Origin of the sequence: Novosphingobium sp. JCM 18896, from assembly GCF_025938095.1 — a bacterium.
Lineage (GTDB): Bacteria > Pseudomonadota > Alphaproteobacteria > Sphingomonadales > Sphingomonadaceae > Novosphingobium.
This window is the reverse complement of the sequence record NZ_JAPCZF010000007.1, coordinates 112,990-170,660: the sequence shown is the minus strand read 5'-3', so window position 1 is coordinate 170,660 and position 57,671 is coordinate 112,990. Positions and strand designations below refer to the sequence as shown.

The window sequence follows — 57,671 nt, the reverse complement described above, 5'->3', positions numbered from 1 at the left end:
CGAGCCTACCGAGCTCGTCGGTTGGGATGCCGAGCCTGCGGGGCGCGCAAGCATCGCTTTTGGAACGGGGTGGGCGAAAAGTCGGCTGTCGCTTCTGCTCGTGGTGCCGTCCGTTATCGTGCCCGAGGAACGAAACCTGCTCATCAATCCCGCGCATCCCGCTGCGGCCCGCGTTTCCGCGCGCAAAGTCAGGAAGTGGCTTTACGACCCACGCGTTCTGCGCGGTACCTAGTTCAGGGACTGGAATCCGGTGCTATAACCGCACGCTGAAACATTGAGTTTGGAGATGTATTTTGATCGGCCCCCGGAGGAGATAATCTAGGCTGTGCCCAGGTGACGGAGATCGCATGTCGCATCACAGATACCGTGTCAGCATCGCTGCCGCTTTGGCGGAGAGCGGCGCCCCCGATACCATTTTCGAAAGCCTTGGCTTCGAACTCTTGGATGATGGGTCGGTTTACCTATCGCTACCTCTCGGCGCAGAAATCCTGTCCGCGGATATGTGGGAGACCGTGACCATCACGAAAATCGGCGAACAGGTCAGCTAAGGCCGGGGGCTCTGCTGGTCCCAGTTCAGGGCGACGTAGTTCCCCGTTTGGAAAGGCCGCTTCGGGCGTGCCAAGAAAGATTGCAAAAATCAGCGGCAATGCGACGTCACGCGATCAGCGCTGCGCGAAATTTGCCGCCGAACTCTGCCGGCGCGGTTTGTCGCGAAACATCATGTCGCGTTCGCCTTCGCCGAGGCCGGCCTCCAATAAAGCGGGGATCACTTCCTCGTGAATGTGAAGGTAGTGATGGCGAGGTATGGCGACATGATAATCTTCGACCCCGGGGGTAGAAGTCCGACCAGGCGCGGCAATCGTGGGATAGCGCCAATTGGCTCACATAGCCGCGTTTGGCCATTTCGATGATCGTCGCGACACGCTCTTCCATCGGATCGTGAACACGACGCCGAACCGATTCATGCCGAGCAGCGAGCCGCGATCGGCTAGCTTCATCAGATAGTCGATATCCTTGCTGTCGCCGCAATGGCCGATGATCACGTGCTCGAGATTCACGCCTTCCTCGGACAGAACGCGCTGGGCGATCAATCCTGTTTGGGCCTGGGTCGCGGTGTGGACGGTCATCGGCGTGCCGGTGAGCACGTGGGCGCGGCCGACCGTGCGCATGATGCGCTCAACTCCAGGGCGCAGGCCTTGCATCTCGATCGCGCATTTTAGTTCGCCAGCCCCTGTTGCTCAATCCCAACAAAGTGTTCGACGTCCAGAGCTTCTTCGACGCGGACCAGTCGAGCATGCCGGCGAATGGTATCGTGACGGCGCGGTACGTTTCGGGCCGGACGATCTCGACGTCGATCCGCTTCTACTTCTCAACCTCTCCCCGTGCGCGTCATCGATCGCAGGATCGGTGACCCGCGTCCCTGAGCCGGCATTCGTCTGGAGACAATGCCGGCTATATTCTTCGCCAGGCCATTTGCCCACGGGGCGTCACACGTCCATCCGTCGGGCGGTTGGGCGACAAGTTCGTGGATCGGATCCTGCCCGATCGGACGTCGGGAAATAGCAGTCTGCCGGTCCCTTGCAGCTTGTGCGGGGCAGGGCTCTCTCAGCGCAATTCCCTTCAAGAACGAACGGCTTTTCGGCGGTGCCCTAATTCTACGGGCTGGTGCCTGGCGGCCTTTGCGAAAACGTCGGGCAGGGCTATGTGACCCTCCGGGATGGAGGGCGCGCAAAGCGCTCGACAAGGAGCCAACATGAACGATCAGGCCCAGGATTTCGAAGCCCACGACTTCTTCCTCAGCGACCGGTGGGTCGCCGATCCCTATCCCTATTTCGACTATCTGAGAACGAAGTCGCCGGTGCAGCGCGAGCCCCATCATGGCATCCTCATGGTCACGGGCTACAACGAGGCGCTGGAGATCTACAACGATCCCGAACGCTTCTCCTCCTGCATGTCGACGACCGGGCCTTTCGGTGGCTGCCCGATTCCGCTCGATCAGCATCGCAACGAGGACATCTCCGAGCTCATCGAGGAATGGCGCGACAAGACGCCGTTTCACGACCAGCTTCCGACGATGGACCCGCCGGTTCATTCCGCCCACCGTTCCCTGCTGATGTCGCTGATTACCCCGCGGCGCCTCAAGGAAAACGAGGATTTCATGTGGCGGCTGGCCGACGAGCAGATCGACACGTTCATCGGTCGCGGCGCCTGCGAGTTCATGGATGATTTCGCGCAGCCTTTCGCCGTGCTCGTCGTCTCCGACCTCTTGGGCGTGCCGCCCGAGGACCGCGTCGAATTCCGCAAGCACCTGATCCGCGTGGAGCAGGAGAGCGGCGGCGCCGTCGTTGGCGGCACCGATGGTGAGGTGACGCACGGTCCCCTGGAATTCCTCTACGACAAGTTCTCGGCCTACATCGAGGACCGCCGCGCCAATCCGCGCGAGGACGTTCTCACCGGGCTTGCCAAGGCCACGTTCCCCGATGGTTCGGTGCCCGAGCCCATGGACGTCGCTCGCATTGCCGCCAATGTCTTCGCGGCCGGGCAGGAGACCACCGTCCGGCTGCTGAGCTACGCCTTCCAGCTCATCGGCGATCGCCCCGATATCCAGAAGCGCCTGCGCGAGGATCGCAGCCTCATTCCCAATTTCGTCGAGGAGTGCATGCGCACCGAGGGCCCGGTGAAAGGCGACTTCCGCCTGACCAAGATGCCGACGACGGTGGGCGGCATCGACGTTGCGGCCGGCACGTTCCTGTTCATCGCCAACGGGGCAGCAAACCGAGATGCTCGAAAGTTCGAGAACCCGGCGGAATTCCAGCTCGATCGTAAGAACGCGCGTCTCCATGTCGGCTTTGGCGCAGGGCGCCACGCCTGCCCAGGCGCGCCTCTGGCGAGAGCGGAAACGATCGTCGCGCTCAATCGCATGTTCGATCGGACCAGCGGCATCCGCATCTCGGAGAAGGTTCACGGGCCCGCCGGCGCGCGGCGCTACCGCTATCTGCCGACCTTCATCCTGCGCGGCCTGACCCACATCGCCCTCGAATTCGACGCGAAGGAGGCGGAATGACCATGAAAGTCCAGGTCAATCCGGATATCTGCGCGGGTTTCGGCATCTGCACGGGCATCGCGCCGGAAATCTTCGAACTGCACGACGATGGCTACGCCGTCGTTCTCGTCAGCGAAGTGGCGCCCGCCGATGAGGACGCGATGCGCCGGGCGGAGAGCCAGTGCCCCGCGCGCGCGATTTCGCTTTCGGAAGATGCTTCGGTCGCCTGAGCGCGGTGGGGGCGACCAGCCGGGATGGGGAGGCGGGCATTGCAGGTGCCGGCCCACGCCTTTCAAGATGATGGTCGTCAAGGTCTCGCCGCGTCGGACGGAGCGAATACTGAATTCGTCCGAGCAATTTGCGAGGATCAACCCGTCGATCGCGACTTCTGCCTGGCCGCAGGCCGGCGAGTGAAGCACATCGGCGTGCTGGCCGTCGCGCCGGACCTCGTCAGGCAGAACCGGGACGATCGGGCCGGATCGCGAGGCTGGCGGCTAGTCGTCCGTGTCAGCAGCACCGTCCGCCTCCCGATCCGTATCGTGCCTTCTCGCGGTCTCTGAAGAATTCGATAGCGGACATGGGCTCGCGATCAGGATGATGCTCCTTCATATGCGCGAGATAGCTCTCATAGGACGGCTGCCCGACCATCGATCGTGCTACCTCGCACAAACGCGCAAGCAGCCGGCTCATGCCCCTATCGCCCCTGCCGTCCTTGCCGCCCCTGCCGCCTCTCGCACGAGAGAAACTTCGCTGCGCCGCGCCGCGAGGCAAGTCCTGATCGTGAAGACCAGGAGCGTCACGACGATGAGCAGGAACAGCGAGCACAGGGCGAGGTCCACCCGATCATTGAAAACGATACGCTCCATGTCGGCCATCGAGTTTGCCGGGGCGAGAATTTCGCCGCGGGCCGCTGCCGCTGAGAACTTGCGGGCGTGCGCCAGGAAGCTCACGGCGGGGTCGGCCGAGAAGATCTTGAGCGATCCCGCCGTCAAGGTGCAGATGAGGAGCAAGGCCGTTGGTACGACGGTGACCCAGGCATAGCGATCGCGCTTCATGCGAAACAGCACCACCGTGGCGAGCATCAGCGCGATCGCCGCCAGCATCTGGTTGGAGATCCCGAAGACCGGCCAGAGCGTGTTTACGCCGCCCAAGGGATCGGTGACGCCCTGGTAGAGGAAGAATCCCCAGGCGCCGACGCACAACAGCGTGGCGACGGCGCCCGGTAGGAGCGAACTTGTATCGCGAAACGAGGGCACGGCGAGGCCGATGAGATCCTGGAGCATGAAGCGGCCCGCACGGGTGCCCGCATCGACCGCGGTGAGGATGAATAGCGCTTCGAACAGGATGGCGAAATGATACCAGAAGGCCTTCATCGCCGGACCGCCGACCACATGGCTGAAAATCTCTGCCATCGCGACGGCGAGGGTCGGCGCGCCGCCGGTCCGCGAGACGATGGTGTGCTCGCCGACGTCTCGCGCGGTCTGCGCCAGAACGTCGGCGGAAACCGGAAATCCCATGGCTGTCACAGCAGCAGCTGCGCTTTGGGGATCGCTGCCCACGACGGCGGCCGGGCTGTTCATCGCGAAATAGAGACCCGGATCGAGGATGGAGGCCCCTATGAGCGCCATGATGGCGACGAAAGCCTCCATCAGCATGGCACCGTAGCCGATCAGCGGTGCGTCGGTCTCGCTGGCGATGAGCTTGGGTGTCGTGCCGCTGGCGATCAACGCATGGAAGCCCGATACGGCGCCGCAGGCGATGGTGATGAAAAGGAAGGGAAAGAGCGCGCCCGACCAGACCGGGCCGCCTCCGGCAATGAATTTTGTCAGCGGCGGCATCTGGAGAGGCGGCGCCATGATGACGATACCCAAGGCGAGCGCTGCGATCGCGCCGATCTTGAGGAAGGTCGACAGGTAGTCGCGCGGCGCGAGAAGCAGCCAGACGGGCAACATCGATGCGACGGCGCCATAGGCGACGAGTATCCAGCACAGCTGCACCGGTGTGAAGGTGAGCGCTGACCCCCAGGTCGGCGAGGCAGCCACCGTCTGGCCGAAGACGATCGCAAGGATCAGGCCGATAAAGCCGAGGATCGAGACCTCGCCGATCCGGCCGGGCCTGATCCAGCGCGTGTAGACACCCATCCCGATGGCGAGCGGAATGGTCGCGGCGACGGTGAAAGTGCCCCATGGGCTTTCGGCAAGCGCGCGCACGACGATGAGCGCCAGCACCGCAAGGATGATCACCATGATCAGGAATGCGCCGACCAGCGCGATCGTACCGGCGGCCGAACCCATTTCCATGCGGACGAGTTCGCCCAACGAGCGGCCATCGCGGCGCATCGAGATGAACAGGACCATGAAATCCTGCACGGCGCCCGCCAGTACGACGCCCGCAACGATCCACAAGGTGCCGGGGAGGTAGCCCATCTGTGCGGCGAGAACCGGGCCGACCAGAGGGCCTGCGCCGGCGATCGCCGCGAAATGATGCCCGAACAGCACGCGCCGGTCGGTCGCTACATAGTCGAGGCCGTCTGCGCGGTAGACCGCTGGTGTCGGCCGCGCCGGATCGAGCCGCATCACCGTGCGGCCGATGTAGAGCGCATAGTAGCGATAGGCGACGAGGAACGTGCCAAGTGATGCGACGACGATCCAGAGCGCGTTGATCGGCTCGCCGCGCGAGACCGCAACGAAGCTCAGTGCGGCAAGCGCGACAATGGCCGTCGTGGCCCAGGGCAGGTGCTTGAGCCAGCTTCTTGTCATAATGCTTCTCCGGATATGCCGTGTGTGAGAGCCGTGTCGTCGCATCGCATTCCGAGCGCGGAAGTGATACATGCACATTTGCCGGGCGAGCGCGCTTCGCGCAGGCTTTCTTCCTGGCGTCGGTCAGGAGGGCTTTCTTGCTTTACTGCCCATTCGGATCAGTGACCGCGTTGCTCGACCTTTAGGATAGCAAGTTCGAACATGTCCAAAAGCGTGGTGCGAGCCTTCGCCTCGTTCCAGGTCGTCGGATCGACCAGCATCTGGAGGGCCAGACCTTGGATCATAGCGTTGAGCATCTCTGCCGCGGTTTCGATGTCGCGCTTTTTGCCGGCACGAGCGCGTAGGAGTTGGCGCAGGAACTCAAAGCCGACCTGCGTGCCCCGCGCCAGCATGGTTGCGAGTTCGGGGTCGCGCGCCGCCTGGTCCCAGAAGGAAAGATAAGCCTTCCAGCGCCGGATATTGACCGGGCACCAGGGTACGAGTGTCATCAGTGCGGCGACGATGTCGTCGGGTTCCTCTTCGCGTGCTTCCTCGAAACGCCGTTCACCCTCCTTCGCCAGAATGTGGAACGCCCATTCGAGCAATTCTTGCTTGTCGGCGAAATAGTGCGTGATCGCGGTCGTGCTGAAGCCCGCCTCCATCGCAATACGGCGTATCGTCGCCGCCTCGATGCCCTCGCGCGCGACCATGTCGATCGTGAGGGTCGCAATGTCATGCCGGCGTTTTTCGTGATCGATCGCCATGGTTGGCGATTGGAGTACCACGTCGAGGAATTCAACAACCGTTTCGATAGTAAAACGCTTGTTTTAAATAAAACGGGCGTATTTTTAAAAGAGCGCGAGCGCTGATAGTCGCCTCCCCATCGCAAGGCACCTTCCAAGGGATGCTTATGCAAATGGGAGAAGACATGCCGGTATCTACGCTCCAGCACGGGCTGTTCATCGCCCCTTATCACGACGTAACCGAGAGCCCGACGATCGGCCTGCGCCGGGATCTGGAGATCGTCGAGCACGTCGAGAAGCTGGGTTTCGCCGAGGCCTGGTTCGGCGAGCATCATTCGACGGGCTGGGAAACGATCGGCTCACCCGAACTGATGATCGCCGCCGCGGCTGAGCGCACGAGCCGCATCCGCCTGGGCACCGGCGTCGTCTCGATACCGTACCACAACCCGCTGATGGTCGCGAACCGCATCCTCCAGCTCGATCATATGACGATGGGCCGGGTGATCTTCGGCATGGGGCCGGGGTTGCTGCCGACCGATGCCGAGATGATCGGCGTCGACATCAAGTCGCTGCGCAGCAAGCTCGAGGAGGTCGCGCAGATCATCGTGCCGCTGCTCTCGGGCGAGGAGGTCACCCACGAGACGAGCTGGTACAGGCTGAACAAGGCACGCACGCACCTGCGGCCCTATACCCTGCCGCATCCCGAGATCGCCGTGGCCAGTGCGATCACGCCTTCGGGCGGCATGCTCGCGGGCAAGTACGGCTTTGGCATGCTCTGCGTCGCCGCGACCGAAACCGCGGGCTTCGACGTGCTCGACGAGAACTGGAAGATCGCGCAGCAGATGGCCGAGGAGCATGGTCAGCGGATGGATCCGGCCAAGCTGCGGCTCGTCGTGCCGATGCACATCGCCGCGACGCGCGAGCAGGCGCGCAAGGACGTCGCGCAAGGTCTGGCACGCTGGGTCGAATACTTCGACCGCGTCGCCCCCGCGGGCATGCGCGGGATGAGCGGCGCCGGCGATCCGGCCGACTTGCTGGTGAATGCCGGCCGCGCGGTGATCGGTACGCCCGAGGACGCGATCACCATGATCGAGCGGCTCCAGGCCAAGCAGGGCGAGTTCGGCGTGATCCTGTTCCAGGCGCACAACTGGGCCGAATGGGAAGAGACCAAGAAGAGCTACGAGCTCTACGCGCGCTTCGTCATGCCGCATTTCGCCGGGACCAATCGCAACCGCCAGGCCTCCTACGCGGCGCTCGAAAGCAACATCGATCGGCTCGAGAGCGAACGCACCAAGGGCGCCGAAGCGGCGTTCAAGGTCTGGGAACGCAAAACCGGGCGCACCGCCTGACCGACCAGGCGATAACAAGGAGCACTTCGATGCAGCGCGGATCGGAACTCGATCTCCCTTACCTGACGATGGAAAGCGACGCCTTCGCAGCCGATCCATTGCCGCACTTCGCACGGGCCCGGGCCGAGCATCCCTGGTTGGCCCGTTGGGTGCTCGGCTATGTCGTCACCGACTACAAGGCGATGCGCGACCTCTACGCGCGCGAAGGCGAGATGGGGCAGCTCTACGACCAGATCGTCGAGATCATGGACGCCAAGAATACGCGTTGGGGCGACTTCCAGCAGCGCCATATGCTCAACCAGATGGGGCCCGCGCACAAACGCTATCGCGACATGCTGCAGAGCTCGTTCACCCCGCGCAGGATGAACGAACTGCGCCCCTTGATGCGGCAGACCATGAACGAATTGCTCGACGAGTGGCTGCCTAGGGGTGCCTTCGATTTCGAGGAGTTCGCCAGCTACTATCCGATTTCGGTCATGTGCCGGATGATCGGCGCGTCGCCTTCGGTTGTTCCAGGCCTGCGCGGGGCGATGGAAGCGATCGGCCTTTCCACCAGCATGGACAAGCGCTGGCTTCCGGCGATGCAGGAAGGCGTCGAGCGAATGGAGCGTTTCGTCGTCGATCTCGTCGCCGAGCGCCGTGCTGCGCCGCACGGCGGTCAGGAGGATCTGCTAGACCTCCTCCTTGCGATCCGTGATCGCGACGAACTCACCGACCTCGAGCTTCACGAGCTGCTGATCTTCCTTTTCGTCGCTGGCTACGACACTTCGAAGAACATGACGACGCTGGTCATGAACCTGCTGATCCCGCGTCCCGCGATGTATCAACGCGTCGGACAGGATCCGGACTACGCGAAGCGCGTTCTCGATGAGGCCCTGCGCTATCACAGCACGACATCGACCCAGCGCGTGCTTCTGGCGGACATGGAATACCGGGGCGTGGTGCTCGAGAAGGGCGCGATCGTCTGGTTTCCGATGAGCGTTGCGGTCCACGATGAGCGCTACGTCAGCGATCCCGACGGCTTCGACCCCGACCGCAAGGCCGAGACCGCGCACATCGCCTTTGGCCTTGGACCTCACATCTGCCTTGGCCAGTACCTCGCGCGGGCGCTCATCCAGGAGGGATTGCAGCTGATCGCCCGGCGCATGCGCAACCCGCGGACGACGGGACCGCAGGGCTGGCGGCCGTTTCCGGGTGCCTGGGGCATTCGCGGCCTGCCGGTACAATTCGAGATGGGAGAAGCCTAATGGATATGCTGCGTTTCGACGGCCGGACCGCGATCGTCACTGGTGCCGGCGGAAACCCAAGCCTGGGACGGGCCCACGCCCTGCTCCTGGGATCCCGCGGGGCCAACGTCGTCGTCAACGATATCGGTACCGATCCCGAAGCACGCCACTATCCCGGCGCTGCCTCGGCCGAGACCGTAGCCGAAGAAATCCGCCGGGCCGGCGGCCGCGCAATCGCGAGTACGGCATCGGTCACATCGGCCGCGGGCGCCGAGGCCATCGTCCATTGCGCTCTCGAAGCCTTCGGCAAGGTCGACATCCTCGTCAACAATGCCGGTGTGTCGATCGGCGCGCCGTTTGATGAAATCAGCGAACGCGACATCCAGCGCCATATCGACATCAACCTGATGGGCTCGATCTGGTGCGCACGTGCGGTCTGGTCGCATATGAAGGTGCAGGGCTACGGCCGGATCGTCAACATCACCTCGAGCTCGATGACAGGCTTCGCCAACCAGGTCGCCTATGCGGCCAGCAAGGGCGGTGCTTGGTCGTTGACGCGTTCGCTCGCCGCCGAGGGTGAGGCGCTCGGCATCAAGGTCAACGCCGTCAGCCCCGGAGGCTATACCCGGCTCGTCATCTCCACCTGTGAGCACGATTCCCCGCTCCTCGCCAATGCACGCGAGAACCTTCCCCCGGAGCTGTCGTCGCCAGCCGTGGCGTTTCTCGCGCACGAGACCTGCCCGGTTACCGGCGAATGCATCGATTCCGTGGGCGGCGAGGTCCAGCGCTGCTTCATCGCGCGCACCGCGGGGTTCAGCGACCGTGACCATACGATCGAGACAATCGCGCAGCGGTGGAACGAAGTGATGGACCCCGCGACGGCGAGCGCGGTTGGCCTTGCGGCGATGGACACCTCGGGTTGGGGGCTTCGCTCGTACGAGGCAGCGGATGATTGATCCGTCCGGCGGCAGGTGCCTGCCGGCCTCGACGAAACGATAAAGACAACGAAATTTCAGGGAGGATAACCATGCAGATCAAAACCTTAATGGGGCTGTCCGCCGCAGGCGCTCTCGCCCTTGTCATAGCTGCCCCGGCTTTCGCGCAGGACGCCGCGGCCCCTGCCGCTGAAGGTGCCTATTTCGACAAGGGCGACATCATCGTCACTGCACGCAAGCGCCAGGAATCGATCCTGAAGGTTCCGGTCGTGGAATCCGTGATCACGTCCGAGACGATCTCCAAGGCGGCAATCACCGACGTCGGCGGCGTGACGCGCAACGTGCCAGGCCTCGTCATCGGCGGCAATGTGCTGACTGTCGGCGCGCAAATCTCGCTCCGCGGCGTCGGCACCTCGACGCTCGACGCTGGCGTCGACCAGTCGATATCGCTCAATATCGACGGCCTGCAGTTCAGCCAGGGCGCGACCTACAATGTCGGCCTGTTCGACCTTGCCCAAATCGAGGTGCTGAAGGGGCCGCAGGCGCTGTTCTTCGGTAAGAACAGCCCTGGTGGCGTGATCGCCATGCGTACCAACGATCCGGGGGCGGAGGCCGAAGTGGCCTTCACCCAGAGCTACGAGGCATACTCGCATGAGAAGCGTAGCGAGCTGATCCTGTCGGGCCCCGTCACCGACACGCTCGGGTTGCGCTTCGCCGGCATGTACTCGGACGACGACGGTTATTTCTTCAACAAGGCCACCGCGCAGCCGGGCACGGGTGCCGTCACGCCCAACTCACGTTTTGGTCGCACCGAGCAGTACATCCTGCGCGGCACCGCCGTCTGGAAGCCGACCGCGGCTTTCAGCGCTCGGCTAAAGGTCAACCACGCCTACCAGAAGACGGATGGAGCCGGCTCACCGCTGGGCAACTGCCCCGATGGCAATGCGCTGCCGACCTCGGCGCAGGTCCTCAACCCCGGCGTGCAGTTGATCAATCCCAACGACACCTGCAGGGTCGACCGCGACGTCTACATCGTGGATCTTGACCCGGCTGCCTTCGCCGACGTGCGCAACGGCGGTAGGACGTTCATGAAGACCCTCCAGACCTTCGGCACCCTGGAAATGGCCTACCGCACAGATTCGAACGTCTCGATCACTTCGACCACCGGTTATTTCAAGACGACGGTCGACGGCATGATCAATGGCGTGAACTCGGGCTACGCGGGCCCCACTCTCTACGCCGACAACCACTTTACCCGGCGCGATGCAACCGAGGAACTCCGCATCGAATCGGACAATTCGGGTCCTCTCAACTGGCTCGTTGGCGGCTATTACCAGAATGCCCGTGTGCGCAACCGCGTGGTTGTCAACGGCAACAACCGCTACAATACCGACATCCTCGCAGGCCTCGGTATCCCGGTGCTGCCGGTGCCTTTCGTCTTCGCCACGTTCAAGGGCATCAACGACGTCCACATCGAATCGATCTCGGGCTTCGGCCAACTTCGCTGGAAGGTGGTTCCCGAGCTCGAGCTCACGGCCGGTGCGCGCTACACGCACGAGACGCGGCGGGACGACACCTACAGCCTCGCTTCGATGTACGCGACGCCGGTACCGATCACCTTACCCAATCCCCGTCTCTCGTCGTCGAATGTCTCGCCCGAATTCACCGTGACCTACACGCCGACAGACGACCTGACGATCTTCGGCGCGGCAAAGCGTGGCTACAAGTCGGGCTCGTTCATTCTGACCTCGCCGCCTTCGGTCGGCACCGACAACTCGTTCGGCGACGAGAAGGTGACGGGCGGGGAAGTGGGCTTCAAGGCTCGCGTGCTCGACCGTGCGCTGAACGTCAACGGCGCGTTCTATTACTACAGGTATGAAGGACTGCAGGTCGGGGCCAATACGATCGATCCCGCAACCGGCAACACCGTCATCAAGACGGTCAATGCCGCCTCAGCAAAGGTCTACGGCGTCGACTTCGACATGAGCTATCGTCCGCCAACGCTGGACGGTCTGGCACTGCGTCTTTCGGTCAACTGGAACCGAGGTCGCTTCGAGAAGTTCGAGAACGCGACCTGCGACACAGGTCAGACGATTTCGCAGGGCTGCAACACGACTTTCGCGGGAGCGCCGGCACGAGACCTGTCGAACACACGCTTGCCGCGTGCGGCAGACTGGATGATCAACGGCGGCTTCGACTATGATCTGCCAATCGGCGCCAATCACACCTTGAGCTTCGGCTCGAGTGTCCAGTATTCGTCGAAGTACACGACGACGTTGGGCAATGACGTCGATACGATCCAGCCGGCTTTCGCCAAGTGGAACGCCAATCTGTCGGTCAAGGCCAACAGCGGCGCCTGGGATCTGGCATTGATCGGCAACAACCTGACCGACAAGTACACCACGGGTAACTGCACCCTGTTCGATGCCGCGGGCGGCAACGTCCTGGCGATTTCAGCGCCGGGTCTCGCCGTCTCGCCGATCGGTCGCCCCGAAGCAGCTTGCATCGCCGATCCTGGGCGTCAGGTTTATCTCCGCCTGACACTGCGTCCGACGGCATTCTGATGGACGTTTCGATGAAAAGCCCCCTGCCGGAGCAATCGCAGGCCAATTTGATCCAAGAGCTGATCGGGCTGCGCGATCTCGTCGAAGCTTCCGCCCAAGAACGGGATGAAGCGTCGGAAATCTCGCCAGAGGTAATCCACGCGCTCGAGGACAGCGGCCTGTTCGGTCTCATGGCCCCGGCGGAGCTCGGCGGGCTCGAGGCCCATCCGCTGACCGTCATCGACGCGCTCAGGACGCTATCCTATTTTGACGGATCCACGGGATGGTATTGCCAGGCCGCGACCACCGGCGTGGCTGTCGCTGGGGCGTTTCTCGGCGACCGGGCGATCGAGGAGATCTTTTGTTCGGAAAAGCGCCCGACCTGCGCAGGCCAGGCTGCGCCGAGCGGCAAGGCCGAGCGCGTTGGCGATGGCTACCGCATCTCGGGCACCTTCAGCTTCGGCAGCGGCCTGCCCAACGCTGCCTGGGTTGTCGGCGGCTATATCCTTCATGAAAACGGGGTGCCGGTGAAGCGCGAGAACGGCCAGCCGGTGATGCTCATAGCGCTCGCACCGCGTGAGCGCGTCGAGGTCCTCGGCAACTGGAACGTTCTCGGCTTGCGCGGCACCGGCAGCTACGACTTCCGGGTGACCGAGCAGGTCGTTCACGCCGATTTCGTGTTCGACGCGGGTAATCCCGTCCAGAAGCGCGGCGGCCCCCTGTACGCGATGGGATTCTCGGCCATCCCGGCCCTGTGTCATTCGGCCTTTGGGCTGGGATGCGGCGCGCGGCTTCTCGACGAGTGGGCCGGCTACGCGCATGCGAAGGTGCGCCCGCAGGGCGGGACGCTCGCGCAGACCGACACGTTCCAGCGCGATTTTGCCCACGCGCATGCTCGCATGCGCGCGGCCGAAGCCTATGTTCGCACGACTTTCGGCGCCCTCTACGGCGCCGCGGAGCAGGGCGGCCTATCCGATGACATGCGCGTGGACGGGCGGCTCTGTGCGTCGAACGTGATCGCATCGGCCGCGAAGATCGGGCAAGTCGCCTTTGCGTCCTCCGCTACGACGGGGCTGCGCGATGGCGGCCGGCTTCAGCGGTGCTACCGCGACCTCCAAGCTGCCAACGCGCATTTCCTGACCGGCGAGCAGTCGTTCATCGACGCAGGTCGCTACCTCGCGCGAATACCGGGCGCGACACCGGGGCTCTGAAACAATGAAGTCGCGTAGTTTCAAAAGCCTGTCAGGAGGCGGCGGGATGCCTCCAATCTACCGCGCAGGCGCAAGGACATCGAAATGAGCAATGCATCGCAGGTCGCGTTCGTCACGGGGGCAGGGTCGGGCATCGGGCAGGCCGCGGCTCGTGCATTCCTGTTGCGCGGATACGGCGTGGCCCTCGTCGACCGCGACCTAGAGCTCGGGCAGCAGACGGAGGCGGAACTCGGGAAACTCGGCGATTGCACCTTTATCGCCTGCGATGTCAGCGACGAAACCTCGGTCGACCATGCGGTCGAAGCCGCAGTCGCGCGCTACGGGCGGATCGACGCGGCCTTCAACGGCGCGGGGATCAACGGCGATCCAGGACCGATCGCCGAGGCCAGCAGCGAGAACTGGGACCGCGTGATGAACGTCAATCTCAAGGGAATGATGTTCTGCATGAAGTATCAGATTCGCCAGATGCTGGGGCAGGGCGGCGGTGCGATCGTGAACTGCGCGTCGAGTGCCGGCCTCGTCGGCGTTGCGGGGCTTTCGACCTACGCCGCGTCCAAGCATGGCGTCGTAGGCCTGACCCGGTCGGCTGCGCTCGAATATGTGCGGTCGAACATTCGAATCAATGCGGTCTGCCCGGGCATGATTGATACACCGATGTGGCGTCGTTCGATCTCTCCCGAACTGACCGAGGAACTGCTCTCCAAAGACCCGAGCGGGCGTCTGGGGCGGCCTGAAGAGATAGCCGAAGCGGTAATCTGGCTATGCAGCGAAGCGGCGAGTTTCGTGGCGGGGCATGCGCTCTCCATCGATGGCGGGATGACGATCGACTAGCCGAAGCGCGGGTATCTCGCTCGGGATCGGCCGCCGCGCTAGCGCGCCACGGTCAAGCGTGCCGTAACGTCGCGCGACCCGGCTTTCTCCACCCGGTTCTTGCCTGCCGACTTGGCTGCGTAGAGCATCTTGTCGGCCGTCACGACCAACTCGGACGGTCTGGAACAAGTTTCGGGAAAGCTCGACACGCCGATGGAGGCCGAGATCGAGACCCCATGGTTCTCAGACAAACGCTCGATCCTGCAGCGGATCGCTTCCGCCCTAGATGCTGCCTCGTCGAGCGAACAGTCTGGAAGGATCGCGATCAATTCCTCCCCGCCATATCGACAAGTAACATCCGAATTGCCGAGGCCGCCGACGATCTCTCCGGCCACGTCACGAAGCACCGCATCTCCCTTCGCATGCCCGTGTTCGTCATTGAGCCGTTTGAAGTTGTCCAGATCGAACATGAGGACCGACAGGGGTGTCCCGCTCCGCTCGGCCAGGCTGACGTAACGCTCGAGGGCGTCTTCCATGTAGCGTCGATTGAACAGTCCGGTGAGCGGATCGCGGATCGATTGCATCTGCAATCGTTCGCGCAGGGCGATGTTCGAGAGCGCGAGCGACATCGCATCAGCCATCGCATGCGCGGCGCGCGTCGCGACCGCGAGACGCTTTTGCGTGTCGGGAGCGTCGCGCGCAATGAACATGAGCAGGCCGTAGACCGTGCCCCTTGCGATCATCGGTATCTCTAGGGTCGCGGCCCCGCTACCGTGGTGGGCGCATCTTAGCTTCGTGGACGTGCCATGGTTCACGTGGTGCTTGCCGCGTTTCAAGGCCCAGCAGTTGCTCGGCGCCAGAGTCTCCGACAGCACGAAGTCGGATGGCACGTTCCAGTGCCCTGCCAGGTCTAGACGGTCGCGAGAATTGTTGAAGACGTAAAGAGCACCACCAAACTCGGGCAGGAGTTCAAGCGAAGTGGCCTTGAGAACTGTCGCCGTGTCTTCGTGACTGTCCGCGCTCTGGAGTGCTTCGGTCATACCGAGAAGTTCGTCGATGCCCCGCTTGGCGATGATCTGCTTGCTGTATTGGAGCGCTCCAACGCTCGTTGTCACGATCCACAGAAGGATACCGATACCAGCAAGAATCGTCCCGATGGCCAATGACAAACGGTCTGGGCCGTTGACCATCTGTGCCACCAGCATGCCAAAGGAGCCGAGCAGGCCGAAAAACTGGGCGCAGTTGATCACGCCCATGAGCACCATGCGAGGATCCTCCTTCGCCGCGGCCGCATTGATTTTCAGAATTTCCATGATCGCGCCAAGTTGTGCTCGTTGGCTGAACGCACACGAAGGCGTTCAATCGTGCTGCCGGCTTTCTGCCTAGCACTCTCATATCGCTGAATTATTACCAGGAGGTTCGCGCATTCGTTTCGGCGCGACGCATGGCCGAGTTCGGCTCTGGCTGTCTGTGGTCAAAGAGCGTCCAAGCACTCCATTCCTGTGACCGCGCGCGAAGCGGCCAGCCTTGGTCGCGGTCCGGCCTGCCCGCTCTGCCAACGGTTGACTCGTTAAAGATTTTAATCAAATTTGTTGGGTGCGCGGAGGGTCTGCTTTCGCGTGCGATCTACAGGGGGTGATAGGATGGCCGTCTCAGCACTTGCCCAATCCGATCGGCTGCGACCGGCCGCGATGCAGTCAAAGCCGGTCATAGTCGACAAGGTCTTCAGCGATCCCGAAGCATTCCTGCGGCTCATTCGTAGCGAGGCGCCCTATGAGACCCAGGCGCAGCATGATCGAATGGGCGACACCATGGGTTGGACCGCGGCCTTTCCGTGGTTCAAGCGGCGCGTGACCGACCCTGGTCTCCTCGAAATCCCGGCCTTCGTCCAAGCGTCGAAGCAGGCCTTTTCGGCTGGGATCGTGCGGCCGTTCATGGCCGCGATAAACGTCTACGGGCCGATGAAGAGCGGCCCCCCACATCTGGATGGGCCTCGCTACCGCGGGCTGACATTCGAGAGCGCGCCCATTTGGCTGCTGATGAACATGACCTATTCGGGTTTGTTCCACGACTGGGCGGCGCCCATGGCCTCGGGCTTGGCATGGTTCTATGATGGCGAGGGGGGCGAATTCGAATATTGGCCGGATGGTCCCGAAGGGATGCCCGCCCGCATCGAACCGCCGCTCGATAACTTCGGCGTCGTCAGCGACAACGAATTCATGTGGCACCGTGTCGGCCCGATCGGTCCGGCGCCGTTGCAGGAGAAGCTCCACTTCAGACTGCGTCCGACAGACCTGCTTCATTTCGCGGGTGACGACGCTTGGGAGATCCGCGACGGTGATCGGATCGTCCAGCGGCTCGACCGTCATGAGGTGAGGATCAGCTTGCTGTGGAAGGCCTTTGTGTTTCGCGACGAGACCCATCTCGCCTCGTTTGAGGACGCCTCATTGAACCTCGATCTGGACCAGGTGGTCGACATCTATCGCACCGATCTCTCTAGGCGTGGCATTGCAATAGAGGGGCCGGGGGACCCCTGTACCGACGAGGACTGGCGGAAGACATTACAGGCGGTCTATCCGCCGCCGTTCGATGGATCCTCTCGCTGACGTGTCCAAACCGCGGAACCTGGACGAGAGACGCGGGTCGGAAGACAGGCTCTCTTGGGATGATCTGGGCCTTTTGGTCGATGGACTGGCCCATGGGCTTCTGCCGCTCAAGACGGCAACTCAGGGCGTAACCGCAAGATATGATCTCGGTCCGCGCGGAGCCTGGATACTCAGTCTGATTTCGGGTGGGGTTCGAACACCAAAAGACCTGGCGAGGGCACTGCATACCAGCCGGGCACTCGTAACGATCGAGCTCAACCGGGTGACGAAGGCAGGGCTAGTCGAGGGGCGACCCGACGTGAACGATAAGCGTCAGCTGGACTTGGCGCTGACCGAGCTTGGCGCGTCGGCTTGCGCGCATGTCCGCCGTGAAATGGCGCGGATCGTGACGCGCAATATGGCGCCCTATACGGCCGATGAGATCCGGCTCGTCGCGCGGGCCTTGCGCGATGTTCGCAGGCTGGAGGCGGGCGATGGCGATTTCCCCGTTTGACCTCGCCAGTCTGCAGGACAGGCTTGCGGGCTACCGTGCTGCAAGAAGGTCGCGCCCGCTTCCGATGAAAAGCGGGCGCGAAGGATGGGGAGATCGAAGGCGGAACTCCCTGGGGTCTGTTTTGGATTAGAAGTTGAAGCGGACCGATGCCGATATGGTTCGGCCATTCAAAGCCGTGACGCTTCCGACCGTAGGTGCGAGCGCGGTCGGAACGACGAGCGTCGTGATTCCCTTCGCGTTGAACAGGTTGTTGACGTTGACGCTGACGGTCATTCGCTCGGTCGGCCTGACCTGGACGAACGGATTGACCAACACGTAGCCAGGCATCTTGTAGTCTTCGAGGTCGGTCGAATAGCGGCTGGTGATGCCATAAAGGTTGGCGCCGACGGTGAAGAAATCGGTCGAGATCTCGGGCGTCAGGTAACCGAACAGCGTCGGCGCGCCGGCCGGCTTGTTGCCGATGACGGTCGGGTCGAGCCTATCGTTGCTGATTTCGGCGTGGGTATAGGTCGCGCCCGCGGTCAGGCTGAAAATGCCCGTGCGGTACGAGCTTTCGAGCTCGAGACCATAGGCCTTGTACTTGCGGTCGATCGTCGGGCCGAAGTAGCTGTTGTGCTCGAGCGTATTCGCCATGAAAGCGGTACCGTTCAGCGTGAAGTGCGACGTACGGTACTTGAAACCGGCCTCGGCCTGCTTGACGTAGTCGATCAGCGCGTCCTTGTTGGCGAGCGCGCCCGACACCGGGTTGATCGCGGCGCTGCCGAGCAGGCGGTCGGCGTTGGCGCGCGCGCCGCGGCTGTAGCGGGCGAAGACCGCGAATGGCTCGGCGACGCGGTAGTTCACACCCACCGAATACGAAAGGTAGTGATAGGTGTAGTCGACCGGTGACAGGCCGGTAACCGGCAGGAAGCCGACCTGGCTCTCGGGGATCGAGATCACACCGTTGCCGTTCATGTCCCGGGGGAACGAACCCACGCTGCCCGACAGCGCATAGCTGGACACGGTGCCCTGCGCGCCGCCGAAATCGTAGCGGAGGCTGCCGCCGATCGCGAGCGGGCCGGTCTTGAAATTCAGCGAGCCGAAGGCCGCATTGGTGTCGTAGTCGACGTCGATGCCCTTGCGCGGGTAGCCGCCGAAGAACGTGCCGTCATAGGTGTAGTAGCCGTTCTCGCTGAGCGGCACGCCTGTGGCGGTTGAAATGTCGACGAGAGAGGCCTTGCCGCCACCGACTACGTCGGACAGCGCGGAAGCATAGTCTGAGGATGTCGCGATCGTCTGGCGCGACTTGTAGAAACCGGCCGTCGTCGTCAGTTCGCCGTCGCCCAGTTTCCATACGCGGCTGACGCGGATGTCGTTGGTGATGTTGTCGAAGCTCTTGAGCGTATTGTCCGCCAGGCCCAGCGCAGCGATCAGGCCGTTACCGTTGGCGTTCGCCGGCACCAGCTGGCCCTTGTTGGGGCCGCCAGCATAGCGCAGAGTCGCGCCCGGACCACCGAAGAGCGCTGCCACGGTCGCGCCCGGCGCGATGATCGCCGGGAAGGGGGTGATATAGCGGCCCGAGATCTTCGAATAGCGGAAACGCTCGGTGACCGACCAGTCCTTGACCTCGAACTGTGCCTCGAGCCCGATCGTCTTGACCTTCGTACGGCTGCCGTCGCGGATGTCGTGGGTGACGGTGTTGTTGTTCTCGTCGAGACCGAGCTGGCTGGTGATGTAGCGCGAAAGGAGCGCGTCCTTGTTCGCGTCGAAGCCCGGCAGCGGCGCGAACTTCAAGTCGGACGGCGTGCCGGTAACCGACATCGGCATCGGCAGGTAGACCGGCGTGCGATCATCGAGCAGCTTGGCGTAGAGGCGGATATGGCCGCCGGTGAATTCCTTGGTGATGTTGAACTTGATCTGGCCGCCCTTGAGCGCGTCGTAACCGGCGCTGCGCGGGCCTTCGCCCTGGCGGTAGAAGCCACCGACGTGGAAGCGCAGCGTATCGCTGATCTTGGCGCCGTAGTCGAAGTCGGCGCGATATTCCTCGTAGTCGAGACCGGTCGACAGCATCAGCGAGCCGCCCTCGACGTCGCCCGTCTTCGACATCAGGTTGATGATACCGGCCGGCGAGTTCGATGCGAAGGTCGAGGCCGAACCGCCGCGGATCGCTTCGATCGCGGCCAAGTTGAGGTCGGCGCGCATGAACATGTCGGCGCTGCCGGTGATGATGTCGCCGAATTCGACGATCGGCAGGCCGTCTTCCTGGATCTGCAGGAACTTGGCACCGGTCGAGGCCATCGGCAGGCCGCGCACGGTGACGTTATTGTTCACTTCGCCGTTCGAGATCTCCGAGCGGACGCCGGCGATGTTATGGAAGATCTCACCCAGCGAGCGAGCCGAGAGCTTCTGTACCTGGCTCTCGCGGATCGAGCTGGTCGAAATGGCGGAATCGAGGATGTCGCGACCCTTGGCGACGCCCGTGCTGAATACCTGCTTGTTGGCGTCGGGAGCAGCAGCGCTCTGCGACGTGGCGCTTTCCTGCGCGGCGTCGGCTGAACCGTCGTTCGCCCAAGCCGGCGTGGCGAGCGCGATCGGCGCGATGGTCAGAAGAAGATGAAATGCCTTCACAGAAACCCCCCGTTTGTATCGTTCGTTCGCTGGGAACGGGGGCCTGATGATCGAGGCGTGGTTAACAACGTCGTTAATCAACCGCCTCGGGATCGCCGCGAAAGATTCGTTTGGCGGTTAAGAAATGGCATCGTGTCGTTGCATTTATGGAGTGATGTTGGGCGCCCGACGTCTTCCTCACGCACCGTCGAAGGCATCACGCCAACTTGCAAAGCTTGCGCCGCTCCTTCCTCCAAGCGACGCTTTTCTGCCAATCTGGCCCCCCTCATTCGAGAGCCTGTGAGCGACGAGGGGCCTCGCGAGTAGAGGAACGCTGTCGGGGGCAGTTCAAAGCGGTGATTTGCGGCAAGTGTTGACGCGCCGCAGGCATCTTTTCGGTGAGCTGATACGAGAAATGCGATCACTGTTGCCGCGATGGCACGCTTTTCGTCACTACGGGGCAGCATCCCCCGCGATAGTGGTGGCGATCGCGGCGCGTTGACGGTAGCGAACCTCGCCGTAGGACGGGGGCGCGGACAAGGGAGCCGTTCGGCGATCTTCCCTCGATCCCGATAGCCGACGTCAGAGCATTCATGAACGAGGCCCTCGACCGCTTGTGGCAGGGAGTGTCTCTCTTATCGGGCCTCGATTGCGTCAGAGCTGGTGTTCCGCGCCTGCTTCTCGTCATGGATCAGCCACTCGGTGCCCAGATCCTGGACTGAGGGGCAACCCATCAAAGTCATATCCCGGGACAATTCCTCCCTCAGGAGCTCGAGCACGGCCGTGACACCCGCCTGGCCGGCGGCGGCGAGGCCGTAAAGGTAGGGGCGTCCGACGAAGACACCATCGGCGCCCAGGCACAGGGCCGTGATCACGTCGGTGCCTCGCCGCATGCCGCCGTCCAGATAGACTTCGGCCTTGTCGCCGATCCGCTGGGCAATGGCAGGGAGTGCGTCGATGCTCGCGAGCGAACGGTCGAGCTGCCGACCGCCGTGATTGGACACGACCACCCCCTCGGCGCCGATCGCATCAACGGCATGCGCCGCATCGTCGGGATCGAGGATGCCTTTCACGTAGAAGCGGCCCGGCCAGTTGTCGCGCATCCATTGCAGATCCTCCCAGCAAAGGTCCGCCTGGAGCTGGCTGGCGAGGCGCGCGCTTGAGTTCGCCGCGGCGGCGACTGCACTTTCAGTTGCGAGCTGCCGCGCGGTTTCGAGAAAATGCACCGCGGCCATCCGTTTGTGCCGCAAGGCTTGATAGACCCATCGTGCATGGCAGGCGAGGTGTAGCGCGCGCGCCGGGGTGACCGTCCAGGGCAGTTGGAAATGCCACTTCCGCTCGCCTTCGCGATTGCCGAGGGTGGGGATGTCCACGGTCACGAACAGCGCCGAATAGCCCGCCGTCCGGGCACGCTCCATAAGCTCCAGGATACGCTGTCGGCCGCCGATCGGATAGAGCTGGAACCAGTGGTTCTGCTCGGTGGCCTGCGCGACCTCCTCGAGCAAGTAGCTTGCCGCCGTGCTTAGCACTGCGCGCGTGCCGGCGCCCTCGGCGGCGCGGGCGGCCGCAACGTCTCCCGTCCAGTGCGCCAGGCCCGTCGCGCCGACGGGGGCCAGGGCCACCGGCATCGACACGTCGGTCCCGGCGATCCGGCAGGCTAGCTTGGGCGCGGCCATGCCCGTCAGCGAGCGCATCCGCAGGCGGTGCTTGCGGAACGATGCGACGTTCTCGGTCAAGGTGACGAGGTCGTCGGCGCCGCCTTCGATATAGCTCCAGGCCATGTCGGGCAGGCGGCGGCGGGCGCGAGCGCGCCAGTCGGCCACGCTGATCGGCGGTACCTCGGAGCGGAGGCGGAAGCGGAAGGCGGCCATCAGCGCGTCACCACGACCGAGCTAGGTCCGCGCAGGCTGAAATTGCCGAAAGCGACGGGGCCAGCCAATTGGAAGTGGGGCAATTTGCCGAGCAGGGCGGTCGCGACCTTGCGGGCTTCCATCCGCGCAAGCGTGGCGCCCAGGCAGCTGTGCAGGCCGAAGCCGAAAGCCAGGTGCGGCTTTGCTTCCCGATATATGTCGAGATCGTCCGGCTGCTCCCAGCGCGCCGGATCGCGTCCGGCCGCGCCGATCAGCAGAATGACCTCGGCGCCGGGCGGCAGGTTCACGCCGGCGATTTCGGCACCCTGACCACCGACGCCGCGCGGCAGCACCTGGGTGACACCTTGCCAGCGCATGATCTCCTCCATCGCGGCCGGAACGAGGCCAGGATCGCGCAGCAGCGTTTCGCGCAAGCCAGGTCGCTCGGCAAAGGTCATGACGATGTGCCCGAGCCAGTTGGAGGTGGTCTCGTTGCCGGCGAACAGCAGTTGCCGAATGTTGACCATCATCGCCTCGTCCGAAAGCGTCCTCGCCATGTCCGAATGGATCATGGCACTGATCAGGTCCTCGCCGGGCGCGGCGCGGCGGAAGCGGATCTGCGCGCGGATGTAGTCGGCCAACTCGGCCTTCGCCTGCTCGGAGGCGAGCCAGGCAGGATCACTAGTGTAGTCTATGGGAAATCCTCCCGAGGTCGCCTCGGCCATGCGGTCGCTCCAGGCGATGATCATGGGGATCATGTCCGGCGCGACGCCCATCATGCGCGCGATGACATGGGCGGGCAGGGGGCGGCACAGGGTCCGGACGAGATCGACCTGGCCATCGGCCCCCAGCGTTGCCAGGGCCTGATCGAGCATGTCGTGGATCACCTGCCGTACGAAAGGCGCCAGGCTCTCCACCCCTTTCTGACCGAAGGTCGCCACCCAGACGTCGCGAAGCCCATTGTGCAGGCCGCGATCGTCGATCGATATGAAGGCTTCCTCGCCGAACAGCGAGGCGATGAGGCCTTCCTGGCCGAGCCGGTCGGGCTGCGTCAGGATTTGCCGACACAGCCGATCATGCGCGGTCATCCAGTATCCCTGCTCGTTCCACACTAGCGGGCCGGCCTCGCGGATGCGTGCCAGCGTGGCCCAGGGATCGGCAAGCATTTGGGGCGCATAGAGATCGATGTTCAGGCTCGGCGTTTCCATCTGCTCCATATGCTGCTCGCTCTCCCAGGCGCTTTGCGTTGTTCCCAGGGTCTAGGCCCCCAGAATTGCCCGCCACAACGGGCGAGCGAGCGTTTGTCGCCTTGAACCATCCCATTGTCGCCCGCCGCCATTGTCGCCGCCAGGCGTCCCAGGGATTTTGCTGACGGCAACTTAGAATGCCGCCGCGCAGGACGCAGGCCATGGGGAGGAACACAGGAATGGGCAGAGCACGAAACGGATTCCATCTCGCGGTGAGCCTGCTGGCACTGGCCTTGCCCAACGCGGCCCATGCGCAGAATGAGGCGCCGGCAGAAGGCTCGCATGCGGGCGAACTGGACGCGATCGTCGTCACCGCCCGCCGCCGCGCTGAATCGGTGATCGACGTGCCGGTGGCGGTCTCGGCGATTTCGGCCAAGGCGCTTGACACGGCTCATGTCACCGACGTCACCCAGATCGCGCAGATGACGCCCCAATTGCTTATCGCCCCGGCGTCGGGCGGCGGGGGTGGGACCATCTCGATCCGCGGCGTCGGCTCGTCCTATCTCGATCCCGGCATCGAGCAGTCGGTGGGCGTGCTGGTCGACAACGTCTCGGTCGGCCGTGGGCGCTTCATCATGGCCTCGCAATTCGACCTTCAGCAGGTCGAAGTGCTCAAGGGGCCGCAGGCGCTATTCTTCGGCAAGAATTCACCTGCCGGCGTGATCTCAATCACTTCGGCCAGCCCGACCCGCGACTTCGCGGCCATGGTCCGCGGCGGCTATGAATTCGAAGCCAGGGAGAAATATGTCGAGGGCTTCGTTTCAGGGCCGCTCTCGGACACTCTGCTTGCCCGCGTCGCAGGCAAGTTCTCCGATCTCGACGGCTGGCTGAAGAACGTCGCGCCCGGCGGCGCCAATCCGATCTATCCTTTCGCCATTCCCGGGCCGGCCACCGGCGACGCGCCTGCCTACCAGAGCTATTCGGGCCGCCTGACCTTGAAGTGGGAACCGACCAGCGACTTCGATGCGACCTTCAAGTTCTCGGCCAACTACCTCAAGGGTAACGGTGACGACGCGATCGAGGGTTTCTGCGCGGCGCCGGCCAGTGCGCGCGGCCAGCTCTCGACGACCAACCTGGTGACCGGCCAGCAGGTCTTCGATCCCAACAGCGACTGCAACCTCAACAAGGTGCGCGCGCAGGGCGCTCTACCCAGCCAGGTGCTGAACAACTGGCCCGGGGCCAAGGACGGGCACTCGTACAACCGGCTCAACACCTATGTCGGCAGCCTGGTACTGAACTACCATTTCAATGACATCACGCTGACTTCGGTCAGCGGCTATACGAAGCTCAAGGGCAAGAACCTGGGCTTCTACGACCTCACATCCTTCGCCGCGGTAGGGTCCTATCTGGTCGAGGACACGCGTACCTGGTCGCAGGAGCTGCGCCTGACCAGCGATCTCGACGGGCCGCTCAACTTCTCGCTCGGCGGCTTTTTCGAGGACTCCAAGCGCAACAACACCTTCCAGCCGATCCTGGGCTTCGTCGGCTTCGATGCGGCCAACGGCAATTCGGCCTACACGTTCGAGAACCGTTGGGACAACAGCGGCAATACCTATGCCGCCTTCGGCCAACTCCGCTACAAGCTGATCGACAACCTGGAGCTCGCCGGCGGCGTCCGCTTCACCCACGAGAAAAAGGAGATCGCGGGCCGCAACCTCTATCTGAATCTGCTGGGCCAGGCCTTCGGCCTGCTACCGGTGGGGCAGACCGTGCAGCAGGACCTGTCCTTCTCCAACTGGTCGCCCGAAGCGACACTGACGTTCAAACCGCAAGACAACCTGATGACCTATGTGGCCTACAAGACCGGCTTCAAGTCAGGCGGCATCTCGACCCCGGCGACGATCTCCGCGGTCTACGGCGCGAACCCCAGCCTGCTGTCGTTCCGTCCGGAAAAGTCGAAAGGCTTCGAAGCGGGGATCAAGGGGGAGCTGGCCGGGCGCTCGATCCGGTTCGATCTGGTGGCCTATCGCTATACTTTCGAGGACCTGCAGCTCACCTCGTTCGAGCCGACCCTGATCGCCTACTTCATCAAGAACGCGGGCCGATCCCGCACCACGGGCGTCGAGGCCTCGATCGCCTGGCAGGCGACGCCAGAGCTGGGCCTCCACGCCAGCGGATCCTATAACGATGCCAAGTACCTGAGCTTCCAGAACGCGCAGTGCTACCTGAAGATCGTCGGCACGCCGGCTTGCGCCAACGGGTTTTACGACCGCAGCGGCCAGTCGCTGCCCCGCGCGCCAAAGTGGACATTCAACTTTGGGGGGAGTTACGAACGGGAAGTGGGCTCGGGGTTGAAGGCCGGGCTGAGCTCGGAGGTGATCTACACGGACCGCTTCTTCACCGACGAGCAGGGGTCGCCCGATGGCGTGGTCGATGCCTTCTGGAGGCTCAACGCCAGCGTTCATGTGGGCTCGCCCGACGATCGTTGGGAGCTGGCGCTGATCGGGCGCAACCTCACGGACCGCTATTACCAGCTCGTGAGCAACGACAAGACTTTCGGTACGCCGGGCGAATACGGCGGCTTCACCCTGCGCCCGCGCGAGGTCGTGCTACAGGCGACCGTGCGGTTCTAGAACGACCCTGACGATCCTCCTCTTCGGGGGAGGATCGTCGAGGCAAAGCTTACAGGATCGCCAGCGGCGTCAGCGGCGAGCCCACACCGCCCACCACCAGCAACGGCGGCGCGGTGAAGAAGAAGCTCCAGCATTTCTCCGCGGCGCAGATTTCCGCCAGCTCATCGAGCACGAAGACTTCGCCCAGCGTCATGCCCAGGTCGCGGATCAGAACGCAGTGGACGGGCATCTCGAATGCGCTGTCGTCGGCCGGCATCGCTTCGATGCCCCAGTTATCCGAGGCCAGCGCGGCGATCTCGCGCGCCTGCAACCATTCGGCGCAATCGAGCGTGATGCCCGGCTCGCCGTTCCAATAGGCGGCGGCATCGCCATCGACGGTGAAGCAGCGCAGCCAGCCGGTGCGCAAGATGAGGATGTCGCCGGGCCGCGTCTGGCAGCCTTGTGCGACGAGCGCCGCGTCGAGATCGGCGCTGGTGATCGCTTCGCCCGCTTCGAGCCGGTCCTTGCCTTTCAGCCGCGCGATATCGAGCAGCAGGCCGCGGCCGGCCACGCCATGTTTGGCGATCTGGTCGATCGACAGCGCAGCCGAGCCGACGCCGGTGGTGATCGAATGGGCGGGCACGCCATTGTAGAGAAGATCGTCGTAGCCGACATGACCCAGGCCGTCCCACTGGGTGACCGATTGCAGCGGCAGGAACGGTGCGTCGTCGGCGACGATCATCTTGTCGGGCCGGTCTGCGAAGTCGGGCGGGGTCAGCGTCATCATGTGGATCGGATTGACCCTGCCGCCCAGGCCCACCTGGATGCCACGGTTGCTCAGAGGGAGGCCTAGCGGGATGATCCGCCCGCTGCGAACGCCTTGTGCCGCCGCAGCCACGCGCGCCGGGGTCAGGTGATTGAGGGTGCCGACGCGGTCCTCCGCGCCCCAACGGCCCCAATTGCTCAGGCGCTTGCCTGTCTCGCGAAAGTCCATGCGGGTTTCTCCTAGAAGCTTGGCAGCAGGCGCAGCGCCTGCATGCGCTTGAGCCCGTCCAGCAGGCTGGCGAGGCTGTCGCGGCAGGCGGCGAAGCCGGCGGTGCGGATCTTGATCGTGCTTACCAGGGTCGGCAGTGCGCGCTTGGCGATCATCCGCTCGCTGAGGAGCAGATCGACATAGTGGTGCGATTGCCCGATGACCGCTGCCAGGTCCGGCTCGCGCAGGCCTTCGCGTTCGGCGATGCGCCTCCAGGCGGCGATGGCCTTGTCGCTTTCGAGAAAGGTCGCGATCCCGCCCGGCCGCGGATCGGCCGCGACCAGGCCCAGTGCCGTGGCCAGAGTGGGCCAATCGTCGTGAAGCACGAAGATGTCGCCATTGGTCAGGTTGAATGTCGCGTTGCGGGCGCCGTCGGCGCTCATCGCCCAGAGCAGGGCTTTGGCGATCAGGCCCGCATCCGCCGCTTCCCAGACCAGCGGGCCGCTGGCCGGATAGGCGAAGGGCTGGCCCAGTTCCCGGCACAGCGCCGCATAGGCGCCGAGCGCGGCCACGGGATTCATCGCCGCGCCCGGTGCGCTGCCGAAGACGATCTGCGGGCGCAGGATCGTCCAGCCGAAGGCGTGCCGGTCGGCTAGGGCACGCAAGGCGTCTTCCTGCTCGAAGTAGAAGTTGGCGTGATCGTCGCGCGGTGCGTCTTCGCGGGCGGGGAGGGCGATTGGATGAAGATGGGCACCATAGGCCTTGGTGCCCTGGAATAGCCCGATCCAGGACAAGGCGCCGGCCTGCGCGAGCGGCGCCGCGAGGTTGGTGAACATCGCCGCATTGCGTGCGATCTGCGCGGTATCGGACCAGCCCGCGACGAGGCCGGCCTGCTCCGAGACGGCCGCGTAGACGAGGTGGGTTACCGGACCATGCTCGCGGCACATCTGCGTGCAAGCAGCGGTGTCGGTCAGGTCGAGGGATAGGTGGGTGAACGCGGTACCTTCGGCCACGGCCGGCGCGCGGCGCGAGATCGCCAGCACCTCGAAGCCTGCGGCGGCGCAGGCTTCCACCGCGGCGCAGCCGATCACGCCGCTGGCGCCAGCAATGGCGACGCGCCGGGTCACAGGATCACCTTGCCCGGATTGAGCAATCCGGCGGGATCGAGCGCGTGCTTGATCCGCCACATCAGCGCGATCTCCTCCGGGCTGCGCGTGTGCCCGAGAAAGCCGGTGCGCGATCGGCCGATGCCGTGCTCGGCGGCGATAGAGCCGCCGACGCGGCGCACGGCCTCGTAGACCAGGGCATCGACCGCGGGCTCCAGCGCCTCGCCTTCGGGGCCGACATGGACGATGATGTGGAGGTTGCCGTCCCCGGCGTGGCCGTAGAACAGCATGCGCGCACCCGGATAGGCGGCTTCGATCCGCGCCCGCACCTCGGCCGCGAAGCCCGGCATTGCCCCCAGCGCCATGCTGACGTCGTAGACCACGAAAGGCCGATAGGCGGCGAGGCCCCCGGCCATGTCCTCGCGCACAGCCCAGAGCGCCTCGCGCTCCTTGCCCGACTTGGCGATCACCGCGTCGACCACGAGACCCTGCTCGATCGCCGCGACCAGCGCTCCTTCGAACTGATCGGGATCGCCTTCGGGATCGCCGCCGAGCATCTCGATCAGCGCGTAGAATGCCTGGCCTTCGGCCATGGGCCGCGGGCGGGTGCCGAGCTGTGCCTCGGTCATGGCTGTGTAGAACTCGCGCCACATCAATTCGAACGAGGACATCCGGCCGCCCAGCCGCACTTCCAGCGAACGCAGCAGCCGCGTGACTGCCGAAAAATCGGCGAGCGCGACGAGCGCGGTCTGGTCCGATGCCGGGCGCGGCCGCAAGCGCAAGACGGCGCGGGTAACGATCCCCAGGGTGCCTTCGCTGCCGATCATCAGGTGCTTCCAGGCATAGCCGGCATTGTCCTTGATCATCGGCGTCAACGCCGAGACCACGGTGCCGTCGGCCAGGACGACTTCGAGCCCGGTGACCATGTCGCGCATCATGCCCCAGCGCAGCACACGGTTGCCGCCGGCGTTCATGGCGATGGCGCCGCCGATAGTGGCCGAACCGCGCGAGCCAAGGTCGAGCGGGAGGAACGCGCCCTCGGCTTCGGCCGCTTCCTGCGCGATCTGGAGCACGCAGCCGGCCTCGACCGTCATGCTCATTCCGTCCGTGTCGATCTCCAGCACGCGATCCATGCGATCGAGCGACAGGGCAATGCCGCCCGGTTCGGCAATGGCGCCGCCGACGGTTCCGGTCTGGCCGCCGACGACGGTGACCGAAGCCCCGTGCTCGCCGGCCAGGCGAACCACGGCGGCGACCTCATCGGTGGAGCCTGGCCGCACGAGGAACAGCGGGTCGCCCAGATATTTGCCGAGCACGTCCCTGCGAAACTTCGTGTCCGCTTCGTCGCCGCGAACCACGTAGCGTTCGCCGAGGACCGCGGCCAGCGCGGCGCCCAGCACGGCGCCCGTCATTCGCCGGCCAGCTTGCGCAACTGTGCCAGCTCGGCCTCGGCGGCGCGGCGCATGAACAGGGAGTCGCTGCCCGTGGCCAGGAAGGTCACGCCGCGTTCGATCTGCAGCGCCGCATTGTCGGACCCGAAGGATACCGAGGCGCAGATCAGGCCATGCTGCTTGCAGACCCGAGCCACGGCCGCGATCGCGTCGATCACTTCGGCCCGCATCTCGAAGGAGAATTCGTAACCGAGGCTCAGCGCTAGATCGACCGGCCCGACCAGCAGGCCGTCGAGCCCGGGCGTCGCCGCTATCGCCTCGACATTGGCGAGCGCTTCCCTGGTTTCGATCATGACCACGCACAGCGCATCGTGGGCCGCTCCGTCGGGGCTGTACCAGCGCCGAACCGGGCCGAAGGATCGGAAGCCGCGCGGCGGATAGCGGCTCGCGGCGACCGCCAGTTCGGCCTCCTCGGCCGTATTGACCATTGGCACCACGACCCCGGCCGCACCGAGATCGACGACGCGCATGATCCGCGCTGGATCGAGCCAGGGCACGCGTACCAGCGCGGGCGCGCCGGCGGCATCGAGCGCTTGTAGCATCGGCAGCAGCGCGGCTTCCGAGGCTGCGCCGTGCTGGGTATCGATGACCACGGCATCGAAGCCGACCCGCCCCATGGTCTCGGCCGAGACCGTGTTGTCCAAAGCCAGCCATGTGCCGAAAGCGGCGGGCGGGCCCATCAGGCGTTGGCGTAGAGGGCTGGTGGAAGCGTTCATGAGACTAGCCTTCGAACACTGGATCGAGGCGCCCGGCATGGTCGCCTTCGATGCGGAAGAGACCGCCGTCGAGCGCCGAGGAGCGCTGGCCGTCGAGGCCGTGACGGATCGTGGTGACGAACATGGAGGTCATGTCCGGTCCACCGAATGCCAGCTTGGTGGGATTGGCGAAAGGCAGCCGAATCTCGACATCGGCAGTACCGTCGGGGCGGTATCGGCGCAGTTTGCCGGCATAGACGAGGCTGGCCCAGTAGCCGCCCTCGGCATCGACCGCGGCGCCGTCGACGAAGCCGTCGTCGGGGCCGAGCGTGAAGAAGGTGGTTCGCTCGCCCAGTTCGCCGCTGGCCGGGTCCACCGCATAGCGGTCGCAGCGCATCGTGGTGGAATCGGACAGATAGAGCGCGTCGCCGCTCGGGCTGAAAGCCAATCCATTGGCGCAGGACAGGCCTTCGATCACCGGAACCAGCCGGTCGCCGCTGAGCCGGAACAGCTTGGCCCCGCCGGGATGGAGGTTCGCCGGGCCGACGCGGTGATCGATCGCGCCCACCCAAAAACGCCCGGCCGGATCGCAGGCGCATTCGTGGAGCGAGGCCTCGTCGCCGAGCGACGAAGCGGCGCGCAAGGTCAGCGCGCCGCTGGCGAAGTCGAAATCAAATATCCCCGAACCAAGCGTCACCAGCGCGCCGCCCTGGGCCTTGAAGACGAAGCCGCCGACGCGTTCGGGCATCGTCCAACTCGTCGTTTCGCCCGTATCGGCCTGCCAGCGCTGGATGCACGGGCCTTCGCAGTCGATCCAGTAGAGCGCGTTCTCCACTTCACGCCAGACCGGGGTCTCGCCGATCACGTCGTCGATCGCGCCGATGCGAGTGACTTCGGGCTCGAAGATGGTCACGCGGCGTGCTCCTCGATGATCACCGGCAGCTCGTTCCAACCCCATTGGAAGCTCGACGGCAGCCGGACGGCGCGATCGCGATCGAAGGAGAAACGCTTGGCGCGGCGCAGGAAGGTCTCCACCAGGATGCGCAGTTCGAGCCGGGCGAGATGGATGCCGATGCAGTAATGCTGGCCAGTGCCGAAGGAAAGCACGCGGGCGATCTTGCGGTTCCAGACGAAGCGATCGGGATCCTCGAATTCCGTGGGATCGCGTGCGGCGGAGCCGAACAGGGCGATGATCCGCTGTCCCTTGCGGACTTTCGCGCCCGCCACTTCGACATCCTTGTGCGCGGTACGGGCGAACCATTGCGCGGGCGCGCAGAAGCGGATCATTTCCTCGACTGCGACGGGGACCCTGGCAGCCAGATCGGCGCGCACGGCATCGAGCTGGCCTGGCGCCTGGTTGAGTTCCATCAGGCCGTGCGCGGCGATCTTGGGCACGGTCTCGACCCCGCCGATGAAGACGCAGGTGAGCTGGGTCGCGATCTCGGCATCGGTCAGCGGTCGGCCATAGTAGCCAAGCTGGATCAGCCCATCGATCAGCGCCACCGAGCCGTCCGCGCCGGCGTGGCGCCGCCTGGCGACATATTCGCTCATGATGCCCACGCAATGCCCGATGATCGTCGGCACGTCGGTGCCGCCGGCCTCGGGATCGGTGCGGCTCAGCGAATTGACCAGATCGAGCACTTCGCCGGCTCGCGCGAGCGGCATGTCGAGCAGGTGGCAAATCACGCTGGCGGTGACATGGCCGCCATAGTCCTGGGTCAGATCGAAGGTCTTGCGCGGCAAGAGTTCATCTAGCCTGCGCTCGGCGAGATTATGGACGAATTCGGCGAGTGCACGCACCGCGCGCGGGCGGAACGGCTTGATATGCGCGTTGCGCAGCACCTCGAAATGCGGAGAACCCATCATCGCGCCGATCGGCAGCGGATCGAGCGGCAGTTCCTGGACCTCGCCGCCATTGTGCCGGCTGAGAATCTCGGGCGTGGGCAGGGTCGTGTCGGTGGCGATGAAGGCGTTGCCGCCGACGGTCAGCACGTCGAACACGTCCTGGAAGCGCGAGAAGACCCAGGTGTCGTATCGCGGCAGAAAGAGCGCAGGCGCCTTGGCGCGCAGCACTTCGTAGAACGGCAGCGGCGCCTCCATCACCGCCTGGCTGAACGGATCGTAGTCCGCAACGTCGATCGGCAGCGTGGCCATCAGGCGTTTAGTGCCGGCATCGTCGCGCTCGCCCATTCGCCCTGCTTTGCGGTCACCGTATCGAGCGCCTTCTGCCAGAAGGCGAGGCCATTGGCATGGTTGACGAAGTTGAAGCTGGTCGCATGGCGGAATTCCAGCGCTTCGACACCCTCGGGCCCGGGGGTGTAGGTATAGGGCACGTTGGCGGGTACGAAGAAGGCGTCGCGCGGACCCAGCGTCTCGGTGCCGAGCCGGATGGAGCCCGCGACGATGTAATAAAGGCAATCGGCGTCGTGGCTGTGCAGCGGCAGCGGATAGCCGTGCTTGAACCAAACATGCAGCAGGCTGAAGCCGGGCAGGTTGACCAGCAGTCTCTCCTCGGCGCCGTTGAACACGCCCGCTTCCTGTACCTGGCCGAGCAGCGGCAGGACCTCGTCCCTGAACGGTTCGAAATGCATGCAGCCGGTCTCGGCCGCCATGGGCGCGTCGGCAGCGCGGAAGATCTTGAATTGCTTGTCGTCGGTCATCGTCGATCTCCAGGCTTAGGGTTCGAGCCCGTTCAACCGCCCGACGATCTGCGGGCGGAAGCCCAGCAGGGTCAGCAGGGTGTCGGAGCCGAACTGGCGAATGACGGGATTGAGCGAGAGGAACCAGTTTTCCTGGGGCAGGTAGATGGGCAGCGTGTACCAGTTGAATAAGCCGGCACGCGGGGCCTGGGTCTGGTTGCGGCCGGTGCGATGCCAGCAGCGCCCGTCGATGACGAGCATCGCGCCGGCGGGAGCTTCGATCGGCACCAGCACGGGCAGGGTCTCGTCGGCGCGATGGCTGCGATTGAGCAGGTGGCTGCCGGGGACGACACGGGTCGCGCCGTTGTCGGCGGTGAACGCGTCCAGGCACCAGGCGATATTGATCCCGTGCGGCGCGGCCCAGGGCTCGGGCATATAGGACTGGTCGGCATGCAGCACCTCGTCGGCGCCGTGCTGGTTGACCAGGTTGGCGGCGCTGCCCGAAAGCAGGGCGGGCCAGCCGATCGTCGCGCGCAGGAAAGCCAAGGCCAGCGGATGCTCGACGAGCCTGCAGAACGAGGGATCGCGGCTGATCAGGTTCCAGACGCGCTGGTTGGCATTGGTGTCGCCGTCGTAGGCATAGCGCTTCTGCCAGCCTTCCTCGCGGTCGAAGCGCGCGATGCGGTAGAGCGTAGCATGGTAGTCGGCGAGTTCGTCGGCGCCGAGCACACCTTCGACGACGCAGAAGCCGTCGCGGGCGAGTGCTTCCATGGCGGCTGCAGGGACCTGGGGCTCCGTGTCCGGCATGGCGAGTAGGGATGTCTCAGCCATCGCCTCAGTCTTTCGCCGCGAGTTGCGATAGATCGACATATTCCTCGAGCCGGGCGATCAAGCCCTCCCGCAGCGTGAAGACGATGCAGCCCGGCCAGTCGACCACCCGGCCGTCGGCGCTTTCGAGCTGAAGGATATGCTGCTGCACGAAGCCTTCCGCGGTCGGCAGCCGGCGCACCTCGATGTAGCGCCGGGCCGTGAAGTTATCGAACAGCGTCCTCAGCCCGGCGATGCTGGCCTCGGGCGCCAGGGCAAGCTGGTCGAAATTGTGCCAGATGCGCGCGTCGGGAGTGTAGCAGGCGAGCACGCCCGCTACCGATCCGGCTTCGAGCGCGCCGAAGAAGGCCTCCGCCAGGCTGTCGATGGGATCCGCGAGCGTGCTCATGCCGCCTCCGCCGCGCTGATCTGGTTGGCCTGCATGGCATGGCGCGCCGCGACGTAGCCGAAAGCGATGCCGCCGCCGATGGAGGCGCCGGCGCCGGGGTAGCTATGACCGACCACGGGCGCAGTGATATTGCCGGCGGCATAGAGCCCGGCGATCGGCACGCCCTCGGTGGTCAGGACGCGCGAGTATTCGTCGGTGACGAGCCCGCCCGAAGTGCCGACGTCGAGTGGCCAAATCCGCGTTGCATAGAACGGCCCCTGCTCGATCGCGCCAAGCGATGGGTTGGGTCCGTGGGTCGGATCGCCCATCGCCTTGTTGTGGCCGCTGGCGCCGCGATTGAAGTCCTCGTCGCGGCCGCGCGCGGCGAAGCCGTTGAAGCGTTCGACCTCGGCCAGGAAACAGGCGGCATCGATGCCGCATTTGCTGGCGAGTTCGGCCAGGGTGTCCGCCTTCACCAGATAGCCGCTTTCGACCAAAGGTTCGGGCGACTTGCCGACCATCACCGGACCCCAGCTATAGTGCTTCAAGGCGCGGCTTTCGAGGATGGCCCATGACGGCACCGCGCCCTTTGCATACATGCGCTGGCCGAACTCCATGTAGGACCCCGCTTCGTTGCCGACGCGCTTGCCGTCGGGGCCGACGATGATGATGTGCGGCTTGCCGCTCTCGCCCGGGACGTGGAAACCGCCATAGGTGCCGTCGGGCATCAGCGAGCCGGGGGTCCACCAGGCTTCTTCCATGCAGTCGATGTCGGCGCCCAGCGCCATCGCCATCTGCATCGCATCGCCGGTGTCGCCGGGATTGACCATGGTCCATTCGGTCTTCGACGGCTGCGGCTGGTACTTGTCGCGCATCTCCTGGTTGCGCGAGAAGCCGCCTGCGTTGAGCAATACGCCCTGCCGCGCGCCGATCGTGCGATCGCCCTCGGGCGTGCGCACCTTGACCCCGACCACGGCGCCGCGATCGGTGAGGAGCTCGGTCAACTCGTGCTCCATGCGGATCGGAATGCCGGCATCGAGCGCCGCGCGCAGCATGCGGCCCTGCACGGCATTGCCCGAGCCGCGGCGCTTGGCGCCGGTCAGCTTGTCGCGGAAGATGTCCCACCCCAGTCGCAGCGCCGCCTTCTTCCCCTTCCAGGTGCGCTTCGCCAGGGTCAGGTCGACGAATTTGAAGCTGCCGACGGGCAGCGGCGGGAAGCCGTAGAAGCTTCCCAGCTTGTCGCGCCATTCGTCGAGTTCGTTAAGATCGAACAGTTCGGCCGAGATCGTCCGGCCATAGTCGTGCCCGCCCGGCGCCGCCGAATAGTAATCGGGCCAGGGAACGCGGATCAGCTTGACTCCCTGGTCGAGGAGGAACTGCACCGCGCGAGGGCCTTCCGTCAGGAACATCTCGCGCTTGGCCGTGGGCGAGGCTTTCGACGGTTCGCCGACGATATGGTTGAGATAGGTGCGCGAGGCTTCCTCGCTGTCATCGTCGAGCAGCGGGTTGTTGGGGATCCAAGCGATCCCGCCCGAGAAGGCGGTCGAACCGCCAAACAGCGCCTGCTTCTCCAGGATCACGGGGCGACCGCCCAACGCCTTGGCCGCGAGTGCCGCGGTCACCGATGCACAGCCGCTGCCGACGATCACCAGGTCGAAAGTCTCGTCGAAATTCATCCAGCCCCTCCGCAAGGCGAGCCTGCGTCGTTCGCCGGCAGGCTCGTTTGAACGACTATCCTAGTGTTGCGGGAAGGGGCTGTCTTTGACACCTCGCGACATTCGACTGGGCAATGCCGACAGCACGATCCCGGGACGGCAAGCCCCCGCGTGGTTGCCAGAAGGCCCCGCCTTTGGCATCTTCCGGGAGCAACTTCGACGAAGGGCGAAGGCGGCCAAGAAAATGATGGTCGAGAGGAGCAATAGGGTGAACACGAGCGGTTCGAATCCTCAGGTCGCGGCACCGCCAAGCGATTCGCAGGCCATGGTGCGCGCCGAGAGCCTGACCTATTTCGCCGAGCTGGTCCGCTCGCGCGGGCACGACCCGCACCCGCTGTTCGCCAGCGTGCGCATCGACCCCGCGGTCGTGGCGACACCCGATCAGTTCATTCCCTATCGCCAGATGATCCAGCTGCTGGAAAACGCCGCGGACAAGCTCGATTGCCCCGATCTCGGCCTGCGCCTGGCACAGCGGCAATATTCGGAAGGCATCCTCGGCCCGCTCGACATCGCAATGCGCAATTCGGCGACCGTGGTCGACGCCTGGCGCTTCTGTGCGGACCACGCCTACACCTACAGCTCGGGCGCTAATGTCGCGATCGTCAGCGACCGCGAGCGCGACCGGACCGCGATCCGCTTCGAGATCGTCCTGCCGCGCCTCTATCGTCGGCGGCAGGCGGTCGAGCATGCGCTGCTGATCTCGCACCTGGCTACCCGCATGTTCTCGGGCGACCGGGCAGTGCCGCGCGAGGTCTGGTTCCAGCACGAGCCGATCGAGGAAGCGACATCGCACGAGGAGCGCTTCGGCTGCCGCGTTCGCTTCGCCCAGCCGAGCAATGGGCTGTTCTATGCGGCGGGTGATTTCAGCACGCCGGTGGTCGGGCGCAACGATCGGGTCTTGCAACTCGCGACCTATTTCATCGATTCCCAATTCCCGTCGCCGACCGCGCTGATCCGCAGCCGCGTGAGGCTGGCGATCGAGCAGCAGTTGGGCGAGGGGGCCTGCACCCAGCTCGATGTCGCGGCGGCGCTGGCCATGCATCCCAGGACCTTACAGCGCCGGCTGCGCGACGAGGGCGGGAATTTCGAGGCGATCAAGGACGAGGTGCGCCGCGATGCCGCGGTTCGGTACCTGCGGCAGACGCGCTTGCCGTTGAAGACGGTGGCGAGCCTGCTCGGCTATAGTGAGCTGTCGGTGCTCTATCGCAGCTGCCAGCGATGGTTCGGAGAGTCGCCGACGACCGTACGACAAGTGAAGGACATTGCCCTGCTGGATGCCCCCGGCGCGGAACTGCGCTGGTCGGCTTGAGTGGGATCCTCCCCGAAAGAGGGGGAGTATCTAGCTTGCTCTCATTCCGCCGCTTCAGGCACTTCCACCAGCGGTTCGGCCCCCAGCGCGTCGTCCGCATGCGCATCCTCCAGGAACCGACGCAGGGTCCGATGGAAGTGCGACACCGCACGCTCCTGGACTGGGCTCGGCCGGCCGCCCTTGAAGCCGCGTGACTTCATGCCTTTCTGCACCTTGGGAATGTTCTCGAAGTCCTGGCGGAAGATCAGCGGATAGTCGCCGTCGCGCCAGTCGTCGTAGACCTCGTGCTCGACCTTGGGCTCCTGGCCCGGGGCGAAGCGTTCGAGCGACCAGACGTCGAACACCGTCTTCTGGTGATCGTCGCCGCAGGGGCGGAAGCGGTACCAGATCACCGCTTCGACCGCGGGATGAAGGAAGGCGGTGTTGGGGAACACGTGCCAGTCGAACCCGCTTTCCGCCATATATTCGGGAGTGAGGCCAGCGGGCCAGCCGGCGCCGGATTCGACTGCGGCTTCGTAGATGAACTGGCCCCATTTCCCGAGCACTTCCTCGGCCGGCGCGTCAGCGGCCACTTCCTTGCGCAGACGCTGCGTCGCTTCATAGGCGCGATCGGTCTGCATGGCTTTCAGGTAGTCGCGGAACTGGTCGGCATATTCGAACAGGTACTCGCGAAAGTCGCTGATCTCCTTGGGCGGCAGCCGTTCGCTGCGGCCGACGGGTAGACCTGCGCCGCCGGCATAGGAGATCCAGCCATGGCGCCCCATGGCTCGGCTGATCGAATAGTCCTTGGTATAGGTCAGCATCTGCGCGTGCGTCGTCTGCACGTGGTAGAATTCGGTGAAGGCGCCCAGCGTGGTCTTCCAGTTGGCCGGCACGGTCACCGTCTTGTACCAGGCGGGGCGCAACTTCTCGAACTCGTAGAGCTCGCACTTGGCCTTCATCGGCTCGAGGAACTGGTCGAGCGGCTGGCATCCGTCATCCATGTTGATCCAGACGAAACCGCCCCAGGTGCCGATCTGGACCGGGACGAGATCGATGTCCTGCTGGCTGAGGCACGTGCCCCAGTCGGCGCGGTCGACCACTTTGACGCATTCGCCGCTGTTGGCGAAGCGCCAGCCGTGGAACGGGCAGACGAACTGCTTGGTATTGCCCTTGCCCTGGACGAGCTGGGTACCGCGGTGGGTGCAGAAATTGTAGAACGCGCGCAGCGTGCCGTCGTCGCCGCGCGCGATGACGATCGAATCGTCGATGATGTCGTAGACGATGTAGTCGCCGGGATTGGGCACTTCGTCCTCACGGCAGGCGATCTGCCAGACCTTGGGCCACAGGTGCTCCTTCTCCAGCTCGTGGAAGCTTCGATCGAGGACGTCGGCCTTCGGAACGTAGTCGTCGCGCACGTCTTCGGGAGAATAACCCACCATCTAAACTCCGATCCCAAAGGGCCTTGTGGCCTGTCGTGTGCAGGCTACCGCAGCGGGCGCCTCCTCGCCAAAGCCTGCGGATTGACCTCAGGCGACAATCTGGCTGCGGCACCGACCAGCAGGCGGGCCGGGCATGGCTCGGACCGGCGCCTGGGTGCATGGAGGACGGGCAGCATCGGAGTTGTACTCTTGCACGTCACGCTCAATCCTCGGCTCGATGGCCCGGCGATCGCCCGCGATCTCGAGGATCAGGGGTTCAGCATCATCGAAGGCGTGCTCGACCCGGCCCAGGCCGCGGCGCTCAAGGCCCGGCTTATCCAAATCGCCGGCGAGCTGGAGGCCAGGGGCGTCTCGACCCATACGGCGATCATCGACCCCAACCCGGCCAACGTGCGCGTCTATGGCCTGCCCGATCACGACCCGGCCTTCCTGCAGCTGGTATCGGAACCGGTGGTGCGCGAAGTCGTCGATGCCTGCCTGGGACCGGACGTCATCCTCTCCAACTTCTCGGCGAATATCGCACGGCCGGGCGCCAAGGCCATGAAGATCCATTCGGACATGGCCCTGGTGATCCCGGCGCCCTGGCGCGAGCGCTGGGCACTCAACATGATCTGGTGCCTTGACGACATTTACGACGCCAACGGCGCCACGCGCTATTTGCCCGGCAGCCATCGCTTTTCCGAGATGGCGGAGCTGCCCGCCGACGCCGAAGCGCAGATGCGTGCGTTCGAGGCGCCGGCCGGATCGGTGATCGTGCTCGATGGGCGTACCTGGCATTCCTCGGGCGACAATATCACCCAGGACGCCGACCGGGCCTTGCTGTTCGCCTATTTCAGCCGGGGCTTCATTCGTCCGCAGGCCTGCTGGCATGAGACTCTGCGGCCCCCGACGATTACCTCGTTGGACGAAGCGCAGCGCCAGCTCTTCGGCTTTGGTGAGCTTGCCAACGTGCATGGCGCAGGCCTCGTCACGCTGACCTGATAGGTTTGTCGGCGAAGGCCCGCGATGTGTCGTCCGGCGTCATAGACCATCGCCACCCGTGGACATAGCTATCCTGGTCAGGACAGCAGACCGGCTGGCAAGCCGGCCCAAGCAGCGGGAGTAGAGCATGGACTATCGCACGCTCATCAGGAATGGCACTGTCGTCGACGGAACCGGCCGCCCGGCTTATCGCGCCGACGTGCGCATCCGCGCTGGACGCATTGCCGAGATCGCTCCGCAGCTCGAACCGCGGGACAACGAACGCGTGTTCGACGCGAGCGGCTGCTACGTGACCCCCGGCTTCATCGAGGCGCATAACCACTGGGACGCGGCGGTCTGGTGGTCGCCGAACATGGAGCCTTTTCCGGGCTATGGCGTAACCACTTCGATCAACGGCAACTGTGGCTTCTCGCTGGCGCCGCTTCCGCAGGATGGCTCGGGTCGCGACGACATCGTCGACATCTTCAACTTTTTCGAGGACATCCCCGAAGTCCCGATGAGGGGCGCCATTCCCTGGGATTGGCACACGTGGAGCGACTACAAGTCCACGCACGAGCGCAACGTGCGTACGCCGGTCAATTTCGCTTCGTTCTGTGGCCACATCCCGATGCGCCTGGCGGTCATGGGCGAGGCGGCCTGGGAACGCGCCGCGACGGCCGAGGAGGTCGAGCGAATGTGCGCCCTGCTCGACGACGCGCTCGCGGCCGGGGCCATGGGCCTCTCGTCGAACCAACTCGACCACGACAAGCACGACAGGCCGCTGCCCTCGCAACTGGCCGATGACACGGAATACCTTGCTCTCCTGGGCATCCTGGCACGCTATCCTGGTGCCACCTTCCAACTTATCATCGACAACTGGATGCACATGACCGCGACAAAGGTGGTCGAACGGCTCGGCGGGCTCTGCGAGCAGGCGGGGGTGCCGTATCAGTGGGCAGGACTGCCGACGCTCGACTTCCAGCAGCAGGCGGCGAGCGAGCAGTGGGAACTGCACGAACGGTTCAAGGCGCAGAACCTGCCGTTCTGGACCGGCTTCACCCATGTGCAGTTCATGTTCTCGGTTGATTTCAAGCGTACGCTGATCTTCGCGCAGCTGGGCTTGCAGCCTTGGCAGGATATCGTCGAGATCACGGACGATCAGGCCAAGCTGGCCGCTCTGGCCGATCCCGAATGGCGCGCGCGGGCACGCGAGAGCTGGGACTCCGGCTTCAGCAACAATGCCTTCACCGCTCAGTCGGTGTTCCTGCGCGAAAGCGAGAATGGCTCGGGCCCGGTGGGCGTGAAGCTCGAAGTGTTCATGCAGGCCGAAGGAATCGATCATCCATCCGACGCGCTGGCCGACTGGGTGATCCGCAATGGCACGGACTCGGTCGCGCTACAGGACGGCTGGGGCAAGGTGCAGGAAACGATCATCCGCTTGCTCAAGGATCCCCGCTCGATTCCCAACGTCTCGGACGCGGGGGCGCACGGCAAGATGTTCTGCGGTGCAGGCGACAACGTGCTGTTGCTGACCGAATACGTCCGCGACGGCAAGCACCTGACGATCGAGGAGGGGATCAACGCGCTGACCGGCCGGCAGGCGGAATTTTTTGGCTTGAGCGACCGCGGCGTCTTGCAGGTGGGCATGCTGGCTGACGTCTGCGTGTTCGACTTAGCCGAGATCGAGCGGCGGCCAGAAGAGAAACTTTGGGATATTCCCGACGGCTCGGGTGGTCGGACATATCGCTATATCCGGCCTGCTGCTCCGATGCGTCTTACGATCGTCAATGGTATCCCGACGTTCGACCAAGGCGTGTTCACAGGGAAATTTCCTGGCCGCTTCATCGGTCCGCATCGTGGTATCGAGCGGGCAATCGCTGCCGAGTAGGGTGCCGAGAATCTAAGATCGTCCGCGCCTGGCCAGCCGTGCTCGACCCCTTGGCGGAACTTCATAGGCCTTCAGCTCGCGCGTCCTAGGCACACCGCCAGGTGTCCGCCTCGGCAAGCGAGCCCCACCTGGCCGTGAGCCGCTGCATGCCATAGGGAAGAGAAGTAAGGCTGGGGCCGCCGACTGAACGGTCTTGAGATGGGCGCTAAGGCTCGTCGGAAGCTGCCCTCGGTTCATAACTTCACGTTTCGTATGACCTTTGCAGCAATTCTGCGCTGATCGGAATATCCATCTCCAGAAGTAGTTGTGCCATGCCCTTGGCGACGGGGTCCACATAGGTCGAGGCCAGGACGCCGCCGTCCATTGCATTCCGCACGACGAAGTTCAGCGCGGACAATCCCGGCACGCTGAAGCTTTCGACGCTAAGCGCACCGGGATAGCCGAGTGCTCGGCCGTAGTGTTCGCCCACCGTTGCTGGTGTGAGCGCGGCCGCGATGTAGGGCAGATATTCGGATTGCCGTGCGATCACCGCGACGTTGAACAGGTTGCCTTTGTCGCCGCTCCGTGCCCAGGCCAGCCGGACTAGCGGCACAACGCGCAGCGGATCGGCATCATCAGCCGGTACCGGCAAGGCCGGCGCCTTGCTTCGTGCGTGGTGCCCCGCGTCAGCATCCTCCCGCCGGAACGAAATGGGGGCTCCATCGAGCGTAACGGTCAGCGACAGGGCTGACTTGGGGAGGAGAAACCCGCTGATCCATTGGACCGGGCGGACCGAGGCGCCGAGTCCCAATGTAGTGCCGACGGACATGTGGCTGATCGCCGAGGCCTGTTCGCGTACAAGCAGTTGCGCGCCTTCGCGGTCCGGATGATCAGCCACAATCCGGCACAGGGCGGTCGTCGCTCCCTCACCGCTGCCGCCGATAACGTCGCAGCGCGTTCGCGTGAGCGGCGGTAACTGGCTCTGGCGCAACATGGTGTCGACGCGGCGGAACAGTTCCGCGCCGATCCTCTCCGCCTTGGCGTCGGCTTCGAGGCCTATGATCGGGATGAGCGCCGCCGCTCGCCATCCGCTGTCGTAAGTCAGGCTGGCCTTGTAGGTCCCGCTCCGGCCCAGTCCGCGGGCACCTTTGACCGCGACGCGATCGGGGCCGATCTGCTTCAACGTGACCGCGGTGAAATCGCAGACCACGTCGGCCACGACATAGCGCTGCGGATCGCTGACTTCGTAGAGCAACTGTTCGGACACCGTTCCGACCGAAACCAGACCGCCGGTGCCCTCAGGCTTGGTGATGACCAGACTGCCGTCAGCGGCGCACTCGCCGATCGGCATGCCGATCCCCGCCCAGTCGGGTACGTCGCGCCAGTCGGTGAAGGTGCCGCCGGTGACCTGCGCCGAGCATTCGAGCAGGTGTCCGGCCAGCGTTCCCGCGGCGAGCAGGTCGAAATCGTCCGGCCCCCAGCCGAATTCCTGGATTAGTGGCCCCAGCGCCAACGCGCTGTCGACCGCGCGGCCGGTGATGACGATGTCTCCGCCGGCGCCCAATGCGGCCGCGATCGGGAAGGCGCCGGTATAGGCGACGAGACTGTCGACGCGGTCGGCGCGTTCGACCTTTTCCAGCACCGACGAGCCATCGAACATGTCGCACGTATCGGCGTCGATATGGGCATTCAGGTTCGCCGTGAGATTGTCGCCAGCGACAACGCCGATGCGCGGGCACAGCCCCAATGCCTCGGCGCGGCGGCGCAGAGCTTCGGCGCAGGCTGCGGGATCGAGCCCGCCGGCATTGGCGACGATGCGAATGTTCCGGTCGAGCAGGGTCTGGAGGTGCGGCAGGATATAGTCGTCGGCGAAATCGGCCGCGAATCCTAGGCCGGTGCCTTGGGCCATGCCGCGGCCCAGCCCGCCCATGACCGATTCCGCAAGGAAATCGAATATGATGTAGTCGAGCTTGTCGGCCTTCTCGAGCAGTTGGGCGATGCCCATGCGGCTGTCGTTGAAGAAGGCGGTGGCGGCGCCGATCCTGACGATCCGGCTCACTCTATGGCTCCTGCCAGCCGTTTGGCGCGAGCTGTCCTAGGGCGGCGTCGTCGAAGGTGCCGAAGCCGGCGTTTGACAGCGGCTGGATGCAGACGTGATCGGCGCCTGCCTGCCAGTGCGAGCGTACTCGGTCGCGCAGCGCGTCGAGATCGCCCCAGGCGACCGTGGCATCGATCAGCCGGTCCGATCCCCCATCGTCCAAGTCGGCGTCGCTGAACCCGAGGCGCTGCCAGTTGGCGCGGTAGTTCGGCAGGTTCAGATACATGCCAAGCGTGGCGCGCGCGGTCGCACGGGCCTTCGCCACGTCGGTTTCGAGCACCACCATCTGTTCGACGCAGAGCAGCTTATCGGGGCCGAGGCGCTGTCGCGCATCGGCGGTGTGCTCGGGGGTGACGTTGTAGGTATGCGCGCCGTCGGTCATCTCGGCCGCCAATTCGAGCATGCGCGGGCCGAGCGCTGCGATCACCAGCGGCGGCGTCGCTGCCGGCGGCGGGGCCATGTAGAGCGATCGCGCCATGGCTTCGAGATAGGCCCGCATCGCCGCGATCGGTTTGCCGTATGCATGTCCGCGCATTCGTTCGACGGCCGGCGCGTGCGAGACGCCGAGGCCGAGCAGGAACCGCCCATCCGACTGTTCGGCCAGTCCCTGCTGGACCGCGCGGGCCGACTGCGCGTCGCGTGCGTAGATGCTGGCGATGCCGCTGGCGACGATCAGGCTGGAAGTATTGGCGAGCAGCCAGGACGACAGCACGGTCACGTCGCGGCCGAAGCTTTCGGGCTGCCAGAGCGCGCCATAGCCCAGCGCCTCGACGGTCCTGGCCAAATGCGCGACCTGCGCCGATGACAGCCCATCCGTGGCGCACCAGACTCCCAGACGACCAAGTTCCATGCAACCTCCAGCAATGGCCGCCCGCGTGGGCAGCAGAAGTTATTTCGCGACGAAGGCGACGAAGCGGTCGGCGAGAACTTCGACGATGAGAAAGTCTGCCGCCACGCCCAGATTGCGCGCGGCGTGGTTGCTCTGGTCGAACAGTTCGTAGAGCAGCAGCGAGGCCTCGACATAGCGGCGGCGATCCGCTGGCGCGTGCGGATCGAGCGCGAAGGCCGGAATGTCCTTGCCGAGCGCGGAGATGCTGTCGTCGATGAAGGCGTGGCCTTCCTCGGCGAAGCCGGCTTCGATCACGTTCGCCTGGATGAACGCCTGCAGGATCGCGCGCTGTTCGCGGTCGACCGCGAAGATCCCGGCGATCCAGTCGCGTACCGTCTCGAGATCGCGGAAGTCGCGGCTGCCGATCGCCGCGATCATCGGCAGGTGGGCTTGCGCGTTCAACCGGAAAAGCTCGGTCGCGATTTCGGCCTTGCCGCCGAAGTGGCGGTAGAAGGTCATCCGGCTGACGCCTGCCGCCAGCGCGATCTCCTCGATCGACACCGGCACGTAGCCGCGCTCGCAGAAGGCCGTCGCCGCGGCGGCCAGCAGCCGGCCGCGCGTATCCTCCTTGCGGCGGCTCTGGAACGCGAGCAGCCCGGCGGGCAGGGCGAGGGCGGCGCCGGTCATTCGGCGGCGATCGCCAGTTCTTCGGACGTCTCGGGGCCGACGAACCGGCCCGGATAGCGGCCGGTGAACTCGCCGCGGTCGAAAGTCGGCTCGCCGTTGACCAGGGTCAGGCGCATTGGCGCCGGATCGCGCGTGTAGCGATAGGTACGTCCGCCGGTGCCGTCCCAGACGTCCCAGGTCTTCTTCTCGGGCCGCATCTCGATCTCGTCCAAGTTGAACACGGTGATGTCCGCCGCCTTGCCGACTTCGATCAGCCCGCGATCGTGCAGTCCGAAGAATTCGGCGAGCCGCCAGGTCAGCATGTGCACGCCCTGCTCGATCGAGATGATGCCGCGGTCGCGGACATAGTCGGTCAACAGGAACACGTTGTAGCCTGCGCCGCAGAACAGCTTGCCGTGCGCGCCGGCGTCGCTGACGTTGGCGAGCGAGTGGGTGTCGACGAGCAGCTTTTCGAGGATCTCCTCGTTCTTCTCCCAGGACTTCTTGAGGATCACCGATTCCTGGCCGTTGTTGAGCACCCACTGCGCCATCGCGTCGGAGGCGTGGTTGATGCCGGTTTGCGCCATGTAGTCGGCCAGGGTCACGCCGATCGGGCCGTAGCCGGACTCGCTTTCGCGCAGGAACAGCGCGTCGGGGTGGTGCAGGTAGGAATGCGGGAACTGGTTCTCCCAGGCATCCCGCGCGCGGTCGCGCCATTCCGGGTCATTGAGCAGGGCGACCTTGGCGTCCCAGCCGGGCGTGTTGACCAGTTCCTGCCAGACCGGGTTGCCGTTCTGCCCGAAGACCAGCGTGCGGCCGAAATTGATCACCGAGGTGGGCGAGAGCACGTTGAAGCTGGTGTAGATCGGCAGACCCTCGGCCTTGAACTGCGCGTGCAGTTCCTCGGCCCGTGCGAGTTGCGGCTTCATGTATTCGAGCGAGGGCATGCCGGCCCACTGCAGGCGGACGCCGGTCTTCTTCGCGAGCTTTCCGAAGCGCTCGAGATTGTCGTTGGCCGTGTGGCGCATGAAGTAGTCGAGGATGACCTGGATCGTCGCGCCCGGATAGCGTGCGACCACCTCCATCAGCGCCTCGAGTTCGGCATCATCGGCGAGTTGCGAGGGCAGGGGGCGCTCGTACTTGTCGAAATCGAGGAAGTTGGAAGACAGGCCCATGGCGCCGGCCGCGAGCGCATCGTCGAGCAGCGCGCACATCCGGGCGATCTCGTCGGGCGTTGCAGTGCGCGTCCAGGCATCCTGGCCCATTACCGAAAGCCGCATCGGGATGTGGCCGCAGAACGAGCAGAAGTTCAGCGGCAGGCGGACCTTGGCCTCCATCGAGGCCTTGTATTCGCTCCATTTGCTCCAGTCCCAGGGGACGATCGAGCGCATCGGCTCTTCGGGAATGTCCTCGAAGTAGTTGAAGATGTCGATCACGTTCTGGCGGCCCTCGTCGCTGGCGGGGGCCGGGGCCATCGAGAAGCCGCAATTGCCGTTGATCGAGGTCGTCGCGCCATAGGCGGGCAGTGGATCGAGGTTAGGCGACCACCAGACGCCGCCGTCCCAGTGGTTATGCGTCTCGATCAGACCGGGTGTGACGTAGCAGCCCGCGGCGTCGAACACGCGTTCGCCGGTGCCCGCCGCCAGATCGCGGCCGATCTCGACGATCCGGCCGCCGGCGATGCGAACGTCGGCGGCATAGGCCGGCGCACCCGAGCCATCGACCACGGTGCCACCCTTGATGAGGATACGGATTTCCATCGCATTTCTCCCGGCTCGACTCGGCTTGGCGCCAATGTGTTACATGCTGTCACACGTTAGGGGCGGGCGGAGGTTAATTGCAATAGCTGTATGCTATTTGGCCGCGGCCGGCCAGACCAGCGGAAGGCATGGGATCATCGCGGCGGCGCCGACCTGGACTTTGAGCGAAGCGCCTTCGGCAATGGCGAAGTCGGGAATGCGGGCCAGCCATTCTTCGAGGAAGATGCGGATTTCCGCACGGGCGAGCATCGCGCCGAGGCAGAAATGCGGCCCCGCGCCGAAGGTGGCGTGGGCGATGCGCGGCCGCTGGAAATCGACCGCGAGCCAGTCCTGCCCGTCCTGCGGGAAATTGCCCAGCGGCGTGGGGACGACGATGAGATCGCCGCGCTTGAGCGTCACGCCGCCAAGCTCGGTGTCCCGCTCGACCTCGCGGGTGAGATTGACCATCGCCATGCGCCGCAGGAATTCCTCGATCGCCGAATTGACCAACGCCGGTTCCTCGCGAAGCTGGCGGCGGTGACGGGGGCTCGTTGCGAGGAAACGCACGATGAAGCCGAGCATGCCTGCGACGGTATCGAGCCCGGCGAGCAGCAGTACGCTCATGAGTCCCTGCAGCGGAGCATCGTCTAGAAGTTCGCCGTCGATCCTCGCGAGCGCGAGCTGGCTGACCAGGTCCTCGCCCGGCACCGCGCGGCGCTCGCGGACCTTGACCATGGTGTAGCCGGCCAGTTCCTCGAAACCGCGCATGCGTGTCTCGGGCACGTCGGGCCGAATGATGCGGTCGACGATGCCCATGATGTGCCCGCGATCCTCGGGCGGCAGATCGAGCATGCCCATGAAGATCGCGATCGGCATCTGCTGCGCGAAATCGCCGATGAATTCGCAGTGGCCCTGCGGTTCGAGGGCCTCGATCAGGCCGATCGAGAGGATACGCGCGCTATCCTCTAGCCGCTGGACCTTGCTGGGCGTCATCGCCGGTCCGATCAGCCGCCGGTACTTGTGGTGATCGGGCGGATCGAGCATCAGCGGAATGATCGGCGGCACCGGATTGGCCGATTTGGGCACGCGCATGGCACGGCTCGAGAACGTCTCCGCATCCTCGAGAATGCGGCGCACCTGGCCATCGCCCGTGGCGACCCAGTGGCCGCCGTTGCGCTGCGTCCAGAACAGCCCGGGCACGCCGGAATCGCGCAGACGGACCATGGCGGCGGCGAAGTCCCCGTCGGGTGCATCGACAACGAAGGTGTCATAGTCGACCACCAGCGCCGGCGCCACGTGATCGGGCAGGTGCTCGCGTGAGGGATAGAGCATGGCGGCAAGATCCTCCAAGCCGAACTTGCCAAAGCGCGAAAGTCTGAGCAATAAGAATTGCATCAGAATCATTCTATTAGGGTGGTCGCGCTTGGGCATGCATCTTCTCGTCGAGAGGGCAGCGGCGTCATCGGCGCGGCGGCGACCAAGCATTTCGCAAGGATGCCCGGCTGAAGCGTGACGGTGCTGTCGCGACGGCGTCCCCTGGTGACGCAGGTCGTCCGCTTTGATCATGCGAGCGTCGATCTTTCCGATCCGGCCGCCTGTGCCGAACTTGCAGGACCACTGCGACCCGTCACGCACCTGATCTATGCTGCCGTCTTGGAATGACCGGGCCTTGCCGAGGGCTGGCGGGGTCCCGAGCGGATCGCCGCGATGTTCGCCAAGCGCGAAGGCCTAGGTCTCGGAACAGAGTGCTGCTGAATGCTATGGTGCCTTGGCCATAGCGACCCGGGTCAAGGGCGCCAAAAGGTCCCCTCGCTACGCCCGCCGATGTGGCGGGAGATTTCCGCCGACAGAGCAGCCGTTCGCCTGTGCTGGTGAGCGCGCTGATAGCGGCGGAGTTCTCGATCGTTCGCGCGAGTCATCTCGTGCCAGGATAATCTCGACGCGGTCACTGTGGGAGCGGCCCAGCCGATGCACCATGCAGCGCCAGCGAAATCATTCTGCTATCTCTTTTCAGGCGTCCCTGGCGGCTGGACCGGGCCGAGTTGCAGTGCCACGGCGTCGATCGTGCCCGTATAGGTGAAAGGCACCTCATAGTCGTCGCTGACGGGCGAGCCCGTGTCACGGCCGATCGTTGCGTCCTCGGGCGCGAACTTGAACGGCGCGGTGCGTTCGACGCGGCCTTCGGCAGCCGGTTCCCCATCGATGCGCAGCACGAAGCGGCCGCCCTTGCCGAAACCGGGGCCGTCGACCGTGAAAGCGATCGTGATCTTGTGCCGGCCTGGTGGCAGCGCTTGCGGCGCGGCCAGGCGGAACAGCGCGGTGTCGCGGTCGCTGGTACGGTAGAGGAAGGTGGGGACGCCCTTGAGCATGGTCAGCGCCCACCCGGACATCCGTCCGCCTTGGGTCGCAAGCACGCCTTCGCTTCCCGCATGCACGTTGATGTTCGCGTCGATCGACCAATTGCGGTTGCTCAGAGCGGGGAACACGCCTTCAGGATAGCGGTCGGGCGTCGCGCGGAATACGTAGCGTCCGGGTTCGGACAAAGGTTCGGGCCGGGCGCCGGGAAGCATCGAGGCGAGATTGCTCGCCGCCATCGGGAGCACTTGATTGCGCCTGGCTTCGGCCTGCCACAGCGCGCTGAGCTCGGCTACCCTGTCAGGATGGGCGGCGGCGACATCTTCCGCCTGCGAGAAGTCCCGGCTCAGGTCGAAGAGCTGCCAGGGCAGTGCCGCGTCGGGCTGGGCCGCGCCCAGGCGAGGATCCGTCTTCACCCGCTCGGCCAGCATCCAGCCGTCGTGATAGATCGCGGCATTGCCGAAGACCTCGAAATATTGGGTGCGGTGGCGCGAGCGTGCCTGCGGCTGGGTGAAGCTGTAGGCGAAGCTTACGCCGTCGAACGGCTGCTGCGTCACGCCGCCAAGTGAAGCTGGTGCGGCGATGCCGGTCGCCTCCAGGATCGTCGGCATCACGTCGGTCACGTCGGCGAACTGTTGGCGCACGCCGCGCGCCGTGAGCTTCGCCGGCCAGGAGACGACCATGCCGTTGCGTACGCCGCCGAGCCGCGAGGCGACGGTCTTGTAGTAGGGCAGTGGCGTGTTCATGGCCGCGGCCCAACCGACCGGCCCTACCGAATTGCTGTGCGGTCCGCCGATCTGGTCGAGATGGGCAAGCGACCAGGCGATCTCCTCGTCGCGGCCGGCGCTCATCGACACGCGGGTCATATAGTTGAACGAGCCCAGTTCGCCGCCTTCGCCCGAGGCGCCGTTGTCGCCTTCGACGAAGACCACCAAGGTGTTGTCGAGCTGGCCCGAGGCTTTCAGGTCGTCGAGCACGCGGCCGATCTGCGCGTCGCAATAGGCCATCATCGCCGCGTAGACTTCCATGTAGCGCGCCGCGATCGCCTTCTCGTCGGACGAGAGCTGAGCCCAGGGGCGGATGCCCTCGGGCAGCGGCGAGAGTCTGGCTTCGTGCGGGATGATGCCCATGCGCTTCTGCCGCGCGAAAGCGGCCTCGCGATAGGCATCCCAGCCCTGGTCGAACCGGCCCTTGAACTTCGCGATCCATTCGGCGGGGGCCTGCAGCGGCGCGTGGGCGGTGCCCGGCGCATAGTACATGAGGAACGGTGCGTGCGGATGCTGGACCCGCTGGGTCTGCAACCAGGCCAGAGCATGATCCGCGAGGTCGCGATCGAGGATGTAACCTTTCTCGGTCCCATCGCCCTTAGCCGGCGGATCGACCATGCGCGTATTTTCGATCAATTGCGGCGCATACTGGTCGGTCCAGCCACCGTGAAATCCATAGAAATACTGGAAGCCCAGGCCGCTGGCCCACTGGTCGAATGGGCCCAGGCTGCCGCTTTGCCAGGTGGGGACATTGTGGTGCTTGCCGAGCCAGGCGGTGTCGTATCCCGCGGCCGAGAGCACTTGCGCGACGGTGCCCGCGCTCTTGGGAATGATCGAATTATAGCCGGGCTCGCCGCGCGCCAAGTCGGCGACGCTGCCGAAGCCGACGGCATGATGGTTGCGACCCGTGAGCAGGGCGGCGCGCGTTGGCGAGCAGAGGCCGGTGGTGTGGAAGTTGTTGTAGGTCAGCCCGTTCGCCGCGAGCCGATCGAGGTTCGGCGTCGGAATCCCGCCGCCCAGCGCGCTCGAGGCGGCGAAGCCGACGTCGTCGGTCATGATCACCAGCACGTTGGGCGCGCCTGGCGGCGGCGCGGGCGCCGGGGGGTAGCCCGTCTCTGCGGCGAGGGGAGACCAGGCGAGCGACCAGGACGCGGTCGCCGCCAGCAAGGTGTTACGCAACCTTCGAGCCATTGGGCTATCTCCCCTCGATGTCATCACGCTCAGTCGCCGAAGCGATACTTGACGCGAACCCCATACATCCGCGGCTCGTTGGGGATGCCCGCCTCCCATCCGAATGACGAGCCGATATAGTAGGTGTAGTATTTCTCGTTGGTCAGGTTGGTGATGAAGAACGAGAGATCAACCGGACTGCCGGCCACGCTTGACCAGTTGAGGTTGGCATTGACGAGGTTTTGCGGTGCTATCGTTTGCCGGCTCGGCAGCGACGAGCTGTTGCCGAACATCGAGCTTTGATAGGTGTAGGTCGCCGACAGTGTCATCCGACCAAGGGTCTCGGGAAGCGGCACGGTATAGCTGCCCGTCACCGTCACCTTGTTCTTGGGCGTCATGGCCAGCACGCCCCCAACCGTCGCGGCGGGCAGCAACTGGGCGAAGCCCGGCGGCACGTTCGACAGGTCCGGGAAACTCTTGAGCTTGGTATCGAGGTAGGCATAGCCCACGTCGACACGGAAGCCCGCGAACGGGGAAATCGAGGCATCGACTTCCACGCCCTTGATCGTCGAGGTTGCGCCGCTGGCGATGCCCTGTGCCGCCGAGACGGCCGGGGCACCGACGCAGGAGGCGGGCTGCTGGGCCGGCGGTAGCAGACTGCAGGGCAGCGTATTGATCGCGATCTGCTGGCTCGCGAAATCGTTGTAGAAGGCAGCGATGTTGAAGGTGCCGCGCACCGCGCCGTCGAAGCTGGTCTTCGCGCCGATCTCGTAGAGATCGAGCTTCTCGGGTCCCCAGGTCTCCAGGCCGTAGCTGGTTACGTTGACGCCGCCCTGGCGATAGCCGCGCGCATATTTGGCATAAACCAGCACGTCGTCGTTCGGCTTCCAGTCGAGGTCGACCAGCCAGGTCGGCCGATTCGACGAGACGCGCCGCGAGAAGTTGCAGCGCGATGGATCGGCGGCGATCTGGGCCGAGGTGCCGCCGATGACCACGCCGGTCGGCTGCGAGCAGGCGACGCCGCTGGGCGCCGACGGGGTCGAGCCGGCAGGGAAGGTGTACTTGAGCACCTGACCCAGGCCCGACTGGACGTCGGAGGTGTAGCGGAAGCCCGCGGTCAAGCTCAGCGTCGGCGCGAACTTCAAGGTTCCTTGGGCATAGAGGCCCAGGTTGCGGAAGTGGTACTTGCTCTGCGATAATTGCTCGAAGCCGCGGCCGGTGATGTCGGCGCAAAGCTTGGCGACGATGTCGGAGCAGGCGATGCCGCTGGCACCGATCGTCGTCTGGAAGCCCTGGAGCGGATCGGCGACCTCAAGGTAGCCGCCGACCTGATACGACAGGTTGTCGCTCGGTTTGCCTTGGAGCTGGAGTTCCTCGGTGAAGGTCGACTGGCCGATGTTGTTGGTGCCCGGCACGTTGTTCGCGCCGGCCGGGTGATAGCCGACAGTCGCGCCGCTCTGGAACCCGTTCTCGCCGAAGATGTCCCCGCGCGAGCGCTGGCGGTATTCGGCGTAGGAGACGATGTTCTTGATCGTCAGGGTGTCGCTGGCGGTCCAGGTCGTGGTGTTGATGACCTGCCACTGCTCGATCAGCTGGCGCGCATCCGGGCGGCCGCCCGAGACGTTCCAGAAATTGCCCGAGGTTGCGGCGATCTGTGCGGCGCGCAGGTCGACCGGGCAGACCGTGGGGAAGGCCGCGCGTACGGCCGCGCTGGTGCAGGGGTCGCGGCTGGCGTTGTCCTGGCTGACGATCTTGGAGAACGAGCCGTTGGTGTCGCTGCGCATGTAGGACGCGATCACGTAGTTCTCGAGGTCGGGCGTCAGTTCAGCGAGGATCGACAAGCGGGCGGCGAAATAGTCGATGTCGTTGTAATCCTTGACGCCGATGCCCGAGACGTTCTTCAGATAGCCGTCCCGCTTTTGGCGATCGACGCCGAGGCGGACCTTGAAGGTATCGGCCAGCGGGATGTTGAGAACCGCCTGGCCGCGCAGCAAGCCGTAGTTGCCGATCGATCCCTCGACATAGCCTTCGAGATTGTCAGTTGGCTTTTGCGGCACCAGCAGCACGGCGCCGCCCGTGGTGTTGCGACCGAACAGCGTGCCCTGTGGGCCCTTGAGCACTTGGACGTTTTGCAGGTCGAAGAACGAACCCGGACCGGCGCCATTGCCGCCGGTGGTGCCGCCCGCCGCGCGCGCCGCGACGACTTCGCCGAAGTAGACGCCCACGGTCGGCGAGTTCTGGATCTCCTGGGTGAAACCGCGCAGCGAAAAGAAGCTGTTCTCGCTGCCGAAGCGGCTGTTCGTAGTCAGCGACGGGGTGAACTTGCCGAGGTCGCCGGCATTGGTGATGTTGCGATCGTTGAGCTGTTGCTGGTTGAACACCGTGATCGAGATCGGCACGTCCTGCAGACGCTCTTCGGTGCGGCGCGCGGTGACGATGATCGCGCCGGCGTCGTCATCGGCGGGGCCCTGTGCGAGCGCCGGCGTCGCGGATAGCGCGAAGAGTGTGGTGGCGGCCAGCAGCCTGATCGTCGGTCTTGTCATCGGTAATCCCCCAATTTTCGGATTGATGGCTTGTCGGTTCACCACAGCGGACGCTGCTGGAGCGCGCTGCGGCGGTCGCGGATGATCCGCTCCCGCTCCTCCGGGGTCACCCTGGGCGTGGTTGACGGCAGTGACCGCGCAACCTGGTCAACCTTGACCTTGCGCACGGTTGGCACGGGCTGGCTGTCGCATTCGGTCCAGCGGCCCTGGATGACTCCGGTCGGATAGCCCGAGGTGTCGACCCAGTTGGCCACGCCGGGATCCTTGGCCGAGATCACTACGCGCAGAATGCCGTCGGGATCGGTCCGGGATTGCGCGTCGTTGAGCGTGGATTGGTTGTTGTACCAGTCGGTCGTCTCGTAAAGCTCGTTGGTCAGGATGACCGAGTGATAGGCGCACTTTGTCGGCACCTTGGCCTCGACGATCAGCGCTTCGTCGGGCTTCAGGTCATAGGCACCCTCATAGTAGAACTGGCCGGCGAGACCGCCCGCGAGCGCGAGATCGAAGACCTTGAGCGTGTTGACGACACCCTGCTCGCGCAGCCGGGCGACATGGTCGAGGAACATCATCGCGCTGAAGGTGATGTCTCCGGGCATCGCGCGTAGTCGCTGTTCGAGCAGGGCAGCAGGCGGGCGGGGGCGCACGATCGGCCCGTCGACGCGCTCGATCGAGATCGTCGGATCGATTTCCTTCCCCCAGTCGGAGGCGACCCAGCGCATCATCAGGGCATTGGTATCGGGCTGGAGCTGCCACCAATCGCCGGTATAGCCCGCTGGTCGAACGGGGCTGGCTATCACGTCGAAATTGCCTTGGGCGTCGACTTGCAGCGCATTGATGTCGAACACGATCCGCGGCGGGCCGAGCACAGCCATGCCGTTGGCGTCGACCTTGTCGCGGGGCCGCGGCGCGACTTGCGCGACGCGCGCCATGCGCACCGATCCACGCTTGCCACGCAGGCGATAGCTACCGCCCGGCGTGATCTTCGCCGTGCGGTAGACCGTATCGGCATTGGGCTGGCCGATGCTGATGACCTGGCCGATCGCGGGCATGAACACCGGATGGTCGCCATCCTGCCCCAGCGCGTCGAGCGTCGCATGGGCAAGCGCTGAAAGGGCGAAGCGGACGACCTCCTGCTGGATCTGCGGATCGGCCCGTTGCTCGGGCGTCAGCTTGGCCAGCATGCGTGCCGGCAGATCGCCCAGCGTGCCGACAAGCTCGGCCCAGCCCGGCGGGTTGGCGATCGGCGTCGTGGCCGGGGGCGAAGTCTGCGCCTGCGCCTGGCTTGCCCCGACTGTCATCACCAGAGCCCCAGCCAAGCCGATGCCACGAAGCTGTTTGACCGTCATACGCTTGTCCGATCCTCGGTTGGGCACCGGCGAAGCCCCGGGTCCGTTGCATTCCCTATTGGTACAATGATGGCGAGCGTCGCCTGGCCCGCAGCGCGGCACCGCTGGGTGGTTCGTTTGCCGGAAAAGCGAGCAGGCAGAGCACGGTAGGTTCGCGCCGCGAGACCGATCGCGATGACGGAATAGTCCAGAATCTGCGGAATTTCCCTACCCACGCGCAAACTGGCGGTGTCGCAACTCTCCCCTCATGACATGGCCGATATATTCCTGCCGGCTCCTGATGGATTGATTGTCGACACTGTGCATGGCCGGTGTCAAATTCCGGCTGGGGGAGAACTTATGACTCAGTGGAATATCGATATTCGCGCTGCGCGGCATCTCGTGGCTCTGGCGAGGCACTTGAGTTTCACCCATGCGGCGGAAGAACTGGGGATCACGCAATCGGCGCTGTCACGGAGCATCCAGCGCTTCGAGGATTCGATTCAAGTTCGCCTGTTCGATCGCAATCGGGGCGGTGTTCACCTAACGGTGGTGGGCAAGGAACTGGCCAAGCGTGCGTCGGCACTGGTCGATGAGGCCAATGCGTTCGAGCGCACGGTCCAGCAGTCTGCCCGCGGGTCACAGGACAGCGTAACTTTCGGGATGGGGCATTTGCCGGCAAAGGCTCTTTTGCCGCAGGTAATGGCGCAGGAACTCGCGGACAATCCGACGCTGCATATCAAGACATTCGTGCGCACTTCGGAAACGCTGCTGTCGATGCTGCTCCTCGATGAGATCGAATTCCTCCTTTGCGCCGATGCGCTCGTGCCCGAAGGGGCGCCAGTCAAGCGCAGCCCGATCGGCGTCTATACGAGTGATCAGCTCGTGCGGCGTGGTCATCCTTTGCTCGACCCGACTGAGCGCCGGCAGCCTCATGAATTTCCCTGGATAATCACCAAGCAGGTTGTCGCCGAGCAGCCCCTGGACGAGTTGCACAGCCTTTCACAACTCCGGCAGAAGCCGCAGCTCGAGATCGAGGATCTAGATTGTCTGTCCTCGATCGCGCAGAACACCGATGCGATTTGGGTGACATCACGCGCCACCGCCGTCCGGGAGTTGGAAGCGGGGCTGCTGTGCTGTCTCCCCTTGGAACCCGCCAATGAGGGACCAATCATACGCCTGATGATGTATAGCCGCAGTGATCGCTCACTCTCGCCGGCTGCCCTGCGCCTGCGCGACAGATTTCGTACTGTGGCCAAATCATAGACGGAGATTGCCGACTTTGCGGTCGTTCGCCTGTCCAGGGAACTTTCCAAAAGCGGTCGTTCGTTACGTGTCGCACTCTCGCCCCGTGGGAGCGAACATCCAATCGTCGACGTTCGCTCCCGGGCATCGCTGCTCAGTCGCCTTTTGACCAACTGACCGCGTCCGCACCGGCCGGAAGGACCACCGGGCACGCCGCGTCGGTCGCGGCGCGGAAGATTGCTTCAGCCACGTCCTGCGCCGTCGTAATCTCCCCAGTTGCGGACTGTTCCATCATGGCCATCGTCTGGCGCGCGAAGCCTTCATAGGCGTCAGGAAACCAACCGCCCTTTGCGATTCGTCCCAAGATGTCGGTGGCGAAATTGGTGGAGGGTGCCATGCCGGGCACTACCACTGCGGCGCGAATGCCGAACTCGGCAAGCTCGAGCGCGACCGACTCGGTCAGCGCCGTGACCGCGGCCTTACTGGCTCGATAGACCGAAAGCAGCGGAAGCGGCTTGTATGTCGAGCTTGAACTGACGTTGATGATAACGCCGGAGCGTCGATCGCGCATGCCCGGCAAGACCGCCTGCATCGTCGCGATCACGCCGAATAGGTTGGCCTCGAAGATGCCATGCACTGCCGTCATCGGCGTACCTTCGAGGGCATTGAGCCAACCGATGCCCGCATTGTTGACCAGTACGTCGATCGGTCCCGCTTTCGAGACGGCGAGGGCAATGCTGCCGGCGTCGGTGACATCGAGCGGTAGAACGCGAAGCCGGTCGGAAATCGGCAGAGTGCTGGCGGCGGGATCACGCATGGTCGCGACAACGGTCCAGCCGCGGTCGAGGAAATGGATGGCCGCTTCACGGCCGAAGCCGGTCGAGCAACCAGTTATGAGAACGGTATTCATGATGTGGCTCCTTGCAAACCTGTGCTTGCAGGCTCAAGATATGAATGATCCTTCAGTTTCGGAATTCGCATATGAACCGCCGCTTGCCCGCGCTTCTCCAACCCCGGAAATCGCCCCGGCAGGCCCGATCCGCGGCGACGATTGAGGCGATCCACACCGCGACCATTCAGGTTTTGCTGGCAGACGGCGTGGGCAAGTTGACGACGACGCGCGTGGCCGAGCGGGCCGGCGTCTCAGTCGGCACGATGTACCAGTACTACCCGCACAAACAGGCCTTGCTGTTCGCCATCGTGGAGCGGCAGCTCGAAACGATCATGGACACCATGATGGCAGCCACCGAACGGCTCCAAGGTGCAGACCTCGCGATCCTTGCCGAAGGGCTTGCCACAGCATGGCTTGACGCGAAGACGGCCGACATCGTTTCGTCACGGGCGATCTATGCCATCGCCGCCGAGTTCGACCTTGGCGAGCACATGGCGCTCGCCATGTCGCGGATGATCGAGGTCATCTGCGGACTGATCGCTACCGCACCCGATACAAATCTGGCCGATGCCGAATCTGCGGCCTTCATGGTGGCTGTCCTGCTTGGCGGATCTGTACGCGTCGTCATGGAGGCGGGCGCGGCAGAGGGTGATCTTGCGCGCCTCCGCCGGGAATTGCCTCGAGCATGTGCCGCCTATCTCGCAGCAGCCAATTGAGTTGGCGCGAGATAAGGCGACATCCGCCAACCTTGCCGACGTAGGGCGGTCCAAGACGCCTCC

The 57,671-nt window shown here is 64.7% G+C and carries 46 protein-coding genes and 1 pseudogene (1 of these 47 running past the window's edge); 19 read left to right on the top strand and 28 right to left on the bottom strand.

Features of this window, described 5'->3' with window-relative positions:
- Positions 1 to 232, top strand: partial view of an RES family NAD+ phosphorylase gene (locus tag OLX23_RS21660; protein ID WP_264447267.1) — the 3' portion only. The gene continues 251 nt to the left of window position 1, outside the view; only the last 232 of its 483 coding nucleotides appear in the window; the start codon falls outside the window, past its left edge; its stop codon occupies positions 230 to 232.
- Between the two features lie 115 nt (positions 233 to 347).
- A complete protein-coding gene (locus OLX23_RS21655) occupies positions 348 to 548 on the top strand; it encodes a hypothetical protein (RefSeq protein WP_264447266.1) in 201 nt (66 codons plus the stop codon).
- Positions 549 to 881: 333 nt separating this feature from the next.
- On the opposite strand, the pseudogene OLX23_RS21650 reads toward OLX23_RS21655, so the two are convergent.
- Positions 882 to 1,217, bottom strand: a pseudogene (locus tag OLX23_RS21650) (hypothetical protein); the annotation flags it as partial.
- A gap of 536 nt (positions 1,218 to 1,753) precedes the next feature.
- Between OLX23_RS21650 and OLX23_RS21645 the strand changes: the two are divergent.
- A complete protein-coding gene (locus OLX23_RS21645) occupies positions 1,754 to 3,064 on the top strand; it encodes a cytochrome P450 (protein WP_264447265.1) in 1,311 nt (436 codons plus the stop codon).
- Complete coding sequence (locus OLX23_RS21640) at positions 3,061 to 3,273, top strand: ferredoxin (protein ID WP_264447264.1); 213 nt, start codon at positions 3,061 to 3,063, stop codon at positions 3,271 to 3,273. Before OLX23_RS21645 ends, OLX23_RS21640 begins: the two co-directional genes overlap by 4 nt.
- Before the next feature lie 277 nt (positions 3,274 to 3,550).
- On the opposite strand, the gene OLX23_RS21635 is transcribed toward OLX23_RS21640, so the two are convergent.
- The 3 genes from OLX23_RS21635 to OLX23_RS21625 form a co-directional block, all read right to left on the bottom strand.
- Positions 3,551 to 3,733 (bottom strand): YbdD/YjiX family protein, encoded by a 183-nt coding sequence (locus OLX23_RS21635; protein ID WP_264447263.1) that lies wholly within the window; start codon positions 3,731 to 3,733, stop codon positions 3,551 to 3,553.
- Entirely contained in the window at positions 3,730 to 5,802 is a 2,073-nt protein-coding gene (locus OLX23_RS21630; RefSeq protein ID WP_264447262.1) for a carbon starvation CstA family protein, read from the bottom strand. Before OLX23_RS21630 ends, OLX23_RS21635 begins: the two co-directional genes overlap by 4 nt.
- Before the next feature lie 158 nt (positions 5,803 to 5,960).
- Positions 5,961 to 6,545: a TetR/AcrR family transcriptional regulator gene (locus tag OLX23_RS21625; RefSeq protein WP_264447261.1), complete on the bottom strand. Its 585-nt coding sequence runs from the start codon at positions 6,543 to 6,545 to the stop codon at positions 5,961 to 5,963.
- A gap of 164 nt (positions 6,546 to 6,709) precedes the next feature.
- Here OLX23_RS21625 and OLX23_RS21620 point away from each other — a divergent pair, with 164 nt between their 5' ends.
- From OLX23_RS21620 to OLX23_RS21595, 6 genes are all read left to right on the top strand, one after another.
- A complete protein-coding gene (locus OLX23_RS21620; protein WP_264447260.1) occupies positions 6,710 to 7,873 on the top strand; it encodes an LLM class flavin-dependent oxidoreductase in 1,164 nt (387 codons plus the stop codon).
- 29 nt (positions 7,874 to 7,902) lie between these two features.
- The gene (locus OLX23_RS21615) at positions 7,903 to 9,120 is read left to right on the top strand and encodes a cytochrome P450 (RefSeq protein ID WP_264447259.1); all 1,218 of its coding nucleotides are present in this window, start codon (positions 7,903 to 7,905) and stop codon (positions 9,118 to 9,120) included.
- Entirely contained in the window at positions 9,120 to 10,055 is a 936-nt protein-coding gene (locus tag OLX23_RS21610; RefSeq protein ID WP_264447258.1) for an SDR family NAD(P)-dependent oxidoreductase, read from the top strand. The genes OLX23_RS21615 and OLX23_RS21610 overlap by 1 nt, the downstream gene beginning before the upstream one ends.
- Before the next feature lie 71 nt (positions 10,056 to 10,126).
- Positions 10,127 to 12,598 (top strand): TonB-dependent receptor, encoded by a 2,472-nt coding sequence (locus tag OLX23_RS21605; RefSeq protein WP_264447256.1) that lies wholly within the window; start codon positions 10,127 to 10,129, stop codon positions 12,596 to 12,598.
- Positions 12,598 to 13,788: an acyl-CoA dehydrogenase family protein gene (locus tag OLX23_RS21600; protein WP_264447255.1), complete on the top strand. Its 1,191-nt coding sequence runs from the start codon at positions 12,598 to 12,600 to the stop codon at positions 13,786 to 13,788. The genes OLX23_RS21605 and OLX23_RS21600 overlap by 1 nt, the downstream gene beginning before the upstream one ends.
- Before the next feature lie 84 nt (positions 13,789 to 13,872).
- A complete protein-coding gene (locus OLX23_RS21595) occupies positions 13,873 to 14,619 on the top strand; it encodes a glucose 1-dehydrogenase (RefSeq protein ID WP_264447254.1) in 747 nt (248 codons plus the stop codon).
- Between the two features lie 38 nt (positions 14,620 to 14,657).
- Here the strand turns inward: OLX23_RS21595 and OLX23_RS21590 are convergent, their stop codons facing one another.
- Positions 14,658 to 15,911 carry a GGDEF domain-containing protein gene (locus OLX23_RS21590; protein WP_264447253.1) on the bottom strand — a complete coding sequence of 418 codons (1,254 nt, stop codon included), beginning with the start codon at positions 15,909 to 15,911 and terminating at the stop codon, positions 14,658 to 14,660.
- Positions 15,912 to 16,241: 330 nt separating this feature from the next.
- Here OLX23_RS21590 and OLX23_RS21585 point away from each other — a divergent pair, with 330 nt between their 5' ends.
- Together OLX23_RS21585 and OLX23_RS21580 are read left to right on the top strand one after the other, a co-directional pair.
- Positions 16,242 to 17,204, top strand: coding sequence for a hypothetical protein (locus OLX23_RS21585; RefSeq protein ID WP_264447252.1), 963 nt, complete (start codon positions 16,242 to 16,244; stop codon positions 17,202 to 17,204).
- Entirely contained in the window at positions 17,188 to 17,697 is a 510-nt protein-coding gene (locus OLX23_RS21580) for a MarR family transcriptional regulator (protein ID WP_264447251.1), read from the top strand. The genes OLX23_RS21585 and OLX23_RS21580 overlap by 17 nt, the downstream gene beginning before the upstream one ends.
- A gap of 126 nt (positions 17,698 to 17,823) precedes the next feature.
- On the opposite strand, the gene OLX23_RS21575 is transcribed toward OLX23_RS21580, so the two are convergent.
- The 3 genes from OLX23_RS21575 to OLX23_RS21565 all read right to left on the bottom strand — a co-directional run bounded on the left by OLX23_RS21575 (position 17,824) and on the right by OLX23_RS21565 (position 23,350).
- Positions 17,824 to 20,304, bottom strand: a complete 2,481-nt coding sequence (locus OLX23_RS21575) for a TonB-dependent receptor domain-containing protein (protein ID WP_264447250.1) — start codon at positions 20,302 to 20,304, stop codon at positions 17,824 to 17,826.
- 614 nt (positions 20,305 to 20,918) lie between these two features.
- Positions 20,919 to 22,154: an alpha-hydroxy acid oxidase gene (locus tag OLX23_RS21570; RefSeq protein WP_264447249.1), complete on the bottom strand. Its 1,236-nt coding sequence runs from the start codon at positions 22,152 to 22,154 to the stop codon at positions 20,919 to 20,921.
- Complete coding sequence (locus tag OLX23_RS21565) at positions 22,154 to 23,350, bottom strand: cytochrome P450 (protein WP_264447248.1); 1,197 nt, start codon at positions 23,348 to 23,350, stop codon at positions 22,154 to 22,156. Before OLX23_RS21565 ends, OLX23_RS21570 begins: the two co-directional genes overlap by 1 nt.
- A 209-nt stretch (positions 23,351 to 23,559) precedes the next feature.
- On the opposite strand from OLX23_RS21565, the gene OLX23_RS21560 reads away from it, so the two are divergent.
- Entirely contained in the window at positions 23,560 to 25,953 is a 2,394-nt protein-coding gene (locus OLX23_RS21560) for a TonB-dependent receptor (protein WP_264447247.1), read from the top strand.
- A 49-nt stretch (positions 25,954 to 26,002) separates the two neighbouring features.
- Here the strand turns inward: OLX23_RS21560 and OLX23_RS21555 are convergent, their stop codons facing one another.
- The 10 genes from OLX23_RS21555 to OLX23_RS21510 are packed head-to-tail and all read right to left on the bottom strand — an operon-like array spanning position 26,003 to position 35,667.
- The gene (locus OLX23_RS21555; protein ID WP_264447246.1) at positions 26,003 to 26,926 is read right to left on the bottom strand and encodes a cyclase family protein; all 924 of its coding nucleotides are present in this window, start codon (positions 26,924 to 26,926) and stop codon (positions 26,003 to 26,005) included.
- An 11-nt stretch (positions 26,927 to 26,937) separates the two neighbouring features.
- A complete protein-coding gene (locus tag OLX23_RS21550; protein ID WP_264447245.1) occupies positions 26,938 to 28,032 on the bottom strand; it encodes an NAD-dependent epimerase/dehydratase family protein in 1,095 nt (364 codons plus the stop codon).
- A complete protein-coding gene (locus OLX23_RS21545; protein WP_264447244.1) occupies positions 28,029 to 29,423 on the bottom strand; it encodes an FAD-binding oxidoreductase in 1,395 nt (464 codons plus the stop codon). Before OLX23_RS21545 ends, OLX23_RS21550 begins: the two co-directional genes overlap by 4 nt.
- Entirely contained in the window at positions 29,420 to 30,178 is a 759-nt protein-coding gene (locus OLX23_RS21540) for an HpcH/HpaI aldolase family protein (protein ID WP_264447243.1), read from the bottom strand. The genes OLX23_RS21545 and OLX23_RS21540 overlap by 4 nt, the downstream gene beginning before the upstream one ends.
- Positions 30,179 to 30,182: 4 nt before the next feature.
- Positions 30,183 to 31,070, bottom strand: coding sequence for an SMP-30/gluconolactonase/LRE family protein (locus OLX23_RS21535; RefSeq protein WP_264447242.1), 888 nt, complete (start codon positions 31,068 to 31,070; stop codon positions 30,183 to 30,185).
- The gene (locus OLX23_RS21530; protein WP_264447241.1) at positions 31,067 to 32,347 is read right to left on the bottom strand and encodes a cytochrome P450; all 1,281 of its coding nucleotides are present in this window, start codon (positions 32,345 to 32,347) and stop codon (positions 31,067 to 31,069) included. The genes OLX23_RS21535 and OLX23_RS21530 overlap by 4 nt, the downstream gene beginning before the upstream one ends.
- The gene (locus tag OLX23_RS21525; protein WP_264447240.1) at positions 32,311 to 32,817 is read right to left on the bottom strand and encodes a cupin domain-containing protein; all 507 of its coding nucleotides are present in this window, start codon (positions 32,815 to 32,817) and stop codon (positions 32,311 to 32,313) included. The genes OLX23_RS21530 and OLX23_RS21525 overlap by 37 nt, the downstream gene beginning before the upstream one ends.
- A gap of 15 nt (positions 32,818 to 32,832) precedes the next feature.
- A complete protein-coding gene (locus tag OLX23_RS21520) occupies positions 32,833 to 33,627 on the bottom strand; it encodes a phytanoyl-CoA dioxygenase family protein (protein ID WP_264447239.1) in 795 nt (264 codons plus the stop codon).
- Between the two features lie 4 nt (positions 33,628 to 33,631).
- Positions 33,632 to 34,012 (bottom strand): nuclear transport factor 2 family protein, encoded by a 381-nt coding sequence (locus tag OLX23_RS21515; RefSeq protein ID WP_264447238.1) that lies wholly within the window; start codon positions 34,010 to 34,012, stop codon positions 33,632 to 33,634.
- Positions 34,009 to 35,667: an FAD-binding protein gene (locus tag OLX23_RS21510; protein WP_264447237.1), complete on the bottom strand. Its 1,659-nt coding sequence runs from the start codon at positions 35,665 to 35,667 to the stop codon at positions 34,009 to 34,011. Before OLX23_RS21510 ends, OLX23_RS21515 begins: the two co-directional genes overlap by 4 nt.
- 247 nt (positions 35,668 to 35,914) lie before the next feature.
- On the opposite strand from OLX23_RS21510, the gene OLX23_RS21505 reads away from it, so the two are divergent.
- Entirely contained in the window at positions 35,915 to 37,015 is a 1,101-nt protein-coding gene (locus OLX23_RS21505) for an AraC family transcriptional regulator (RefSeq protein WP_264447235.1), read from the top strand.
- A 41-nt stretch (positions 37,016 to 37,056) separates the two neighbouring features.
- Here the strand turns inward: OLX23_RS21505 and OLX23_RS21500 are convergent, their stop codons facing one another.
- Positions 37,057 to 38,436 carry an aromatic ring-hydroxylating oxygenase subunit alpha gene (locus OLX23_RS21500; RefSeq protein WP_264447234.1) on the bottom strand — a complete coding sequence of 460 codons (1,380 nt, stop codon included), beginning with the start codon at positions 38,434 to 38,436 and terminating at the stop codon, positions 37,057 to 37,059.
- A 189-nt stretch (positions 38,437 to 38,625) separates the two neighbouring features.
- Here OLX23_RS21500 and OLX23_RS21495 point away from each other — a divergent pair, with 189 nt between their 5' ends.
- Positions 38,626 to 39,417 (top strand): phytanoyl-CoA dioxygenase family protein, encoded by a 792-nt coding sequence (locus OLX23_RS21495; RefSeq protein WP_264447232.1) that lies wholly within the window; start codon positions 38,626 to 38,628, stop codon positions 39,415 to 39,417.
- 127 nt (positions 39,418 to 39,544) lie between these two features.
- The gene (locus OLX23_RS21490; RefSeq protein WP_264447230.1) at positions 39,545 to 41,284 is read left to right on the top strand and encodes an N-acyl-D-amino-acid deacylase family protein; all 1,740 of its coding nucleotides are present in this window, start codon (positions 39,545 to 39,547) and stop codon (positions 41,282 to 41,284) included.
- A 241-nt stretch (positions 41,285 to 41,525) separates the two neighbouring features.
- On the opposite strand, the gene OLX23_RS21485 is transcribed toward OLX23_RS21490, so the two are convergent.
- The 5 genes from OLX23_RS21485 to OLX23_RS21465 all read right to left on the bottom strand — a co-directional run bounded on the left by OLX23_RS21485 (position 41,526) and on the right by OLX23_RS21465 (position 47,927).
- Positions 41,526 to 43,322, bottom strand: a complete 1,797-nt coding sequence (locus tag OLX23_RS21485; RefSeq protein WP_264447229.1) for an acyclic terpene utilization AtuA family protein — start codon at positions 43,320 to 43,322, stop codon at positions 41,526 to 41,528.
- A gap of 1 nt (position 43,323) precedes the next feature.
- A complete protein-coding gene (locus OLX23_RS21480; protein ID WP_264447227.1) occupies positions 43,324 to 44,211 on the bottom strand; it encodes a TIGR03620 family F420-dependent LLM class oxidoreductase in 888 nt (295 codons plus the stop codon).
- Between the two features lie 39 nt (positions 44,212 to 44,250).
- On the bottom strand, positions 44,251 to 44,877 hold the full coding sequence (locus tag OLX23_RS21475; protein ID WP_264447225.1) for a TetR/AcrR family transcriptional regulator: 627 nt from the start codon (positions 44,875 to 44,877) through the stop codon (positions 44,251 to 44,253).
- Positions 44,874 to 46,616, bottom strand: a complete 1,743-nt coding sequence (locus OLX23_RS21470) for an N-acyl-D-amino-acid deacylase family protein (protein ID WP_264447224.1) — start codon at positions 46,614 to 46,616, stop codon at positions 44,874 to 44,876. The genes OLX23_RS21475 and OLX23_RS21470 overlap by 4 nt, the downstream gene beginning before the upstream one ends.
- Before the next feature lie 93 nt (positions 46,617 to 46,709).
- Positions 46,710 to 47,927: a cytochrome P450 gene (locus OLX23_RS21465; RefSeq protein WP_264447223.1), complete on the bottom strand. Its 1,218-nt coding sequence runs from the start codon at positions 47,925 to 47,927 to the stop codon at positions 46,710 to 46,712.
- A gap of 207 nt (positions 47,928 to 48,134) precedes the next feature.
- Here OLX23_RS21465 and OLX23_RS21460 point away from each other — a divergent pair, with 207 nt between their 5' ends.
- The gene (locus OLX23_RS21460) at positions 48,135 to 48,257 is read left to right on the top strand and encodes a hypothetical protein (protein WP_264447222.1); all 123 of its coding nucleotides are present in this window, start codon (positions 48,135 to 48,137) and stop codon (positions 48,255 to 48,257) included.
- Positions 48,258 to 48,595: 338 nt separating this feature from the next.
- Here the strand turns inward: OLX23_RS21460 and OLX23_RS21455 are convergent, their stop codons facing one another.
- The 3 genes from OLX23_RS21455 to OLX23_RS21445 are packed head-to-tail and all read right to left on the bottom strand — an operon-like array spanning position 48,596 to position 54,728.
- On the bottom strand, positions 48,596 to 50,908 hold the full coding sequence (locus OLX23_RS21455) for an arylsulfatase (protein ID WP_264447220.1): 2,313 nt from the start codon (positions 50,906 to 50,908) through the stop codon (positions 48,596 to 48,598).
- A 29-nt stretch (positions 50,909 to 50,937) separates the two neighbouring features.
- Entirely contained in the window at positions 50,938 to 53,430 is a 2,493-nt protein-coding gene (locus OLX23_RS21450) for a TonB-dependent receptor (RefSeq protein WP_264447219.1), read from the bottom strand.
- Positions 53,431 to 53,468: 38 nt separating this feature from the next.
- Positions 53,469 to 54,728, bottom strand: a complete 1,260-nt coding sequence (locus OLX23_RS21445; RefSeq protein WP_264447217.1) for a hypothetical protein — start codon at positions 54,726 to 54,728, stop codon at positions 53,469 to 53,471.
- 387 nt (positions 54,729 to 55,115) lie between these two features.
- Between OLX23_RS21445 and OLX23_RS21440 the strand changes: the two genes are divergently transcribed.
- Positions 55,116 to 56,021 (top strand): LysR family transcriptional regulator, encoded by a 906-nt coding sequence (locus tag OLX23_RS21440; protein WP_264447215.1) that lies wholly within the window; start codon positions 55,116 to 55,118, stop codon positions 56,019 to 56,021.
- A 133-nt stretch (positions 56,022 to 56,154) separates the two neighbouring features.
- Here OLX23_RS21440 and OLX23_RS21435 read toward each other — a convergent pair whose 3' ends face one another.
- A complete protein-coding gene (locus tag OLX23_RS21435; protein WP_264447213.1) occupies positions 56,155 to 56,910 on the bottom strand; it encodes an SDR family oxidoreductase in 756 nt (251 codons plus the stop codon).
- A gap of 44 nt (positions 56,911 to 56,954) precedes the next feature.
- On the opposite strand from OLX23_RS21435, the gene OLX23_RS21430 reads away from it, so the two are divergent.
- Entirely contained in the window at positions 56,955 to 57,608 is a 654-nt protein-coding gene (locus OLX23_RS21430; RefSeq protein WP_264447212.1) for a TetR/AcrR family transcriptional regulator, read from the top strand.
- Positions 57,609 to 57,671: the final 63 nt, after the last annotated feature.

Excerpts from the sequence above, each read along its gene's own strand:
- OLX23_RS21655 (WP_264447266.1), top strand. The coding sequence starts at position 348 with ATGTCGCATCACAGATACCGTGTCAGCATCGCTGCCGCTTTGGCGGAG.
- OLX23_RS21645 (WP_264447265.1), top strand. The coding sequence starts at position 1,754 with ATGAACGATCAGGCCCAGGATTTCGAAGCCCACGACTTCTTCCTCAGC.
- OLX23_RS21640 (WP_264447264.1), top strand. The coding sequence starts at position 3,061 with ATGACCATGAAAGTCCAGGTCAATCCGGATATCTGCGCGGGTTTCGGC.
- OLX23_RS21635 (WP_264447263.1), bottom strand. The coding sequence starts at position 3,733 with ATGAGCCGGCTGCTTGCGCGTTTGTGCGAGGTAGCACGATCGATGGTC.
- OLX23_RS21630 (WP_264447262.1), bottom strand. The coding sequence starts at position 5,802 with ATGACAAGAAGCTGGCTCAAGCACCTGCCCTGGGCCACGACGGCCATT.
- OLX23_RS21625 (WP_264447261.1), bottom strand. The coding sequence starts at position 6,545 with ATGGCGATCGATCACGAAAAACGCCGGCATGACATTGCGACCCTCACG.
- OLX23_RS21620 (WP_264447260.1), top strand. The coding sequence starts at position 6,710 with ATGCCGGTATCTACGCTCCAGCACGGGCTGTTCATCGCCCCTTATCAC.
- OLX23_RS21615 (WP_264447259.1), top strand. The coding sequence starts at position 7,903 with ATGCAGCGCGGATCGGAACTCGATCTCCCTTACCTGACGATGGAAAGC.
- OLX23_RS21610 (WP_264447258.1), top strand. The coding sequence starts at position 9,120 with ATGGATATGCTGCGTTTCGACGGCCGGACCGCGATCGTCACTGGTGCC.
- OLX23_RS21605 (WP_264447256.1), top strand. The coding sequence starts at position 10,127 with ATGCAGATCAAAACCTTAATGGGGCTGTCCGCCGCAGGCGCTCTCGCC.
- OLX23_RS21600 (WP_264447255.1), top strand. The coding sequence starts at position 12,598 with ATGGACGTTTCGATGAAAAGCCCCCTGCCGGAGCAATCGCAGGCCAAT.
- OLX23_RS21595 (WP_264447254.1), top strand. The coding sequence starts at position 13,873 with ATGAGCAATGCATCGCAGGTCGCGTTCGTCACGGGGGCAGGGTCGGGC.
- OLX23_RS21590 (WP_264447253.1), bottom strand. The coding sequence starts at position 15,911 with ATGGAAATTCTGAAAATCAATGCGGCCGCGGCGAAGGAGGATCCTCGC.
- OLX23_RS21585 (WP_264447252.1), top strand. The coding sequence starts at position 16,242 with ATGGCCGTCTCAGCACTTGCCCAATCCGATCGGCTGCGACCGGCCGCG.
- OLX23_RS21580 (WP_264447251.1), top strand. The coding sequence starts at position 17,188 with ATGGATCCTCTCGCTGACGTGTCCAAACCGCGGAACCTGGACGAGAGA.
- OLX23_RS21570 (WP_264447249.1), bottom strand. The coding sequence starts at position 22,154 with ATGGCCGCCTTCCGCTTCCGCCTCCGCTCCGAGGTACCGCCGATCAGC.
- OLX23_RS21565 (WP_264447248.1), bottom strand. The coding sequence starts at position 23,350 with ATGGAGCAGATGGAAACGCCGAGCCTGAACATCGATCTCTATGCGCCC.
- OLX23_RS21560 (WP_264447247.1), top strand. The coding sequence starts at position 23,560 with ATGGGCAGAGCACGAAACGGATTCCATCTCGCGGTGAGCCTGCTGGCA.
- OLX23_RS21555 (WP_264447246.1), bottom strand. The coding sequence starts at position 26,926 with ATGGACTTTCGCGAGACAGGCAAGCGCCTGAGCAATTGGGGCCGTTGG.
- OLX23_RS21545 (WP_264447244.1), bottom strand. The coding sequence starts at position 29,423 with ATGACGGGCGCCGTGCTGGGCGCCGCGCTGGCCGCGGTCCTCGGCGAA.
- OLX23_RS21540 (WP_264447243.1), bottom strand. The coding sequence starts at position 30,178 with ATGAACGCTTCCACCAGCCCTCTACGCCAACGCCTGATGGGCCCGCCC.
- OLX23_RS21530 (WP_264447241.1), bottom strand. The coding sequence starts at position 32,347 with ATGGGCGAGCGCGACGATGCCGGCACTAAACGCCTGATGGCCACGCTG.
- OLX23_RS21525 (WP_264447240.1), bottom strand. The coding sequence starts at position 32,817 with ATGACCGACGACAAGCAATTCAAGATCTTCCGCGCTGCCGACGCGCCC.
- OLX23_RS21520 (WP_264447239.1), bottom strand. The coding sequence starts at position 33,627 with ATGGCTGAGACATCCCTACTCGCCATGCCGGACACGGAGCCCCAGGTC.
- OLX23_RS21515 (WP_264447238.1), bottom strand. The coding sequence starts at position 34,012 with ATGAGCACGCTCGCGGATCCCATCGACAGCCTGGCGGAGGCCTTCTTC.
- OLX23_RS21510 (WP_264447237.1), bottom strand. The coding sequence starts at position 35,667 with ATGAATTTCGACGAGACTTTCGACCTGGTGATCGTCGGCAGCGGCTGT.
- OLX23_RS21500 (WP_264447234.1), bottom strand. The coding sequence starts at position 38,436 with ATGGTGGGTTATTCTCCCGAAGACGTGCGCGACGACTACGTTCCGAAG.
- OLX23_RS21490 (WP_264447230.1), top strand. The coding sequence starts at position 39,545 with ATGGACTATCGCACGCTCATCAGGAATGGCACTGTCGTCGACGGAACC.
- OLX23_RS21480 (WP_264447227.1), bottom strand. The coding sequence starts at position 44,211 with ATGGAACTTGGTCGTCTGGGAGTCTGGTGCGCCACGGATGGGCTGTCA.
- OLX23_RS21475 (WP_264447225.1), bottom strand. The coding sequence starts at position 44,877 with ATGACCGGCGCCGCCCTCGCCCTGCCCGCCGGGCTGCTCGCGTTCCAG.
- OLX23_RS21470 (WP_264447224.1), bottom strand. The coding sequence starts at position 46,616 with ATGGAAATCCGTATCCTCATCAAGGGTGGCACCGTGGTCGATGGCTCG.
- OLX23_RS21465 (WP_264447223.1), bottom strand. The coding sequence starts at position 47,927 with ATGCTCTATCCCTCACGCGAGCACCTGCCCGATCACGTGGCGCCGGCG.
- OLX23_RS21455 (WP_264447220.1), bottom strand. The coding sequence starts at position 50,908 with ATGGCTCGAAGGTTGCGTAACACCTTGCTGGCGGCGACCGCGTCCTGG.
- OLX23_RS21450 (WP_264447219.1), bottom strand. The coding sequence starts at position 53,430 with ATGACAAGACCGACGATCAGGCTGCTGGCCGCCACCACACTCTTCGCG.
- OLX23_RS21445 (WP_264447217.1), bottom strand. The coding sequence starts at position 54,728 with ATGACAGTCGGGGCAAGCCAGGCGCAGGCGCAGACTTCGCCCCCGGCC.
- OLX23_RS21440 (WP_264447215.1), top strand. The coding sequence starts at position 55,116 with ATGACTCAGTGGAATATCGATATTCGCGCTGCGCGGCATCTCGTGGCT.
- OLX23_RS21435 (WP_264447213.1), bottom strand. The coding sequence starts at position 56,910 with ATGAATACCGTTCTCATAACTGGTTGCTCGACCGGCTTCGGCCGTGAA.
- OLX23_RS21430 (WP_264447212.1), top strand. The coding sequence starts at position 56,955 with ATGATCCTTCAGTTTCGGAATTCGCATATGAACCGCCGCTTGCCCGCG.